At 55.8% G+C, this 56,594-nt stretch carries 51 protein-coding genes, 1 tRNA gene and 4 pseudogenes (3 of these 56 cut by a window edge); 27 read left to right on the top strand and 29 right to left on the bottom strand.

The features are described 5' to 3' along the window. A protein-coding gene (uhpB, locus tag AAIR21_RS11390) for a signal transduction histidine-protein kinase/phosphatase UhpB (RefSeq protein ID WP_025206526.1) crosses the window boundary here: on the top strand, positions 1-5 show its 3' portion. Its footprint begins 1,501 nt before the window's first position; the window shows 5 of its 1,506 coding nt (coding positions 1,502-1,506); the start codon falls outside the window, past its left edge; its stop codon occupies positions 3-5. Further along, a protein-coding gene (locus AAIR21_RS11385) for an MFS transporter (protein WP_014167989.1) crosses the window boundary here: on the top strand, positions 1-1,317 show its 3' portion. The gene continues 3 nt to the left of window position 1, outside the view; only the last 1,317 of its 1,320 coding nucleotides appear in the window; its start codon lies off the left edge, out of view; the stop codon is at positions 1,315-1,317. The genes uhpB and AAIR21_RS11385 overlap by 8 nt, the downstream gene beginning before the upstream one ends. Positions 1,318-1,449: 132 nt before the next feature. Continuing rightward, positions 1,450-2,841, top strand: coding sequence for a hexose-6-phosphate:phosphate antiporter (gene uhpT, locus AAIR21_RS11380; RefSeq protein ID WP_020882733.1), 1,392 nt, complete (start codon positions 1,450-1,452; stop codon positions 2,839-2,841). A gap of 154 nt (positions 2,842-2,995) precedes the next feature. Then, positions 2,996-3,999: pseudogene (locus AAIR21_RS11375) on the top strand (alpha/beta fold hydrolase). Positions 4,000-4,185: 186 nt separating this feature from the next. Then, entirely contained in the window at positions 4,186-4,638 is a 453-nt protein-coding gene (locus tag AAIR21_RS11370; protein WP_150343623.1) for a DUF1198 domain-containing protein, read from the top strand. Here AAIR21_RS11370 and AAIR21_RS11365 read toward each other — a convergent pair. Next, on the bottom strand, positions 4,635-5,555 hold the full coding sequence (locus tag AAIR21_RS11365; protein WP_014167993.1) for a LysR family transcriptional regulator: 921 nt from the start codon (positions 5,553-5,555) through the stop codon (positions 4,635-4,637). The two genes, AAIR21_RS11370 and AAIR21_RS11365, sit on opposite strands and share 4 nt — an antisense overlap. A gap of 372 nt (positions 5,556-5,927) precedes the next feature. Here AAIR21_RS11365 and AAIR21_RS11360 point away from each other — a divergent pair, with 372 nt between their 5' ends. From AAIR21_RS11360 to AAIR21_RS11335, 6 genes and pseudogenes are all read left to right on the top strand, one after another. Continuing rightward, on the top strand, positions 5,928-6,089 hold the full coding sequence (locus tag AAIR21_RS11360; RefSeq protein ID WP_219372563.1) for a hypothetical protein: 162 nt from the start codon (positions 5,928-5,930) through the stop codon (positions 6,087-6,089). 38 nt (positions 6,090-6,127) lie between these two features. Further along, positions 6,128-6,754: pseudogene (locus AAIR21_RS11355) on the top strand (HAD family hydrolase); the annotation flags it as partial. Positions 6,755-6,775: 21 nt separating this feature from the next. Then, positions 6,776-7,996, top strand: coding sequence for an MFS transporter (locus AAIR21_RS11350; protein ID WP_025206519.1), 1,221 nt, complete (start codon positions 6,776-6,778; stop codon positions 7,994-7,996). Beyond that, complete coding sequence (locus tag AAIR21_RS11345; RefSeq protein ID WP_025206518.1) at positions 7,983-8,396, top strand: carboxymuconolactone decarboxylase family protein; 414 nt, start codon at positions 7,983-7,985, stop codon at positions 8,394-8,396. The genes AAIR21_RS11350 and AAIR21_RS11345 overlap by 14 nt, the downstream gene beginning before the upstream one ends. Then, the gene (locus tag AAIR21_RS11340; protein WP_047355950.1) at positions 8,393-8,596 is read left to right on the top strand and encodes an acetyl-CoA acetyltransferase; all 204 of its coding nucleotides are present in this window, start codon (positions 8,393-8,395) and stop codon (positions 8,594-8,596) included. Before AAIR21_RS11345 ends, AAIR21_RS11340 begins: the two co-directional genes overlap by 4 nt. Next, positions 8,566-8,721: pseudogene (locus tag AAIR21_RS11335) on the top strand (acetyl-CoA C-acetyltransferase); the annotation flags it as partial. The gene AAIR21_RS11340 and the pseudogene AAIR21_RS11335, both read left to right, overlap by 31 nt. 65 nt (positions 8,722-8,786) lie before the next feature. On the opposite strand, the gene AAIR21_RS11330 reads toward AAIR21_RS11335, so the two are convergent. Continuing rightward, positions 8,787-9,785 (bottom strand): aldo/keto reductase, encoded by a 999-nt coding sequence (locus AAIR21_RS11330; RefSeq protein WP_183516835.1) that lies wholly within the window; start codon positions 9,783-9,785, stop codon positions 8,787-8,789. 207 nt (positions 9,786-9,992) lie between these two features. On the opposite strand from AAIR21_RS11330, the gene nepI reads away from it, so the two are divergent. Beyond that, the gene (gene nepI / locus AAIR21_RS11325) at positions 9,993-11,183 is read left to right on the top strand and encodes a purine ribonucleoside efflux pump NepI (RefSeq protein WP_183516836.1); all 1,191 of its coding nucleotides are present in this window, start codon (positions 9,993-9,995) and stop codon (positions 11,181-11,183) included. A 39-nt stretch (positions 11,184-11,222) separates the two neighbouring features. Here the strand turns inward: nepI and AAIR21_RS11320 are convergent, their stop codons facing one another. The 6 genes from AAIR21_RS11320 to AAIR21_RS11295 all read right to left on the bottom strand — a co-directional run bounded on the left by AAIR21_RS11320 (position 11,223) and on the right by AAIR21_RS11295 (position 17,151). Beyond that, positions 11,223-12,128, bottom strand: coding sequence for a DMT family transporter (locus AAIR21_RS11320; RefSeq protein WP_020882723.1), 906 nt, complete (start codon positions 12,126-12,128; stop codon positions 11,223-11,225). Between the two features lie 151 nt (positions 12,129-12,279). Beyond that, positions 12,280-13,659, bottom strand: a complete 1,380-nt coding sequence (locus tag AAIR21_RS11315) for a carbohydrate porin (protein ID WP_183516837.1) — start codon at positions 13,657-13,659, stop codon at positions 12,280-12,282. A gap of 138 nt (positions 13,660-13,797) precedes the next feature. Next, positions 13,798-14,100 (bottom strand): PTS lactose/cellobiose transporter subunit IIA, encoded by a 303-nt coding sequence (locus AAIR21_RS11310; RefSeq protein ID WP_014168006.1) that lies wholly within the window; start codon positions 14,098-14,100, stop codon positions 13,798-13,800. Then, positions 14,100-15,482 (bottom strand): glycoside hydrolase family 1 protein, encoded by a 1,383-nt coding sequence (locus tag AAIR21_RS11305; protein WP_032680028.1) that lies wholly within the window; start codon positions 15,480-15,482, stop codon positions 14,100-14,102. Before AAIR21_RS11305 ends, AAIR21_RS11310 begins: the two co-directional genes overlap by 1 nt. Before the next feature lie 17 nt (positions 15,483-15,499). Continuing rightward, the gene (locus tag AAIR21_RS11300) at positions 15,500-16,825 is read right to left on the bottom strand and encodes a PTS cellobiose transporter subunit IIC (protein WP_014168008.1); all 1,326 of its coding nucleotides are present in this window, start codon (positions 16,823-16,825) and stop codon (positions 15,500-15,502) included. An 11-nt stretch (positions 16,826-16,836) separates the two neighbouring features. Next, entirely contained in the window at positions 16,837-17,151 is a 315-nt protein-coding gene (locus tag AAIR21_RS11295; protein ID WP_014830072.1) for a PTS sugar transporter subunit IIB, read from the bottom strand. Between the two features lie 293 nt (positions 17,152-17,444). On the opposite strand from AAIR21_RS11295, the gene AAIR21_RS11290 reads away from it, so the two are divergent. Further along, on the top strand, positions 17,445-18,395 hold the full coding sequence (locus AAIR21_RS11290) for a LacI family DNA-binding transcriptional regulator (protein ID WP_014168010.1): 951 nt from the start codon (positions 17,445-17,447) through the stop codon (positions 18,393-18,395). A 27-nt stretch (positions 18,396-18,422) separates the two neighbouring features. Here AAIR21_RS11290 and AAIR21_RS11285 read toward each other — a convergent pair whose 3' ends face one another. The 5 genes from AAIR21_RS11285 to AAIR21_RS11265 all read right to left on the bottom strand — a co-directional run bounded on the left by AAIR21_RS11285 (position 18,423) and on the right by AAIR21_RS11265 (position 25,168). Further along, positions 18,423-18,719: a YicS family protein gene (locus AAIR21_RS11285; RefSeq protein WP_020882719.1), complete on the bottom strand. Its 297-nt coding sequence runs from the start codon at positions 18,717-18,719 to the stop codon at positions 18,423-18,425. Positions 18,720-18,856: 137 nt separating this feature from the next. Then, positions 18,857-20,221 carry an efflux transporter outer membrane subunit gene (locus tag AAIR21_RS11280; RefSeq protein ID WP_183516838.1) on the bottom strand — a complete coding sequence of 455 codons (1,365 nt, stop codon included), beginning with the start codon at positions 20,219-20,221 and terminating at the stop codon, positions 18,857-18,859. Beyond that, the gene (locus AAIR21_RS11275) at positions 20,221-23,331 is read right to left on the bottom strand and encodes an efflux RND transporter permease subunit (protein WP_183516839.1); all 3,111 of its coding nucleotides are present in this window, start codon (positions 23,329-23,331) and stop codon (positions 20,221-20,223) included. Before AAIR21_RS11275 ends, AAIR21_RS11280 begins: the two co-directional genes overlap by 1 nt. Then, entirely contained in the window at positions 23,331-24,452 is a 1,122-nt protein-coding gene (locus AAIR21_RS11270; RefSeq protein WP_032679304.1) for an efflux RND transporter periplasmic adaptor subunit, read from the bottom strand. The genes AAIR21_RS11275 and AAIR21_RS11270 overlap by 1 nt, the downstream gene beginning before the upstream one ends. 146 nt (positions 24,453-24,598) lie before the next feature. Continuing rightward, entirely contained in the window at positions 24,599-25,168 is a 570-nt protein-coding gene (locus AAIR21_RS11265) for a TetR/AcrR family transcriptional regulator (RefSeq protein WP_032680022.1), read from the bottom strand. 186 nt (positions 25,169-25,354) lie between these two features. On the opposite strand from AAIR21_RS11265, the gene AAIR21_RS11260 reads away from it, so the two are divergent. Next, positions 25,355-25,774 carry a GNAT family N-acetyltransferase gene (locus AAIR21_RS11260; RefSeq protein ID WP_434681002.1) on the top strand — a complete coding sequence of 140 codons (420 nt, stop codon included), beginning with the start codon at positions 25,355-25,357 and terminating at the stop codon, positions 25,772-25,774. On the opposite strand, the gene AAIR21_RS11255 is transcribed toward AAIR21_RS11260, so the two are convergent. After that, positions 25,771-26,418, bottom strand: a complete 648-nt coding sequence (locus tag AAIR21_RS11255; RefSeq protein ID WP_025206509.1) for a TetR/AcrR family transcriptional regulator — start codon at positions 26,416-26,418, stop codon at positions 25,771-25,773. The two genes, AAIR21_RS11260 and AAIR21_RS11255, sit on opposite strands and share 4 nt — an antisense overlap. Before the next feature lie 78 nt (positions 26,419-26,496). On the opposite strand from AAIR21_RS11255, the gene AAIR21_RS11250 reads away from it, so the two are divergent. After that, a complete protein-coding gene (locus AAIR21_RS11250; protein ID WP_014168018.1) occupies positions 26,497-28,014 on the top strand; it encodes an MDR family MFS transporter in 1,518 nt (505 codons plus the stop codon). Positions 28,015-28,122: 108 nt separating this feature from the next. Further along, on the top strand, positions 28,123-28,923 hold the full coding sequence (gene nlpA, locus AAIR21_RS11245) for a lipoprotein NlpA (RefSeq protein ID WP_020882712.1): 801 nt from the start codon (positions 28,123-28,125) through the stop codon (positions 28,921-28,923). Positions 28,924-28,964: 41 nt separating this feature from the next. Here the strand turns inward: nlpA and AAIR21_RS11240 are convergent, their stop codons facing one another. Further along, positions 28,965-29,993 carry an alpha/beta hydrolase gene (locus tag AAIR21_RS11240; protein WP_025206508.1) on the bottom strand — a complete coding sequence of 343 codons (1,029 nt, stop codon included), beginning with the start codon at positions 29,991-29,993 and terminating at the stop codon, positions 28,965-28,967. Between the two features lie 2 nt (positions 29,994-29,995). Continuing rightward, positions 29,996-31,192 carry an MFS transporter gene (locus AAIR21_RS11235; RefSeq protein WP_025206507.1) on the bottom strand — a complete coding sequence of 399 codons (1,197 nt, stop codon included), beginning with the start codon at positions 31,190-31,192 and terminating at the stop codon, positions 29,996-29,998. Between the two features lie 198 nt (positions 31,193-31,390). Here AAIR21_RS11235 and AAIR21_RS11230 point away from each other — a divergent pair, with 198 nt between their 5' ends. From AAIR21_RS11230 to AAIR21_RS11215, 4 genes and pseudogenes are all read left to right on the top strand, one after another. After that, positions 31,391-32,278 (top strand): LysR family transcriptional regulator, encoded by an 888-nt coding sequence (locus AAIR21_RS11230; RefSeq protein ID WP_020882709.1) that lies wholly within the window; start codon positions 31,391-31,393, stop codon positions 32,276-32,278. Between the two features lie 94 nt (positions 32,279-32,372). Further along, a complete protein-coding gene (locus AAIR21_RS11225; RefSeq protein WP_041162352.1) occupies positions 32,373-33,152 on the top strand; it encodes an MBL fold metallo-hydrolase in 780 nt (259 codons plus the stop codon). A 26-nt stretch (positions 33,153-33,178) separates the two neighbouring features. Then, the gene (locus tag AAIR21_RS11220; RefSeq protein ID WP_047366254.1) at positions 33,179-34,132 is read left to right on the top strand and encodes a GlxA family transcriptional regulator; all 954 of its coding nucleotides are present in this window, start codon (positions 33,179-33,181) and stop codon (positions 34,130-34,132) included. Between the two features lie 5 nt (positions 34,133-34,137). Further along, positions 34,138-34,392: pseudogene (locus AAIR21_RS11215) on the top strand (hypothetical protein); the annotation flags it as partial. Positions 34,393-34,732: 340 nt separating this feature from the next. Here the strand turns inward: AAIR21_RS11215 and AAIR21_RS11210 are convergent. The 4 genes from AAIR21_RS11210 to AAIR21_RS11195 all read right to left on the bottom strand — a co-directional run bounded on the left by AAIR21_RS11210 (position 34,733) and on the right by AAIR21_RS11195 (position 38,267). Then, complete coding sequence (locus AAIR21_RS11210; RefSeq protein ID WP_183516841.1) at positions 34,733-35,821, bottom strand: AAA family ATPase; 1,089 nt, start codon at positions 35,819-35,821, stop codon at positions 34,733-34,735. Positions 35,822-35,969: 148 nt separating this feature from the next. Then, entirely contained in the window at positions 35,970-36,929 is a 960-nt protein-coding gene (locus tag AAIR21_RS11205) for a YbgA family protein (RefSeq protein WP_020882705.1), read from the bottom strand. 102 nt (positions 36,930-37,031) lie between these two features. Next, positions 37,032-37,442: a hydroxyisourate hydrolase gene (gene uraH, locus AAIR21_RS11200; protein WP_014168029.1), complete on the bottom strand. Its 411-nt coding sequence runs from the start codon at positions 37,440-37,442 to the stop codon at positions 37,032-37,034. Between the two features lie 99 nt (positions 37,443-37,541). Then, the gene (locus AAIR21_RS11195; protein WP_014168030.1) at positions 37,542-38,267 is read right to left on the bottom strand and encodes a MerR family transcriptional regulator; all 726 of its coding nucleotides are present in this window, start codon (positions 38,265-38,267) and stop codon (positions 37,542-37,544) included. Positions 38,268-38,384: 117 nt separating this feature from the next. Here AAIR21_RS11195 and AAIR21_RS11190 point away from each other — a divergent pair, with 117 nt between their 5' ends. Both AAIR21_RS11190 and AAIR21_RS11185 read left to right on the top strand, forming a co-directional pair. Further along, on the top strand, positions 38,385-38,909 hold the full coding sequence (locus AAIR21_RS11190; protein ID WP_183516842.1) for a lipocalin family protein: 525 nt from the start codon (positions 38,385-38,387) through the stop codon (positions 38,907-38,909). Between the two features lie 77 nt (positions 38,910-38,986). Next, positions 38,987-40,033, top strand: a complete 1,047-nt coding sequence (locus AAIR21_RS11185) for a class I SAM-dependent methyltransferase (RefSeq protein WP_183516843.1) — start codon at positions 38,987-38,989, stop codon at positions 40,031-40,033. Between the two features lie 76 nt (positions 40,034-40,109). Here the strand turns inward: AAIR21_RS11185 and AAIR21_RS11180 are convergent, their stop codons facing one another. Then, on the bottom strand, positions 40,110-40,265 hold the full coding sequence (locus AAIR21_RS11180) for a hypothetical protein (protein ID WP_183516844.1): 156 nt from the start codon (positions 40,263-40,265) through the stop codon (positions 40,110-40,112). A gap of 62 nt (positions 40,266-40,327) precedes the next feature. On the opposite strand from AAIR21_RS11180, the gene AAIR21_RS11175 reads away from it, so the two are divergent. Then, complete coding sequence (locus AAIR21_RS11175; protein WP_183516845.1) at positions 40,328-40,765, top strand: acetyltransferase; 438 nt, start codon at positions 40,328-40,330, stop codon at positions 40,763-40,765. 312 nt (positions 40,766-41,077) lie between these two features. On the opposite strand, the gene AAIR21_RS11170 is transcribed toward AAIR21_RS11175, so the two are convergent. After that, positions 41,078-41,172: transfer RNA gene (locus tag AAIR21_RS11170), tRNA-Sec, on the bottom strand. Positions 41,173-41,459: 287 nt separating this feature from the next. Here AAIR21_RS11170 and AAIR21_RS11165 point away from each other — a divergent pair. After that, the gene (locus AAIR21_RS11165; RefSeq protein WP_020882700.1) at positions 41,460-42,851 is read left to right on the top strand and encodes a glycoside-pentoside-hexuronide family transporter; all 1,392 of its coding nucleotides are present in this window, start codon (positions 41,460-41,462) and stop codon (positions 42,849-42,851) included. Between the two features lie 12 nt (positions 42,852-42,863). Then, a complete protein-coding gene (gene yicI / locus AAIR21_RS11160; protein WP_183516846.1) occupies positions 42,864-45,182 on the top strand; it encodes an alpha-xylosidase in 2,319 nt (772 codons plus the stop codon). Between the two features lie 60 nt (positions 45,183-45,242). On the opposite strand, the gene AAIR21_RS11155 is transcribed toward yicI, so the two are convergent. Together AAIR21_RS11155 and xanP are read right to left on the bottom strand one after the other, a co-directional pair. Then, positions 45,243-46,946, bottom strand: a complete 1,704-nt coding sequence (locus tag AAIR21_RS11155) for an AsmA family protein (RefSeq protein ID WP_183516847.1) — start codon at positions 46,944-46,946, stop codon at positions 45,243-45,245. 119 nt (positions 46,947-47,065) lie between these two features. Beyond that, entirely contained in the window at positions 47,066-48,457 is a 1,392-nt protein-coding gene (gene xanP / locus AAIR21_RS11150; protein ID WP_032679316.1) for a xanthine/proton symporter XanP, read from the bottom strand. Positions 48,458-48,682: 225 nt separating this feature from the next. Between xanP and gltS the strand changes: the two genes are divergently transcribed. Next, positions 48,683-49,885: a sodium/glutamate symporter gene (gene gltS, locus AAIR21_RS11145; protein ID WP_047954870.1), complete on the top strand. Its 1,203-nt coding sequence runs from the start codon at positions 48,683-48,685 to the stop codon at positions 49,883-49,885. A gap of 2 nt (positions 49,886-49,887) precedes the next feature. On the opposite strand, the gene recG is transcribed toward gltS, so the two are convergent. The 5 genes from recG to gmk are packed head-to-tail and all read right to left on the bottom strand — an operon-like array spanning position 49,888 to position 55,754. Further along, complete coding sequence (gene recG, locus AAIR21_RS11140; RefSeq protein ID WP_020882696.1) at positions 49,888-51,969, bottom strand: ATP-dependent DNA helicase RecG; 2,082 nt, start codon at positions 51,967-51,969, stop codon at positions 49,888-49,890. Between the two features lie 3 nt (positions 51,970-51,972). After that, positions 51,973-52,662 (bottom strand): tRNA (guanosine(18)-2'-O)-methyltransferase TrmH, encoded by a 690-nt coding sequence (gene trmH / locus AAIR21_RS11135; RefSeq protein ID WP_014168042.1) that lies wholly within the window; start codon positions 52,660-52,662, stop codon positions 51,973-51,975. 4 nt (positions 52,663-52,666) lie between these two features. Next, entirely contained in the window at positions 52,667-54,781 is a 2,115-nt protein-coding gene (gene spoT / locus AAIR21_RS11130; protein WP_014168043.1) for a bifunctional GTP diphosphokinase/guanosine-3',5'-bis pyrophosphate 3'-pyrophosphohydrolase, read from the bottom strand. A 19-nt stretch (positions 54,782-54,800) separates the two neighbouring features. After that, positions 54,801-55,076 (bottom strand): DNA-directed RNA polymerase subunit omega, encoded by a 276-nt coding sequence (rpoZ, locus tag AAIR21_RS11125; protein WP_000135058.1) that lies wholly within the window; start codon positions 55,074-55,076, stop codon positions 54,801-54,803. 54 nt (positions 55,077-55,130) lie between these two features. Next, positions 55,131-55,754 (bottom strand): guanylate kinase, encoded by a 624-nt coding sequence (gmk, locus tag AAIR21_RS11120; protein WP_014168044.1) that lies wholly within the window; start codon positions 55,752-55,754, stop codon positions 55,131-55,133. A 251-nt stretch (positions 55,755-56,005) separates the two neighbouring features. Here gmk and ligB point away from each other — a divergent pair, with 251 nt between their 5' ends. After that, positions 56,006-56,594: the start of an NAD-dependent DNA ligase LigB gene (ligB, locus tag AAIR21_RS11115; RefSeq protein WP_047954872.1), read on the top strand. 1,082 nt of this gene lie beyond the right edge of the window; the window shows 589 of its 1,671 coding nt (coding positions 1-589); its start codon is at positions 56,006-56,008; its stop codon lies beyond the right edge, outside the window.

Below are 56,594 nucleotides of genomic sequence, written 5' to 3'. Positions count from 1 at the left end.
TTTAAAACCCCGGCGAATGCCGCCCCGCTAAATGATAAACGTGAAATTGACGCCCGCTATCGTTACTGGCGTCGCCATATCCTGATCACCATCTGGCTGGGGTATGCGCTTTTTTACTTTACCCGCAAAAGTTTCAACGCCGCCGCGCCGGAAATCCTCGCCAGCGGGGTGATGACACGCACCGATATTGGCCTGCTGGCGACGCTGTTTTACATCACCTACGGCCTGTCGAAGTTCTTCTCCGGTATCGTCAGCGACCGCTCGAATGCCCGTTATTTTATGGGCTCAGGACTCATTGCCACCGGGGTGGTGAACATTCTGTTTGGCTTCTCTACCTCGCTCTGGGCCTTTGCGCTGCTGTGGGCGTTGAACGCCTTTTTCCAGGGATGGGGCGCGCCGGTGTGTGCCCGTCTGCTTACCGCCTGGTACTCGCGCAACGAGCGTGGCGGCTGGTGGGCTATCTGGAACACGGCGCATAACGTCGGGGGGGCGCTTATTCCGATGGTGGTCGGGGCGGCGGCGCTGCACTACGGCTGGCGCACGGGAATGATGATTGCCGGTGGGCTGGCGATCGTTGCCGGGCTGTTTCTCTGCTGGCGACTGCGTGACAGGCCACAAACCGTGGGCCTGCCCGCGGTAGGCGACTGGCGGCACGACGAGATGGAAGTCGCTCAACAGCAGGAAGGTGCAGGGCTGACGCGTAAAGAGATCCTCACCAAATATGTGCTGTTAAATCCCTATATCTGGTTACTCTCCCTCTGCTACGTGCTGGTCTACGTGGTGCGTGCGGCGATCAACGACTGGGGCAATCTGTATATGTCCGAAACCCTGGGCGTCGATCTGGTGACCGCCAACTCGGCGGTGACGATGTTCGAGCTGGGCGGCTTTATCGGCGCGCTGGTGGCGGGCTGGGGCTCGGATAAGCTCTTCAACGGTAACCGCGGGCCGATGAACCTGATCTTCGCCGCCGGGATTTTGCTTTCCGTTGGTTCGCTATGGCTGATGCCGTTTGCCAGCTACGTGATGCAGGCGGCGTGTTTCTTCACCACCGGCTTTTTCGTCTTTGGCCCGCAGATGCTGATCGGCATGGCGGCGGCGGAGTGTTCGCACAAAGACGCAGCGGGGGCAGCGACGGGCTTTGTCGGGCTGTTTGCTTACCTTGGCGCATCGCTCTCCGGCTGGCCGCTGGCGCGGGTGATCGACGTCTGGCACTGGAGCGGTTTCTTCGCCGTGATCGCCATCGCGGCAGGGATTTCGGCCCTGCTGCTGCTGCCGTTCCTGCATGCGCAGGCGCCGCGCGAGGCACACGAAGCGTGATGTGCTTCACCTTTTCATCCCGAATGGCGCAAAACTAAGAAATTTTCCTGGTTTCACCTGGACGCTGTCTCAGGCGTCGCTCCCGGCTGGTTTTTACAATGCTGCAAAAATCAGCTCAGGAGTAAACCAATCATGCTGGCCTTCTTAAATCAGGTGCGCAAACCGACCCTGGATCTGCCGCTCGATGTGCGGCGTAAAATGTGGTTCAAACCGTTCATGCAGTCTTACCTGGTGGTCTTTATCGGCTACCTGACCATGTACCTGATCCGCAAAAACTTTAACATCGCGCAGAACGACATGATCTCAACCTACGGGCTGAGCATGACGCAGCTGGGGATGATTGGCCTGGGCTTCTCTATCACTTACGGCGTGGGTAAAACCGTCGTTTCCTACTACGCGGACGGCAAAAACACCAAGCAGTTCCTGCCGTTTATGCTGATCCTCTCCGCCATCTGTATGCTCGGCTTCAGCGCCAGCATGGGCGCGGGCTCCGTCAGCCTGTTCATGATGATCGCCTTCTACGCCCTGAGCGGTTTCTTCCAGAGTACCGGCGGGTCGTGCAGTTACTCCACCATCACCAAATGGACCCCTCGCCGCAAGCGTGGTTCGTACCTCGGCATGTGGAACATCTCCCACAACCTCGGTGGGGCGGGTGCGGCAGGCGTGGCGCTGTTCGGCGCAAACTACCTGTTCGACGGCCACGTGATCGGCATGTTTATCTTCCCGTCGATTATCGCCCTGATCGTCGGCTTTATTGGCCTGCGCTACGGCAGCGACTCCCCGGAATCGTACGGCCTCGGCAAAGCCGAAGAGCTGTTCGGCGAGGAGATCAGCGAAGAGGACAAAGAGACCGAAGAAAACGAGATGTCCAAATGGCAGATCTTTGTTGAGTACGTGCTGAAAAACAAAGTGATCTGGCTGCTCTGTTTCTCCAACATCTTCCTGTACGTGGTGCGTATCGGTATCGACCAGTGGTCCACCGTGTATGCCTTCCAGGAGCTGAAGCTCTCCAAAGAAGTTGCGATTCAGGGCTTCACCCTGTTCGAAGTGGGCGCGCTGGTCGGCACGCTGCTGTGGGGCTGGCTCTCGGACCTCGCCAATGGTCGCCGCGCGCTGGTGGCCTGCGTCGCGCTGGCGCTGATTATCGCCACGCTCGGCGTCTACCAGCACGCCAGCAACCAGTACGTTTACCTGGCGTCCCTGTTCGCGCTCGGCTTCCTGGTGTTTGGTCCACAGCTGCTGATCGGCGTGGCAGCAGTCGGCTTCGTACCGAAAAAAGCGATCGGCGCTGCCGATGGAATTAAAGGCACCTTCGCCTACCTGATCGGTGACAGCTTCGCCAAGCTGGGTCTGGGTATGATCGCCGACGGCACGCCGATTTTCGGCCTCACCGGCTGGGCGGGCACCTTTGCCGCGCTGGATGCCGCCGCCATCGGCTGTATCGTCCTGATGGCGATGGTCGCGGTGCTGGAAGAACGTAAGATTCGCCGTGAAAATCGGATGCAGAAATTAAAAGTAGCCTGAGTGTGCAGGTAACTTCTTTGCCCGGTTGACCGCCGGGCTTTTTTTTACATCCCACCTTTACCCCCCTTTACAGACCCGCTCCCTGCAATGCTCTACATTTTAATTTTGCTGCCGCACCCCGCGGCTTTTGTCCGTTTTGTTATGGAGAGCTTGCATGGTAAACCGACGACTATCCTGTCTTGCGCTATTGGTGGCGCTTGCCTCCCCCGCCCTGGCGGCGGATGCGCCGACGTACGGCGAGAAGCTGGAGGGGTTTGATTACGCCTGGCCGGTTAAGCATTTCACCTTTACCTCGCAACATCAGCCGCTTGATATGGCCTATCTGGACGTTAAGCCAGAAAAACCCAACGGCCGCACCGTGGTGCTGATGCACGGTAAAAACTTCTGCGCCGGAACGTGGGAGGGGACTATCCGCGCACTTTCCGCCAGCGGATACCGCGTGGTGGCACCAGACCAGATTGGTTTTGTAAATCCACCAAACCCGAGCATTACCAGTACACCTTCCAGCAGCTGGCGGATAACACCCACGCGTTGCTTAAGCAGCTCGGCGTCGATCGCGTGACGGTTATTGGGCACTCGACCGGCGGCATGCTGGCGACCCGCTACGCGCTGATGTGGCCGCAGGAAGTGGAACAGCTGGTGATGGTTAACCCGATTGGTTTAGAAGACTGGAAAGCCCGCGGCGTACCGTATATTACGGTCGATCAGTGGTATCAGCGTGAACTTAAAACCAGCGCCGATGGCATTCGTCAGTACGAGAAAAATACCTACTATGCCGGGGAGTGGAAGCCGGAATATGAGCGTTGGGTGACGATGCTGGCCGGGCTGAACAATGGGCCGGGCAAAACGCGTGTCGCCTGGAACTCAGCCCTGCTTTACGACATGATTTATACCCAGCCGGTGATCTACGAATTTGGTGAACTGAAGATGCCGGTATTATTGATGATCGGCACCAAAGACAACACCGCCATCGGGAAAGACCTCGCCCCGCCGGCGATCCGCAAGACGCTGGGCAACTATGCAGTACTGGGTAAGGAGACGGAAAAACGCATTCCGCATGCGACGCTGGTTGAGTTTAACGACATGGGCCATGCGCCGCAGATGCAGGACCCTCAGCGCTTCCATGACGCGCTGCTGAAAGGGCTGCAGGCACGCTGACCGGTCTAAAGCAACAGCCCCGCAGCCCGTTCTGCGCGGGCTGTCTTCCGCACACTACTCGCCAGCATACCTGGCGCTGCCCTCATAACGATTTTCCACCTTTTTTCACTGCACTATTATGGCCTTGCCCGCTGTCGACGCCGCGCGTTTCCCGCTATGATGAGCGGCTGACGTAGAGGAGAACGCATGGTCTGGATAATGCTGGCAACGCTTGCCGTGGTGTTTGTGGTGGGATTTCGGGTCCTGACCTCAGATTCACGTCGCGCAATTAAACGCCTGAGCGAGCGGCTGGGGATCACCCCGGTTCCTGTAGAATCGATGATCGACCAGTTCGGAAAAACGCCCGGCAATGAGTTTATCCGCTACCTTGAGCGACCAGACGAGGCGCATCTGCAAAACGCGGCGCAGGTGCTGCTGATCTGGCAGGTCTGTATTGTCGACGGCAGTGAAGAGAATTTGCTTGCCTGGCACCGTATGCTGCGTAAAGCCCGTCTGGCCGTGCCGATCACGGACGCGCAGGTCCGTCTGACGCTGGGTTTTATGCGTGAAATGGAGCCCGATCCGCAGGAGCTAAACGCCTTCCAGCTGCGCTATAACCAGCTTTTCCTGCCGGAAGAGGGCGTGTTTTACCTGCATTAAGCCGTTTTCCCGCATAACACATTCTGTGCGTTGAGGATCTCCTCTCTATTTTCATTGAGGCGAGTGGCGGCATAGATATCTATGTTTAACCTTTTTGCCTCGGCGTCCGTGAGTTCACGGTAGCAAAGTCCTTCCTGATTAAAGGTGCATTTCGACTGAGGCAGCAGCGCAAATCCTTTCCCTCTTGCGATACGGCTTAGCATCACAAGGGTATCATCCGGCTCTTTTATCCGCTTCAGAGGCGTTTTCAGCGTATCAAAGTAGCTTTCGCATTTGTCGTAAAATGACGGGTTGGCACTTCTGGAAAACCAGAAAATGGGAAGATCGCTAATATCCTCCAGCGCGACTTTCTCTTTCAGGCTGGCAGGGTGTAAAGAGGGCATTGCGATGAGCAACGGTTCCTGGCAGACCCAGCGGTATTGAACAATGTCTTCATGACCCGTTCCTTTTTCACCGGTCAGCACCAGATCCAGCATATTTTTAGACAAGCTTTGCAGCAGTTGGGCTGACGTCAGGTCCGGCGTTTCGACATCATCTCCCGCGTTCATTTTTTGAAGCTGGGTATTCACGGGTTCAATATATTCAAAATTAAGGGTCCGTGTGAGTCCAATACGCAGGCTCGTTTCAGAAGAGAGAGGATCTTCTTTTAGGTTACTGATGTCTTTGAGTATTTTTTCAGCCTGAACAACCAGCGCACGGCCTGCTTCTGTGAGGCTAACGTCATGCGTGTTGCGGCTGAACAACTGGCGTTTCAGAACCGCTTCAAGGCATTTTATCTGACGCGTCAATGGCGGTTGAGTCATGCGTAGGCGTTCGGCAGCCTTACGGAAGTTCAGTTCATGTGCGACAGCGAGAAAGCATTGTAATTGTTTGATACTGGGCAGGTTATTGCTGATTAAATGTTCTGCTGTGGCCATACGTGGGTCCTGAATGCGAAAAGGTATTTCGTCTTTTTTCCATTTCGATATTACACGCTAAATGCGGGCAGTAAACCCATTTCAACAGTAATACCAAAAATATATTACAAATTTAACAATTCCAATTGTTTCCTATATTGATAAATTTCTACCCGAATCCTCACTCAATCAATATTCGGAGTAATTATGTCGTCTAAATATGTACTGGTATCACGCTTCCCGTTAAAAAATACTTTTACAGAGAAAGATTTTACCTCCTTAAAAAGCAATGAAAACGTTCGCTAGTTTTCCTGTGAAGAAAACGGTGTTAATGAACTGCTGGAACTGCGCGCTTTCAATGACATTAAAGAAATTGCGTGTGCTGAGAGTGAAATGGAATCCATGTTCCATCGTTTCTCTGCTGTTCTTTCTACCGATATTCGTCGCGAACTGCTTAAGTTTGTTGAATCCCCAATCGATAATAAAAAGAGTTTACCCGAATCTAATTATATTCAGTTTCGTCACGTTGAGGTGCCCGCCCATAACTATCAGTAGTATCGTCAGTGGCGCGATGAAACCACGCCGCATTTTTTGACGTTGATGAGACGCTAATAAATATTAAAAGCATGTTTGATTTCTATGACTTCTGGTGCAGGGAAAATAATCAAAACGATCGTCTTCAACGCTATATGTCTCGTTTTCGCGTCGACGTAAAAAACGGTGTGCCAGGGGAGACGCTGAACAGAGAGTATTATCGCCAGTTTAAAGGTGTGTCTTGTCGTTATCTGGAAGAAATGGGCGATGAATGGTTCAGGCGTAAGCCAGAAAACGAATTTTTTATTGAGAGTGCCGTTTCAGCACTTAAAAGCCATCAGAGACAGAACATGTACATCGTATTTATATCGGGCTCTATGCTTCCGATTCTGTCACCCATTGCGAAATATCTTGGGGTAACGGACATACTCTGTGCTCCGTTAATAATAAATGACGCAGGCGAGTTGACGGGGGAAATCGGCCTGCCCGAAACAATTGGAGCGGGTAAAAAAGACGCCCTGATGACGTTTTGCCGGGATAAGGAGATTAATCCAGCGGATTGTTATGCCTACGGTGACGATCTTTCGGATATTCCAATGCTCGAAGCCATTGGGCATCCCGTCTGTGTGGGGGAGCATTCCGCGCTTACCCGATATGCAGCAGAAAAAAATTGGCACATTATTTAAACCATTATTGAGGTAAGTAGTATGACTTCAGAACTCTCTCCGCAAAATATGACGTTAAGGTCATGGCTTGCGTTATTCATTCTGGCTATTTCAACGTTTACTATTGTCACTACCGAACTGGCGCCGGTCGGATTATTAACGCCAATCGCAGAGGGATTACGGTCTTCGGAATCCGCGGTGGGCATGACCGTGTCGCTTTATGCCTGGGTGGGGGCGTTGAGTGCGCTGTTTGCCTCCGTCTTTTTAGGCAATGTGGCTAAGAAGCGGCTTTTACTCGTGCTCACCGTGGTGCTTCTGATCTCTAACGTCATGGCCGCGACGGTAAACACCTACGGAATGCTGCTTAGTGCCCGCGTGCTGGGCGCGCTTGCTCACGGTGCATTCTGGGCGATGATCGGCGCAACGGCGGTTGCCATGGTTCCTGCCAGATATATTGGTGCGGCGACGTCAATCGTATTTGGTGGCGTTTCCGCAGCAAGCGTTTTTGGCGTACCGGTTTCCAACTACATTGGTATCCACTTCGGCTGGCGGCAGGCATTTTGGCTAATGGCCGCGCTGAGCGTAATTGCCTTTGTGGGTATTAGCGTGCTTGTTCCCCAGATCGCCAGCAAAAGCGCGCTTGGCCTGGATGCGCTTAAGGGCGTGCTGAAATCGTCTACCCTGTGGAAAATTTACTCAGCAACCCTGCTGGCTGTTACGGCGCACTTTGCCGCCTTTACGTACATTGAACCCTGGCTTCACACGCAGAGTTTACTGTCCACCGCCTTTATTCCCGCCGTGCTTTTTGTTTACGGCATCGCGGGTCTGGCCGGTAATTTCCTGACCGGCGTGATGATTGATAAGTATCTCAAGCTGACGGTTTCGCTGTCTGTACTGCTGATCTGTGCAGTGCTGCTGTTCCTGGGCCTGTCAGGTTCCTCGCTCTCTGCTGCGCTGATATTCACCAGCATGATTATCTGGGGCGTTGCCGTGTCAGGAATATTTGTCGGCTTCCAGACGTGGGTTTTACGTATGGCTGAAGATAAAGCCTTCCCGGCCTCCGCAATCTACGTTTCGTTTTTCAATACCGCCATTGGTATCGGCGCGTCGGTCGGTGCCTGGATGGTTTCATCATTTTCAATGCCGCTCCTGTATATCGTCGCCGGCACGGCTATCGGCCTGTCCGTTCTGCTTGTCGCGGTTATTCCTGCAACCTTGACCGCAAAACAATCCCGTATGGAGAAATCTTATGAGTCAAATTAATGACCGCACGCGCTATGGCAGAGAGATCATGGACCGTCTTGAAGCAGGGCTCGCGGATAAAGTCACCCGCCGCCTGAGCGAACTGGACCCGGGCCTGCCCGCCCTGATAACCGACTATGCGTTCGGGGATGTGGTGGGACGTCCGGGACTGGAACTCAAAACGCGCGAAATGCTGACTGTCGCCTCGCTTGTGACGCTGGGTAATGCTATGCCGCAGCTGGAACTGCACATGAGAGGCGCGCTCAACACCGGCGTGACGCCGGAAGAGCTGCTTGAAATTGTGATACAGATGGCGGTGTATGCCGGCGTTCCCGCCTGTATGAACGGTCTTACCGCCTACCGTGCGGCAATCGCTGCGACGGGTCATACGTTGCCGGGACTGAAAGGGAGTGACGCATGAGCGAGGTTGTCATTATTGCAGCCCGCCGCACGGCGACGGGCGCATTTCTGGGCGCGCTTGCGGAGCATTCCGCCGCTGACCTGGGAAGCCGGGTCATTCAGGCGCTCCTGAAAGAATCTGGCGTAGAAGCCAGTGATATCTCTCAGGTCATTATGGGTCAGGTTCTTACGGCGGGGCAATCGCGCTTGGGCATGCGATAGGCGCATCCGGCTGCCGGATTGTGGTGACGCTGGTTCATGCCCTGGTCCGTAATGACGGCAAGTGTGGCGTCGCCGCGCTGTGCGTAGGCGGTGGGGAAGGCGTCGCGTTGAGCGTTTATCGCTAACGGCACGGCGTATCCGATATAAAAAAACCGGGAAAACCCGGTTTTTTTATTTTCATGATGAGGTATCAGGCGTTCACGCCCTTCATACCCTCGGCAGAATAGCGATCGCCTTTAATCGCTATACGGCGATGCAGGTTGTTCAATGATTCAATATCGCTCTTCTCAAGCTCAATGTTGGCAGCGCGCGCGTTCTCGGCCAGATAGCCGGTGTGCTTAGTGCCCGGGATGGGAACCAGCCGATCGTATTGCGCTAACAGCCAGGCAAGGGCAATCTGACCCGCGGTACAGCCGTATTTCGCCGCCAGCGGGTGGATGATATCGAGCAGCTGGCGATTATGATCGAGGCTGGACTGCATAAAGCGCTCGTTATTTTTACGGAAATCACCCTCTGCAAATTCGCTATTGTTCAGGTATTTTCCCGTCAGGAAGCCTCTGCCAAGAGGCGAGTAGGGCACCAGACCAATGCCTAACGCTTTCACGACCGGCAGAATGCTTTCCTCGATATCGCGTGTCCACAGAGAATATTCCGTTTGCAGCGCGGTGACCGGATGCACCGCATGGGCCCGTTGCAGCGTTGACGCCGACACTTCGCAAAGGCCGATGTGGTTGATCTTGCCCTCTTTCACAAGGGTGCGCAGACAATCCATACTCTCTTCGACCGGGGTGGTGTTACTCAGTCTGTGTAGATAAAAGAGGTCGATTCGCTCTACGCCAAGCCGCTTGAGGGACTCATTACAGCAGCGGATGATATAGTCAGGCGTATTGTTGATGATGCGGGCATAAGACTCGTCGGGAGAGCGATCGATGCCGCATTTCGTGGCTATTTTGAACTGCTCGCGAGTGCTTTTATCCAGCCCGGCAAGAAAATGACCGATTAGTCTTTCATTATGACCACGGCCATATAAATTTGCGGTATCAATAAAAGTCACGTTCAGATCGATGAGGCTATGCAATACCCGCAGCGAGGCGTTGTCATCAGTCTGGCCATAAAATTCACTCAGACCCATGGCACCGTAGCCGACGGCACTGACGGTAAGATTTTGAGATAAATTACGTGTTTTCATAGTTTCTCCTTTTCAGACGCTATGATTGTTTCACCTCAAATGTGGATACTGAATTTTCATTTTCGTTATGCAGAAAAGGTATCAGTCGACGACGCGCTCTCTTCAGGCTCATTAAAAACGACAAAAGTTGTCAAATCGTTAAATCCGTCACACTTTTGATGATAAACTGCGCGACTTTTCCGCACGTTTTTATCTTCAGGTGACGCCATGACAGAACACATTCAGCCCACACCCAGACCGCAGACCCAGGAGGTCACTCGCCCCAACTGGTCGGCGGTTTTCTCCGTGGCATTTTGCGTTGCCTGCCTGATTACCGTTGAGTTTCTGCCGGTGAGCCTGCTGACGCCGATGGCGCAGGATCTGGGCATTTCCGAAGGGATGGCGGGGCAGTCCGTCACCGTGACCGCCTTTGTGGCGATGTTCGCGAGCCTGTTTATTACCCAGGTGATCGGCACCATCGACCGCCGTAAAGTGGTCATTCTGTTCAGCGTGCTGCTGACGCTCTCCTGCCTGCTGGTCTCTTTTGCCAATAACTTCACCCTGCTGCTGCTGGGTCGCGCCTGCCTGGGGCTGGGATTAGGTGGTTTCTGGGCGATGTCGGCCTCGCTCACCATGCGTCTGGTTCCCGCGCGCACCGTGCCGAAAGCCCTCTCCGTGATCTTTGGTGCTGTTTCGATTGCGCTGGTCATTGCTGCGCCGTTGGGCAGTTTCCTTGGCGGGATCATCGGCTGGCGTAACGTCTTTAACGCTGCCGCGGTGATGGGGGTGCTTTGCATTCTTTGGGTCTGGAAAGCGCTGCCGTCTTTACCGGGGGAAGCGGCACATCATAAACAGAATATGTTCAGCCTGCTGAAGCGCCCGGGCGTGCTGGCGGGGATGACCGCCATCTTTATGGCATTTGCCGGACAGTTTGCCTTTTTCACCTATATCCGCCCGGTATTCATGAACATGGCCGGGTTTGATGTGGATGGCCTGACGCTGGTGCTCCTGAGCTTCGGTATCGCCAGCTTTGTCGGCACCTCGCTGTCGTCCGCGTTCCTGAAGCGTTCCCTGAAAGTGGCGCTGGCGGGCGCGCCGCTGGTGCTGGCAATTAGCGCTGCGGTGCTGGTGCTGTGGGGCAGCGATAAGTGGGTTGCGTCGGCGATTGCGATTATCTGGGGCTTTGCTTTTGCGCTGGTGCCGGTGGGCTGGTCGACGTGGATCACCCGCTCGCTCGCCGATCAGGCGGAAAAAGCCGGGTCGATTCAGGTCGCGGTGATCCAGTTGGCGAACACCTGCGGTGCGGCGATCGGCGGCGTTGCGCTGGACCATCTGGGGCTGACGTCACCGCTGGTGATTTCAGGAACCCTGATGTTGCTGACGGCGCTGCTGGTGGCGAGTAAGGTGAAAGCAAAATAAGTAAATCCCCTCTTCCCACAGGGAAGAGGGGATATCAGGCTACGCCGATGTCTGAACCCGTCTTCTCGAATCCATCGAAATCAGCACCACCGACGACACAATCAACAGCGTGCCCAGCCAGTCCGGCAGCGTAAACGCCACCCCAAGCAAAATCACCGACAGCAGGGCGCTGCTCAGCGGCTCGGCACAGCTCAGAATGCTCGCCTTCGGCCCGCCAATCATCTGCGCACCTTTCAGATACAGGCTGAACGTCAGCGCCGTGCCAATCACCACCAGATAGAAAAACGCCAGCAGCAGGCTGCCATCAATCACGAAGGTGGTCCCGCGTCCGGCGTAGAACGGTGTCAGCACGACCCCCGCGATTAACATACTCCAGCCAACAATCGGCAGCGTGCCGTAGCGGGCGATAAGCGTCGACGGGTAGGTTGTATAAAACGCGGCGGCAAAGGCCGAGGCGATACCGAAGAACAGGGCGGCAGGGGAGATGGAGAGCGAGGTTGGATCGCCGTGGGTGACCAGCAGGAAGGTGCCGACAAGTGACGTCAAAATGGCGGATAAAACAAACACGCCGGGACGTTTTTTCCTCGCCAGCGCGAACCACGCGACGATGATCGTTGGCGAGAGAAACTGCAGCACGGTGGCCGTCGCCGCGTTGGATTTTTCAATCGTCAGCAGGAAGGTGAGCTGGACGGTGAGCGCACCAACCAGCGAGAAAAACAGCAGGCTGAGGGCGTCTTTACGATGTTTGATGACCGAGAAAATCTTGTCGCCATGCACGAAGGAGAGGGTCAGCAAGATGACGCCGGTAAACAGCAGGCGAATCATCGTCAGGTAAGGGGACGAGATCTGGCTTTTCTCCATGATGTACTGCGCGCAAACCCCTGAGCTGCCCCATAAAACGGCGGCGATCAGAACGTTGAGCATTCCTTTACGTGTGGAACCCATGTTCTCCCCTGTTATGTTGGTTTTTGTGTAGCATAACATGGGTCTTGCCGGGTGCGGTGTGGCCTGATGCCCTCACCCCGGCCCTCTCCCACGGGAGAGGGTGCAAACACGAAAAACGGCAACATGCGTTGCCGTTTTGCTTTTACCTTGCTTAGAACCACGCTTCCCACATCGCGCCGACGTTGAAATCATCCAGCGTCTCATCTTTTGTACCGTTCACACGGGCGGTGCGTTCGTTATCCACTTTGCCGCCGGTCACGTAGAAGCGCAGCATTGGGCGGAACTCTGGCCCCATGGCGATAGACATGTTCTGCGACAGGGTCAGCTTCCAGCCTTTGTTATCACCGCCATTGTCGTAATCCACGTGCTGCCAGCCCGCTTCCAGCCAGGTGGAGTGAACGTCGTTCCACCAGTGCATCGGACGCACGATGGCGTTGTAGTTCTTACGGTTATCGGTTTTATCGCGGCTGTTGTCGTAGTCGTGGAAGGCGAGGATGTACTCCACCTGCGTGGCCTGGGTGAATTTGTACAGCCCTTCGAAGCTGGCGTAGACCGTGGTCAGATCTTCGGTTTTGTTGAATACGCTGTTATCCGCGTTATCAGAATAACGAGCAATCACCTTATTCACGCCGCTGTCGTTGGTGTGGCTCAGCACCACGCCGCCCTGCCAGGCCTTCAGACGCTCTTCACTCTCAATGGCTTTGGAGTCAAAACCGTAGTTCGCGTACAGCTCCAGATCCAGCGGGCCGACTTTCATGCCGTGGATTTTTGAGGTCGCAGCGTAGTTACCTTTGTCGCCCGTGCCGGAACCGCCGGTACAGGTAATGCGCGACGGGTTCGCCTCATCTTCCATCACTTCCGGACTACAGGATTCCACCGCGGCCACCGCGGCAACGTCAAACTGCACGCCGCCGATGTCGAAGTTCTTCACCCCGGCACCCTGGCCGTCGTGGTTCATCCAGAAGTAATCGTTGATACCCTGCTGTGGACGCTGGTGGAAGTCACGGCCGGCCCAGAAGTAGGCGTTCGGGTTGGAGGCCATAATGTTGGTCACACCGGCATAGGCTTTTTTCAGGTTAACCTCGTCGCCCCAGTGGTCGATCATCACGTTGATGTCCCAGATGGCACCGTTGTCGCCCTTGAAGGCTTTAGAGAGCTGGAATTCACCGCCGTTGCCTTCGTTACCCAGACGACCAATCGCGGATGCGCCGTTATAGGAACCGTCTACCGCCACGTATTTCTGATCGGCTGCCTGGAAGTGCGCGCCGTAGCGGGCATAGCCGGTAAATTTAACCCCAAACGGAATCGCGAGGTCCGGTGATTGCGCCGCGCTTTGCGGTTCGGTGACCATATCCGCTTTTTTCGCGACGGCAGCGTCCATTTTGGCCTGCCGTTCGGCCAGCGCTTTGTCTACTGCTTTCGCCACGATGGCGTCGATTTGCTCTTGCGTAAATTCTTGTGCGAGTACAGAAATTGGGCAAAGCGCGGCGACAACCGCCATGGTTAATGGAAGTTTTTTAATATAATTCATGGTTATCTCAATATAGTTTAATTTTATTCAGACAATAACCATCCCGCTCCGATCTGACAGAGTTTGTCGCTATCATCAGAACAAGTGGATTTCTATTTTAGGTACAGAGTGATTACATTAACGTTTTTTCGCCATACATTATCTCTGATATAAATGGATTATTTCTTCGGATAATTCACGTGCCAGCAGGGAATTCATTAAATGATCCTGCGCGTGAACCATTATTAAGGTCATCGGCTGGCGGGCTTCGCCCGCATCCTGTTCGATCAGTTTGGTCTGCATTTTGTGCGCCTGGCGCGCGTAGCCATCGGCTTCGCGCAGCAGGCTTTTGGCTTCGTCAAGGTTGCCCTGACGCGCCGCGTGCAGGGCTTCAAAGCACAGGCTACGCGACTGACCGGCGTTGACGATAATTTCCATTACGGCTTCTTCTAATGCGATCATTACACTGACTCTCTGTCAAAACTGTTATTTAATGCGGTGGCGGCAAACCACTCGCCGCTTTTCTTGATGGTGCGCTGCTGGGTAGTTAAATCGAGCTGGATAAATCCGTAGCGATTTTTATACGCATTACACCACGACCAGTTATCAATAAAGGTCCACATATGGTAGCCAAGACACTGGCACCCTTCGCTAATACCTTTATGCAGCCAGGCCAAATGTTCGGAAATAAAATCGATGCGGTATTGATCGTTTATCTGACCATTCTCAATAAAGCGCTGTTCATTTTCGACACCCATACCGTTCTCAGAAATAAAACAGCGTGGGTTACCGTAATTGTCGCGCAGGTTAATCAGAATATCGTAAATACCCGGCTCATAAATTTCCCAGCCACGGTATGGATTCATCTTGCGGCCAGGCATTTCGTAATTATCAAAGAACCACTCCGGCATAAACGGTGCCTGTGGGTTCACAGCACTGTCACGGCATTTCACGCGACGCGGCTGATAATAGTTAATGCCGAGCAGGTCGATTTTTCCTTCCGCAATCAGGAAACTGTCTTCCGGTTTGCAGGCGGGGAGCTGATCGTAAGATTTCAGCAACGCCACCAGATCCGCCGGGTATTCGCCGCGCAGGACGGGGTCAAGGAAGCTGCGGTTAAACATCAGGTCCGCAATGTGTGCCGCTTTGAGGTCAGCCGGGTTTTGCGAGCGCGGATAGGACGGCGTCAGGTTCAGTACGATACCGATCTCCCCGGCGTAGTGCCCGGCACGGTAAGCGCGTACCGCCTGCGCATGCGCCAGCACGGTGTGATACGCCACGGTGGCCGCACGACGAAAATCCACCACGTTGGGATAGTGGAAATCGTACAGATAGCCGCCTTCCACCGGCACAATCGGCTCGTTGAAGGTAAACCAGTGCAGCACGCGATCGCCAAACAGATCGAAGCAAATCTGCGCATAACGGGCGTAAGCGTCCACCACGTTGCGGTTTTCCCAGCCGCCAATCTCCTGCATCGCCATCGGCATGTCGAAGTGGAACAGGGTGATAAACGGGGTAATACCCTGTTCAATCAGCTCATCAATGACCTGATGATAAAAATCGACCGCTTCCGGGTTCACTTCACCGATACCGTCGGGGATCAGGCGCGCCCAGCTAATCGAGGTGCGAAAGCTGTTGTGGTTCAGCTGCTTTAACAGCTGAATGTCCGTTTTCCAGTGTTGATAAAACGTGGAGGTGTGCTGCGGTCCCACGCCATTATGAAAACGGTTCGGCTCGCGGGCAAACCAGTAATCCCAGGTGGTTTCACCCTCTCGTGTCCCTTCGGTCTGGAGGGCGGAGCTTGCGCTGCCCCACCAGAAATTATCGGGAAATGCGTATTTCATGACCTTTCCTCTTTGACTTAATGACTTGCTGTTTCAGCGGCACCGACGGTTGCCTGGGCTTTCTGCTCTTCGTTTTTCATCAACGTACGCTCGTAAGCACGCAGGAACGGCAGGTACATCAGCGCTGACATCACCATACACACCAGACACATCACCACCGGGCTCAACGCCCAGTTTGCCGCCCACGATGCGCCAATAGGGGCCGGGGTCGTCCACGGGGTTAACGACACCACCTGTGCCAGCCAGCCCATTTTGGTGGCGCCGTACGCCAGGCAGGCGTTCACCAGCGGAACAAACACGAACGGGATAAACAGCATCGGGTTCATGATGATTGGCGCGCCGAACAGAATCGGTTCGTTGATGTTAAAGAAGCTGGGCACAACGCCCATTTTGCCGATGGTGCGCAGGTGTGTGACGCGGCTGCGCAGCAGGAGGAAGGCCAGCGGAAGCGTGGAGCCGACGCCGCCAATCAGCAGGTAGTGGTCCCAGAAACCCTGCAGGTAAACGTGTGGCAGCGCCGCGCCAGCCGCCAGTGCCGCCTGGTTTGCGGACAGGTTGGCCATCCAGAACGGGTTCATGATGCCGGTGACAATCAGCGAGCCGTGGATACCGGCAAACCAGAAGATCTGGCACAGCAGCACGGAGAGCAGAATGGCAGGCAGGGAGTCAGATGCAGAGACCAGCGGTTCCAGCAGGTGCATAATCGCCTGCGGGATAATCATCCCGGTTTGTGCTTCGATAAACAGGTTCAGCGGGTGCAGGGTACCGATCACCACCATGACCGGGATCAGGATCTCAAACGAACGCGCCACACCGGTCGGCACTTCTTTCGGCAGACGGATGGTCACGTTGTTCTGCTTCAGCCACGCATACACGCGGGTAGAGTAGATGGCGGTGATCAGCGCGGTGAAAATCCCCTGGCCGGAGAGGTACTGGGTCGAGATCTTGCCGTCGGCATACGGAGCCGCCACCAGCAGGAAGGCCATAAAGGCCAGCAGACCGGACATCACCGGATCGAGGTTAAACTGACGCCCCAGGCTTGCACCAATCCCCACCGAAATGAAGAACGTCATCACGCCCATGCTGAGGTTGAACGGCAGCATCAGCTGTTCACGGTAAGTCTGGGAGAAATCCAGCCAGCCGCGGGCAAAGCTGTTTGTCGTATCCGCGGAGAAGGGCGGGAAGATGAACACCAGCATAAACGAGCCGATGATCATAAACGGCAGCGCGGCGGTAAAGCCGTCGCGGATGGCAATCACATACTTTTGCTGGCCGAGCTTCGCGGCCAGCGGGGTAATTGACTGCTCAATAACCGCGACCATTGATTGATATAACGAACTCATGTGAACACCTTTTAGTGTGCCGCTTCGATGAGCGACAGAGCATAGTCCAGTACTTTATCGCCACGTTGCATACCGTAATCCATCATGTCGATGGGTTGGACCGGGATGCCCTTTGTAGCCGCCTTGTCTGAGAGTGTCTGTAACATGTACTTCACCTGGGGTCCGAGAAGGACAACCTGGTACTGCGGAAACTGCGTATCAAATTCGGAAACGCCATACGCGTCTATTTTTACCGGCAACCCGCGCTCTTTCGCGACATCGACCATTTTGCTGACCAGCAGGCTGGTGGACATCCCGGCAGAGCAACACAGCATAATCTTGAACATCGACAACCATCCTCTAAATGTAAAAAGTTATTGCGAGGATGATTGGACATTATACGGAAACCGGTTTCCATTTATAAAAGACAGAAGTGTGACAACCATCAAGATCCACTACTTATGACGCTAATTAACCAGATGCATGTCACATAATTTGCGCGTTTTGACATCATTTTGAGTTGAAATGGAAAATCGGTTTCCATGAAAAACGGAAAAGGATATACTCCATTCTGGCTATAATATGAGCCGTAGCGGTGATGGAATTTGCAGGTGCGAAGTAAGCCTGCCAGGGGAAAGAGATGTCGACAATCAATGATGTATCACGTCTTGCCGGGGTGTCTAAAGCCACGGTATCGCGAGTGTTGAGTGGGTCGCGTGGCGTAAAGGAAGCCAGCCGCCAGGCCGTTTTAAAAGCGGTTGATGAACTGAACTACCGGCCCAATGTAATTGCGCAGTCGCTGCTGAGCCAGTCGACGGGGTGTATTGGGGTGATTTGCGCGCAGGAGAATATTAACCAGACCACCGGTTATCTTTACGCGCTGGAAAAGCACCTCAGCCAGCATCAAAAACATCTGCTGTTGCGCTTCGCGCATACCAAAGCGGAAGTGATGCACGCCCTGGAAGAACTTTCCTGTGGGTTATGTGATGACATCCTGGTGATTGGCGCGCGTTTCCCGCTGGACGTCGAGATGGACAATGTCATTCTCGTTGACTGTATGGAGTCCGATAATTCCAACAGCATCCAGTTCGATCACGCCTTTGCCGCCGAAACCGCCTGTAACTATCTGACCAGCCAGGGGCGACGCCAGATAGCCCTGATCCATCCGCAAGGCAGCGGTTTCGCCGACCAGGTGTTGCTGGGCTATAAACACGCGCTGGAGAAAAATTTCCTGCCCTTTAATCGCAACCTCGTCTTTATGGATGCCACCTCCTCATCCGTTGCGCTGCAGGAGTTGCTTAACAATGCGAGCACGCTGAATTTTAACGCGCTGCTGGTGGCGGACGAACAGGAAGCTCAGCGGGTGATCCCGCAGCTGCAGGCATTTAATAAATCCGTGCCGGACGACATTATGGTCTTTAGCCTTGCCGGATCGCTGCATCTGCCGGGTATCCCGGTGATCCCGGCCATCGAATACTCGATGGATGCTATGGCGGCACGTATTGTGGGCTGGCTGACTGAGAAAACGCAGATGCTGGGGTCCTATGTTCTGCGCGGGGATTTGATTATTCCGGATGTACGAAAGCGCTAAAAAAAAGCGTGAAGCCTGGCTTCACGCTTAATAATCTTCCATACAATCCACCTGACTGACCGCGTCCCAGTAAGCATCCAGATTGTCGCGCTTCACGGCCGTGATGGCGTTTTTGATCAACAGTTGATTGGCCTCAGACGACAAAATCATCGCCTGCCAGGCTTTATCGCTCTGCTTTTTCTGGGGCGTGCAGGCCTTCTTCACATCTTTAAGGATCTGCTGCTTTATCTGGGCCTCTTTCACGGGATCGTCTTTTTCCTGGGCATGGACAAACGCGGCGAAGAGCAGACAAACGAGCAGGCAAACCAGGTGTGCAGCTTTCATCAAAATCCCCTTTAGACGTCACAGGCTTCCCATGAAATATATCGTTACATTCAGTGTAGCGACGCCAGCCGAAAGTATGAATTTTTGTCTACCTGCGTATGAGAACCCTGCACCTGCACCTGCACCTGCACCGGCGGTTATTGAATCCCTCCGCCCAGCGACTGCCACAGCGTAATACGGTTTTCAAAGTCGGTCTGCTGCAGGGCAATCAATGATGCCCGTGCCGACCACAGGGCGCGCTGCGCGGTGAGAACGGTCAGGTAATCACCCGCCCCCACCTGATAGCTGCGCGTTGCCACATCCAGCGTTTTTTGCTCTGCCGCCACGTATTCACGTTGGGCATCAAGCTCTTCACTCAGGGTTTCGCGGCGCGCCAGCGCATCGGCTACATCTTTGAACGCGCTCTGGATGGTTTTCTCATAGGTGGCAATCAGCCCTTTTTTCTCCGCTTCGGCATAGCGCAGTTGCGCCATGTTATTGCCGCCGCTGAACAGCGGCATGGAGATGGACGGCGCGAACGACCAGACCTTCATGCCGTGGCTGAACAATGACGAGAGCGAATCGCTGCCGACCCCGGCGCTGGCGGTAAGCGAAATCGTCGGGAAGAAGTTGGCGCGCGCAGCACCGATGTTGGCATTCGCGCTCAACAGGTTATGTTCAGCCTCCTGAATATCCGGGCGACGCAGCAGCGTGGCGGAGCTAACGCCCGCCGGGATCAGGGTGATGGCGTTATCGCTCAGGCTCTCCAGCGTACCGGGTAGCAGGTTTTCCGGTACCGTCTCGCCCGCCAGCAAATTCAGGGCGTTTTTGTCCTGCATCACCAGCGTCTGATAGCTGGCGACGCTGGCGCGGGCCTGCTGATAAACCGCCATTGCTTCGCTGACATCCGTTGCGGCGGCGACCCCAACGTCCTGCTGACGCTGCACAATCTTGAGCGAGTTCGCTGCGCTCTCCTGAGTGGATTTTGCCAGCGCCAGATTGCTGTTATCTGCTGCCAGAGTAATCCAGGCGGTGGTCAGCTCGCTGACCATTGTCAGGCGCGTGTTCTGCGCCGTGAACTCGCTGGCAAGCCAGGTTTCACGCGCGGCGCGCGAGAGGCTCTGGTTACGACCAAACAGATCCAGCTCGAAGCTGGAGACGGCGCCGTTAGCCTCATCGCTGGTGCTCACGCCGCTGGCCAGCGTGCGGCTGCGGGTATGGCTCAGGCTGGCATCCACCGACGGGAACAGAGACGAGCGCGTCTCACCATACTGGGCGCGGGCGGCGTCGATATCAGCAATCGCTTTTTGCACATCGCGGTTGCTGGTGAGTGCCATTGTTACCACCTTGTTCAGGCGGTGATCGTTCATCACCTGCTGCCACTGGCTGACCACGGCGGTGGCTTCGCCGTGGGCGCCCGGCAACGTGGCCGGGACGGGCGCGTCAGGACGCTGATAGGTAGGGTCTAACGAAACACAGCCTGCGCTCAGCAGGGCCAACACTAAAACAGATACACGAAACATTATGACCTCCGGTTTGCGTGCTTACCGGAGAAGAGACGTTTCACCAGTACGAAGAATAATGGAACAAAGAAGATGGCCAGCAGCGTTGCCGCGAGCGTCCCGCCGATGATGCCGGTCCCAATCGCCACGCGGCTGTTGGCGCCTGCACCGGTGGCGACGGCCAGCGGTGTTACCCCGGCGATAAACGCCAGCGACGTCATGATGATCGGACGCAGTCGCGTCTGAGCCGCACGCAGCGCGGCACGCGTCAGGGAGTAACCTTCCGCGACTTTCGCCTCCGCAAACTCAACGATCAAAATGGCGTTTTTCGACGACAGGCCGATGGTGGTCAGCAGCGCCACCTGGAAATAGACGTCGTTGCTCAGCCCGCGCAGCGAGGCGGCCAGCGCCGCACCCAGCACCCCAAGCGGGATCACCAGAATGACTGAAATCGGCACCGACCAGCTCTCATACAGCGCGGCCAGGCACAGGAATACCACCAGGATGGAGAGGGCATACAAGCTCATCGCCTGACCGCTCGCCAGTTTCTCCTGTAACGACAACCCGCTCCACGCCCAGGTTGTGCCGGATGGCAGGTTGTTCGCCAGCTGTTCCATCCGGGTCATCGCCGTACCGGAGCTGGCACCACTGGCGTTCTCGCCCTGAATTTCATAGGCCGCCGAGCCGTTGTAGCGCACCAGACTCTCCGGGCCATACTCCCAGCGCGTAGTGGCGAAAGCGGAGAACGGCGTCATGGTGCTGTCGCTGCCGCGTACGTACCATTTGTTGAGATCGGAAGGCACGGCGCGGTAATCGCTGTCTCCCTGGATGTAGACCTTTTTCACGCGGCCCCGATCGATAAAGTCATTCACGTAGGTTCCGCCCCAGGCGCTGGAGAGGGTATTGGTGACGTCGCTCAGGGAAAGCCCCAGCGATACGGCTTTGTTGTTGTCGATATCCACCTGCAGCTGCGGCATCTGCGGCAAATCATTGGCGCGAACGGCATGCAGGGAGGTGTCCTGATTCGCCTGGCCGATCAGCTGATTACGCATCTTCAGCAACGTGTCGCGATCGGTGCTACCGCTGGCCATGAGCTCGAAGGTAAAACCGTTGCTCTGGCCGAGACCGTCTACGGCCGGGGGCGTCATGGCAAAGACGGTGGCATCGCGAAGGGAGCCGAGTTCCTGAGTGGCGCGCAGGGCAATCGCCTGAGCGGTGTTCTCGTCGCCTTTACGCTCGGACCAGTTTTTCAGGGAGACAAACGCCATCCCGGCATTCTGGCCGCTGCCGCTAAAGCTAAAGCCCTCGACCGTAAAAATCACATCGGTGTTGGCTTTCTCTTTAGTGAGGAACCACTCGCGAACCTGACGACTGATCTCCGCGGTACGTACCGCTGTCGCACCGGCAGGCAGGGTGTACTGCACCATGATTTCACCCTGGTCCTCCGTGGGCAGGAAGCTGCCGGGCAGCTTCAGCATTGCCACGGCCATCGCGCCACAGAGCAGGGCGTAGACCACCAGCATGCCCGCGGAGCGGCGCAGCGCGCGCAGGACTTTATTCTGGTAGCCATGCTCGGTCTTACTGTAGAAGCGGTTAAACGCGCCGAAAAACCCTTTTTTGTGAGGAGGCGTATGGCGCAGTACCGAGCCGCAGAGCGCGGGTGTCAGGGTCAGCGCCACCACCACCGAGAGGATCATCGCTGAGATAATGGTGACCGAAAACTGGCGGTAGATGACGCCGGTTGAGCCGCCGAAGAAGGCCATCGGCAGAAACACGGCGGAAAGCACCAGTGCAATGGCGACCAGCGCACCGGAAATTTCGCCCATCGATTTTTCGGTGGCTTCGCGGGCGGGCAGACCTTCATCGCGCATAATGCGCTCGACGTTTTCCACTACCACGATGGCGTCATCGACCAGCAGACCTATCGCCAGCACCATCGCAAACAGCGTCAGGGTATTGATGGAATAACCGAACAGCGCCAGCACGCCAAAGGTGCCCAACAGAACCACCGGCACCGCCAGCGCGGGGATGAGCGTGGCGCGAATGTTCTGCAGAAACAGATACATCACCACCACCACGAGGATAATGGCCTCAAACAGCGTCTGAATCACATCTTCCACCGAGATCTTAATGAACTCGGTGCTGTCTTTCGGATAGGCCACGTCATAACCTTCCGGCATTGCCCGTTTGAATTCGGCAATTTTAGCTTTCACCGCGGTAGCGGTATTGAGCGCATTTGCGCCCGGCGAGAGCATCACCGCCATACCGGCTGCCGGGTGGCCATTCAGCCTGGCGGTAGCCGTGTAATCCTCGCTGCCCATCTCCACGCGCGCCACGTCGCCGATACGCACCACTGCGCCGCTGGACTGGCTCTTAACGATGATATTTTTAAACTGATCGACCGTCTGCAGGCGCGACTGGGCACGCACGGTGGCGGTCAACTGCTGGGTACCGGACGCGGGTAACGCGCCGATTTTACCGGCGGAAACCTGCACGTTCTGCGCTTCAATAGCGCTCTGAACGTCGGATGGCATCAGCGAGTACGACGCCAGCTTTGCCGGGTCAAGCCAGATGCGCATGGCGTATTCCGCACCAAACACCTGCAGGCTGCCGACGCCTTCTACGCGTGCCAGCGGATCCTGCATATTACTCACCAGCCAGTCGGCGATATCCGAACTGCTGGCATGGTCGGTTTTATCGTACACGCCCATGATCAGCAGGAAGTTACTCTGCGATTTTTGCACCGTAATGCCGGCCTGCTGTACCTCGGTCGGCAAGCGCGACTCGGCCTGCTGCACTTTGTTCTGCACCTGAACCTGCGCGGTATCCGGGTCAGTTCCCTGTTCGAACGTGACGGTGATGCTTACCGAGCCGTCCGAACTGCTGGTGGAGGTAAAATAGAGCAGGTTATCCAGCCCGGTCAGCTGTTGCTCAATGACCTGGGTGACGCTGTTTTCCAGAGTCTGTGCCGACGCGCCAGTGTAGGTGGCAGAGATTTTGATCGACGGCGGGGCGACGTCGGGATACTGCGCGACGGGCAGGGTACGGATCGCCAGCACCCCGGCGAGCATAATCAGAATAGCAATCACCCAGGCAAAAACCGGGCGACGCACGAAGAAGCGGGAAAACATCAGGCGTTTCCTCCCGCGGTTTTCATCTCTTCGGCGTTAACTTGCTGACCGGCGGTCACTTTATCGGTGCCCTCCACAATCAGCTTATCGCCAGCCTTCAGCCCACTCAGCACCAGCCATTTGTCACCGTAGGTGTCACCCGTTTCCAGCTGACGTTGTTCCACCTTATTGCCGGCCCCCACCACCAACGCGGTGGCGTTGCCTTTGGCATCACGGGTAATTCCCTGCTGCGGGGCGAGGATGGCCTCGCTCATTACCCCTTCATCCACTCTGGCGCGAACAAACATCCCGGGCAGAAGCTGATGCTGCGGGTTGGGGAAGACGGCGCGCAGTGTGACCGACCCGGTGGATTCGTCCACTGCCACTTCAGTCAGGGCCAGACGGCCTTTTTCCTGATAGGTGCTGCCATCTTCAAGGATCAACGACACGCTCAATGTCTCGCTGTTGCTGGCAAGCGTTTGTTTGCGTAATCGCAGAAGATCGGCGCTGGAGCGGGTTAAATCGACGTACATATTGTCCAGGCCGCGAATGGTGGCGAGTGCGGTCTCTTGCTGGGCAGTGACCAGTGCGCCGGGGGTGACCGAAGAGATGCCAATACGTCCGGCAATCGGGGCGGTCACCGTGGTCCAGTTGAGGTTAATGCGCGCGCTTTCCTGGGCTGCTTTTTTCGACTCCACGCTGGCCTTGTCCTGCGCGCAGGTGGACTTTGCATCTTCGGCATCCTGACGCGATACGCCGTCGTCTTTCACCAGTTGTGTATAGCGTTGAGCTTTCTGGCAATCGGCCTGCACCAGCGCCTGCGCCTGTTTCAGGGCCGCGGCGGCTTCATCGTAGGCGGCGCGGTAGCTGGAAGGGTCAATTTGATACAGCGCCTGTCCGGCTTGCACGGTATCGCCTTCGGTAAAGAGCCGTTTCTGAATAATGCCGCCCACCTGAGGACGCACTTCCGCGCTCATGGCGGCCGTGGTGCGTCCGGTCAGTTCACTGACCACGGAAACGGGTTGGCTCAGGAGCGTAACAATCCCCACTTGCGGGAGGGGATGTTGAGGAGCAGATGTTTGTGCATTATCGCACCCCGTCAGGAGGAATAATGCTGCGATGGAGGTTGTTATGGCTTTCATAATTTTTTCCAGGGTGAACGATGCCTGCCCTGTTAATGGCTTAACAAGGAAGGGGGCTATTTAAAGGCACAGCGATACCGCATCTCCGGCAGAGCCGGAAATGTTAATAAGGGAATAACGTCTTCCCGCTAATTATTCACATGCGATTACTTCGCAGAGAAAAGCATATTTAAAATATTTTGATAAAGAGGCTCTAATTGTTCAGAGGGTACGTTTAAGGGGGTGAGTCGACGGTAAATAGACCCCTCAATCATTACCGCAGTAATCTCCACGCAGCAGCGAATATGATCATCACTCAGGTGGGGAAACTGTTTTTTCAGGTGTGCGCAGGCATTAGCAAACATCCGCTTTTCCGCTTCGACCAGCATGGCCGCCACCTGGGGATTACGCGTGGCTTCAGCCGACATCTCAAGCATCAGCGCATCGTCATCTTCATTCAGGGTCTGTCGCCAGGCGAGCGCCTGAGGCATCCCCTCGACCAGCGTTTTACCCTGAATCTCTTCGATGCGTGAGTCGATGATACGGCGAATCATCTCTTCAATAATCGCATCTTTGTTACTGAAATAACGGTAGATTTGCCCGACGCTGAGCTTTGCCTCGCTGGCGATCTGCGACATGCTGGCCGCATGAAAACCGCTGGTGCGAAAGCACTGACGCGCGGCAGCGATGATGTCGTCCTGACGCTGTTTTTGGCGTTCTTCCAGTTTTGTGCTCATCGTCGGTTACCCTATAAAAGTGAGAATGATCGTTCTCATTATACGTTTCAGGTGCGTATTGGAAAGACTTTTTTTAAGTACTTATTGAATGAATATTTCAATGTTTAAAGAATGGAGAAAAAAAGGAGTTTTGATGAAGGAAAGGCTGTGCAATATTAAGATTGCACAGAAAATAAGGAGAAAAATATGCATCTGAGCACGACGGATAACGTCACACACGATGAAAAAGAAGAATTATTAACAGGGCTTCGCGCCTACAACGGACAATTTTTAGATCTCTCAAACTTTAGCGGCGACATTGGCGTTTATGTGCGAGACGATAAGGGCGTGATGCTGGGTGGGTTAATTGGCGTGCGCAAAGGCGACTGGCTAAACATCGATTTTCTGTGGGTCAGCGACACCGTGCGGGGATCGGGCGTCGGCAGCCAGCTTATCAAAACGGCGGAAGACGAAGCCCGACGCAAAGGCTGCACCCATGCGCTGGTGGATACGGTCAGCTTCCAGGCACGTCCATTCTATGAAAAGCAGGGCTATCAGCTGCAGATGTCGTTGCCGGATTATCCGTGCCCGGGTATGCAAAGGCATTATCTGACCAAATCCCTTTAACCGCCGATGCCGTTACCCATCACGGCCAGCGCGTGACGCACAATGATCTCTGGCGAGAGGGCGTGTAGCCTCTCGTCGTTGCGCATTCTTGAGAACGGCACCAGCACCAGGCTTAGCAGCGTGGTGAACAGCAGTTCTGGCGCGAGTGCCCGGTTCAGTTGCCCTTCCTGCTGCCAGCGTTTAAGGGTGGCGAGTGTTGCCTGGTATTTGTCGTCACCGAACCGCGCGTGCAGATGCGTGCGCAGTACAGGCATCTCCCCGATGACCTCCTGCATCCACAGCGGGGCAAACCAGCGGTGCTGCTCCGCCAGCTCGGCCAGTACCTTCACCATTTGCGTTAATGCGTTGACCGGCGAGTCGGGGTTTTCGGCGAAAATTGCGCCGATCCGGTTACGTAAGGGCAGGAAGCGCTCCTCAATCATCGCGTCGAGCAATTGTTCTCGTGAATTGAAGTAGTAATGCAGCATCGCTGGCGTTACGCCCGCTTCTTTGGCGATGGCGTTCAGCGAGGTTTGAGCGATCCCCTGGCGGGAAAAGAGGCTCAACGCTATATCCAGCAGCTGTTCGCGGCTGGCGGTTGCCCGCTTTCCGCCGCGTGGTCGACCGGGGCGGCGCGGTTCAGAATTGTCCTTATGTGCTGGCATAGTCGCAGGATCTCTTGATCTTATTCATCACTTACTTAAATATTAATTATCCAGTTAATTAATTTCAAGCGATCTCTTATGGAGTCCGACGTAATGACTCAACCTGCGCAAAACGCGCCGTCGATAAAGCTGCTGTTCAGCGCGTTGCTGCTGGTGATGCTGCTTTCGGCGCTGGACCAGACGATTGTTTCCACGGCGTTGCCCACCATCGTTGGGGAACTGGGTGGCCTGGATAAGCTCTCCTGGGTGGTGACGGCCTATATCCTCAGCTCGACCATTGTGGTGCCGCTGTACGGAAAATTCGGCGATCTGTTTGGGCGTAAAATCGTCCTTCAAATCGCTATTGTGCTGTTTCTGGCAGGGTCGGTGCTCTGCGGTCTGGCGCAAAACATGACCCAACTGGTGCTGATGCGCGGCCTGCAGGGGCTGGGCGGCGGCGGTCTGATGGTCATCAGTATGGCCGCCGTGGCGGACGTTATTCCGCCTGCGGAGCGTGGCCGCTATCAGGGGCTATTTGGCGGCGTGTTTGGTCTGGCGACGGTGATCGGGCCGCTTATCGGCGGGTTTATCGTGCAGCATGCCTCCTGGCGCTGGATTTTTTATATCAACCTGCCGCTCGGTCTCTTTGCCCTGCTGGTGATAGGCGCGGTGTTCCACGGCAGCGCACGGCGCAACAAGCACGAGATTGATTATCTGGGGGCGATTTATCTCAGCATGGCGCTGCTGTGTATCATCCTGTTTACCACTGAAGGCGGGACGATACGCCAGTGGAACGACCCGCAGCTGTGGTGCATTCTGGCCTTTGGCCTGACGGGTATCGCCGGGTTTATCTATGAGGAGCGTCTGGCCTGGGAGCCGATCATTCCGCTCTCGCTGTTCCGCGATCGCAGTTTTCTGCTCTGCAGCCTGATTGGCTTTATTATCGGGATGTCGCTCTTTGGCTCGGTCACCTTCCTGCCGCTCTATCTGCAGGTTGTGAAAGACGCCACGCCGACTCAGGCCGGTCTGCAGCTGATCCCGCTGATGGGCGGACTGCTGCTAACCTCGATCATCAGCGGGCGGATTATCAGCCGTACCGGAAAATACCGTCTGTTCCCGATCGCCGGTACGCTGCTTGGCGTGGTGGGTATGGTGCTGCTGACGCGCATCTCGATCCACTCGCCGACCTGGCAGCTGTACATTTTTACCGGCGTGCTGGGGATGGGTCTGGGGCTGGTCATGCAGGTACTGGTGCTGGCCGTGCAGAACAGCGTCTCTGCCGATCAATACGGGGTAGCGACTTCCGGGGTCACGCTGTTTCGTTCCATTGGCGGGGCCATCGGCGTCGCGCTGTTTGGCGCGGTCTTCACCCACGTTTTGCAATCGGGTCTGATGGACCGTTTACCGCAAGGGGCGGAGTTACCGCATGAGCTCAATCCTGCGGCCATTCACCGGCTGCCAGAGGCCCTGCGGCTCGATTACCTTGATGCGTTTGGCTCAGCCATTCACGCGGTGTTCCTGCTGGCGGCAAGCATTATGGTGCTGGCGTTTGTACTGTCGTGGTTTTTACGTGAAACGCCGTTACGCCGTGCGGGCATGCTCAGGTCGGATCAATAGCGCCCCCGCACATATAACTTATCCGTCTTATTGATGCTTTTTCGTTTTTTAGCCAGCCGTACCGTTGTCGATATAGTCACTGAAACGTTTATCAAAAGGATATGTCTCGTGAAACTTCGATTGGGTGCTCTGGTTCTCGCGGGCCTGCTGCTGGCAGGTTGCGATCAAGGCGGCAGCGATGCCAAACACATCAAAGTCGGCGTGATTAACGGCGCTGAGCAGGATGTCGCGGAAGTCGCTAAAAAAGTGGCGAAAGAGAAATACGGTCTGGATGTGGAACTGGTGGGGTTCAGCGGCTCGCTGTTGCCCAATGATGCCACCAGTCAGGGCGATCTTGATGCCAATGTCTTCCAGCATCGCCCGTTCCTGGCAGAAGATAACAAGGCGCATCACTACAAGCTGGTTGCTGTAGCGAACACCTTTGTTTTCCCGATGGCCGGCTACTCCCGCAAGATAAAATCCGTGTCTGAGCTGAAGGACGGCGCGACCATCGCTATTCCAAACGATCCGACCAACCTTGGCCGCGCACTGCTGCTGTTGCAAAAAGAGAAGCTGATTACCCTGAAGCCGGACGTTGGCCTGCTGCCGACGGCGCTGGATATCACCGCCAATCCGAAGCATTTGAACATCATGGAGCTGGAAGGGGCGCAACTGCCGCGCGTGCTGGATGATCCGAAAGTGGATGTTGCCATTATCAGCACCACCTATCTCCAGCAAACCGGGCTGTCGCCGGTGCATGACAGCGTGTTTATTGAAGATAAAAACTCGCCGTATGTGAATATCGTGGTGACGCGGGAAGACAACAAAGACGCGGAAAACGTGAAGGAATTTATCCAGTCGTATCAGTCGCCGGAAGTGGCGAAGGCCGCAGAGACCCTCTTTAATGGTGGCGCGGTGCCGGGCTGGTAGTCAGGACAAAGGCGTATAACAGTGTTATACGCCTTACCGGGTTATTTCAGGTTGGCTTTAAAGAACGAGGCCAGTTTTGCAAACGGGATCAGATCCGTGCGGTCATACAGGTCAACGTGGCCTGCATTCGGCACGATATACAGCTCTTTCGGTTCACCGGCGCGTTTATAGGCGTCTTCGCTAAACTCTTTCGAATGCGCTTTATCACCCGTGATAAACAGCATCGGACGCGGTGAAATGGTTTCGATATCGTTAAACGGATAGAAGTTCATAAACTTACCGATGCTGCTCATCATCGGTTTCGTCGTCAGCGCCTCTTTCTCGCCCTGTGGCGTGTACCCGCCGCGTTCGGTGCGATAGAAATCGAAGAACTCACGCTGGATAGCCGGCGTAGAATCATCCAGCTTATTTACCGTCCCGGGAATGTAGGCTGTCTCTGCACCCTGATACTCTTTCAGACGCTGCTCAGCGGCAGAGGCAATCATCGCTTTACGCTGTTCAACCGTCACGGAATGGTTGAGACCGTTGCGGAAGGCGGAGCCCATGTCATACATGCTGACGGTGGCGATCGCTTTCATGCGCGGGTCAATTTTCGCCGCGCTAATAACGAAGCTGCCGCTGCCGCAAATGCCCAGTGCACCGATGCGCTGTGGATCGACAAAAGACTGAGTGCTCAGATAATCCACGGCCGCGCTGAAATCATCGGAATAGATTTCTGGTGAGATCAGATGCCCCGGTTTACCTTCGCTTTCCCCCCAGAATGAGAGATCAATCGCCAGGGTGACAAAGCCCTGTTCCGCGAGCTTTTGCGCATAGAGACTGGCGCTTTGCTCTTTCACCGCGCCCATCGGATGGCCGACCACGATCGCCGGCAGTCTGGCGTTTTTATCCGCCTCTTTTGGCCTATACAGATTGCCGACGACGTTCATCTGATACTGGTTTTTAAAGGTCACCTTCTGCTGCGTAACCTTATCGCTTTTGTAGAAATTATCTGCGCCCCGGGACATATCGGCAGCGCTGGCGGCGAAGGCGCTGACTAACAGCCCGAGCGCCATGGTGAATCTTCTCATGATTAACTCCTGTGAAGTGTGTCGTTGTGTGAGGTGTAAAACGTGAACATGGCAGCGGCGATAAGCAGTACACCGCTGAGTGCAAAGGTGCTTTGCCAGCCGCTGTGGTCAAAGGCCAGGCCACCGAGCGTGGAGCCGAGCGCAATGGAGAGCTGCACCATTGCCACCATCAGTCCGCCACCCGCTTCGGCATTTTCAGGAAGCGTTCTGGCAACCCAGGTCCACCAGCCGACGGGGGCGGCCGTCGCGACCAGTCCCCAGAGGCCGAGCAGGGCGGTGACGGCGGCAAGGTGATGGCCGAAGGCCATCAGTGCCGCGGCAATCAGCGCCATCACCACGGGAATGGCGACCAGCGTGGTGTAAAATCCGCGGCGCAGAACCGTGCCGATCAGCAGGGTGCCGATAAAACCCGCCACGCCAATCACCAGCAGGATTAACGATAACTGCGTCGCGCTGGCGAAAGTCACGGTTTCCAGGAACGGACGCACGTAGGTAAACAGCGCGAACTGCCCCATGAAAAAGACGCCGCACGCGACCATTCCTTTTGCCACCAGAGGGTTTTTCAGCAGGCCGAAGGCGCTGGTGGACGACGCGGTGCGCTTTTCCACGGACATGGAAGGCAGGCTGAACCACTGCCAGATAAACGCGAGCAGGCTCACGGGCACCAGGCAGTAAAAGGCACCGCGCCAGCCGATTGTCGCCCCCAGCCAGCTGCCGAGCGGAGCCGCAACGACGGTCGCCAGGGCGTTGCCACCGTTAAAAATGGCCAGCGCACGTTGAACCTGATGCGGTGGCACAAGGCGAATTGCGGTCGCCGCGGAGAGCGACCAGAAGCCGCCAATGGCCACGCCAAGCAGTGCGCGTCCCAGCATATAAAGGGGATAGCTCTCAGCCACGGCGATAATCAGACCGGAGACGGCCATCAATGCCGTCAGGCCCAGCAGCAGCGATTTGCGGTTAATGCCTCCCGCAAGAGAAGAGAGAAACAGGCTGGTCAATACGGCCAGCGCGCCGGATATCGCGATCCCGAGGCCCGCCAGGCCTTCACTGACGGCGAGATCCCGCGAAACGGGCGTCAGCAGACTTACAGGCATAAATTCTGAGGCGACCAGCGTAAAAGCGCAGAGGGTCATTGCCAGCACGCCGCTCCAGCAGGCACGGGACTGGCGCGCTGATGTTTCGTTCACCATAGCGGACATCGTGTTTACCTTGTTATTCGTTCGGCCAGATTCGGACAAGCCGGGGCCGGGCGCTATTCACGGGAATAACGCATGCAGATGAAAGGTTGGAATGTGGTTGACGTCAGGTCACAGTGAAAATTTTACACGGCGGGTGTATTCTGACTAGCTAATCAATGCTTAATGAGCTTATAAGTGTGGCTTATAAATGAGGGTGTGATGAAGCGTAACCTGAACGATCTTTTTGCTTTTGTCACCGTGGCGCGTGAGGGCAGTTTTACCCGTGCCGCGGCACAGTTGGGCGTGACCCAGCCCGCGTTAAGCCAGGCCATAACCGGGCTGGAGAACCGGATGCAGATCCGCCTGCTGACCCGCACCACCCGCAGCGTTTCCCCCACCGCAGCCGGCGAACGCTTGCTTAACGCCATTGGCAACCGTTTCGATGAAATCGAAGCGGAGCTGGACATGTTGACGGAGCTTCGCGACAAGCCTGCCGGCACGGTGAGGATCACCTGTGGACCCGATGTGTTATCGCGCACTCTTTTGCCTAAGTTGACGCCACTTTTGCGGCAATACCCCGACATTCACATCGAGTTCGACGCCAATCACGGTTTTCGCGATATCGTTGCCGACCGCTTCGATGCGGGCGTTCGTATGGGAGATACCATCGATAAAGACATGATCGCGTTGCCGATAGGCCCGCAGTTGCGTATGGCCGCGGTCGCCTCGCCGGACTACTTCGCCCGTCATCCTGTTCCGCAAACGCCGCATGAGCTGACGCAGCACCAGTGTATTAACCAGAGGATGATTAAATCCGGCGGGATTTACGTCTGGGATTTTGATCAGGACGGTGGCGATCTGAACGTGCGCGTGAATGGCCAGCTGACCTTTAATACTTCCTGGCATATTGTCGAAGCTGCCCTGGCGGGATTCGGGATTGCTTTCCTGCCCGAAGACGAGTTTGGCGATCATATTGCTGAAGGCCGGTTAATCCGCGTGCTGGAACCCTGGTGTCTGCCCTTCCCGGGGTATTATCTCTACTACCCGAGCCGAAAGCAGCCGTCGCCGGCCTTTTCGCTGGTGGTGGATGCGTTGCGGATGCGATAACGTTGACCCGATTTCATCGATCATCGCCCTGTGGCCCACATCGTTACGCGCGGCATCGGGCTATTCTCCTCTTCACACTATGAGGAGAATACCCATGAACATCACCCAGATTCGTAATGCCACTCAGCTGATTACCTACGCCGGGAAACGCTTTTTAATCGACCCAATGCTGGCCCCGAAGGGCGCTTATCCGGGCTTCCCCGGCACGGCGCACGCGGAGATCCGCAACCCGATGGTCGAGCTACCCGTTGACGTCAACACGCTGCTGGAGGCGGATGCCGTGATCGTCACCCATACCCATGACGATCACTGGGATCGCGCCGCAGTCGAACTGATCGGCAAAGATAAACCTGTCTTTGTGCAGAACGACAGCGACGCCGCGCTGCTACGCAGCCAGGGATTTACCCACCTGACGGTAATGACCGAGGAGACGGCGTTTGGCGATATCCGGATCGCGAAAACCCGCGGCGGCCAGCACGGTACCGATCGTGCTTACGCCGTGCCGGAGCTGGCGGAACGGCTGGGTGAAGCCTGTGGCGTGGTTTTACGTCATCCTGATGAGAAGACGCTCTACATTGTCGGGGATACCATCTGGCGTGATGAAGTGGCAGCCGATCTGCATAAGCATCAGCCGGATGTGGTGGTGCTTAACGCGGGCTATGCTCACGTCATCGGGTTTGGGCCGATTATCATGGGCCAGGAAGATGTGCTCAACGTCCACTTCCTGCTGCCGCAGGCGAAAATTGTGGCGACCCATATGGAGGCCATCAACCACTGTCTGTTGACCCGCCATGCGCTGCGTGAGTACGTTGACGCGAACCTGATTGGAGATGCGGTGAGCATTCCCGAGGATGGTGAAACCGTTATATTCTGAGCATCACCAGGGGAAAGGAGAGATACATGGCGCTAATCAACGTCGCGATTGTTGCGGTAGACGGGTTCAGCCCGTTCCACTACTCCGTTCCCTGCATTTTGTTTGGTGATACGGTATCCGGCGAAAAGCGCTTTAGTGTGTTGATCTGCGCCGAAAAACCCGGATTACTGACATCCAAAGACGGGTTTGCGCTTAACGCGACTCACGATTTCTCCGCCATCGGCCAGGCAGATATCGTCGTGGTGCCTTACTGGCAGCATGTCCAGCAACGCCCGCCCCAGACGCTTCTCGACAGCCTGGTCCAGGCCAGAGACAACGGGGCGGAGATCGTCGGGCTTTGTCTGGGGTCGTTTGTGCTGGGTTATGCGGGCATTCTCGACGGTAAACGCGCGGCCACGCACTGGGAGTTTGAACATCAGTTTCAGACGCTTTTCCCGGACGTAAAGCTGGATATCAATGCGCTCTACGTCGATGATGGCAATATCATCACCTCTGCGGGTACCGCTGCCGCGCTTGACTGCTGCCTGTACATCATCCGCCAGCGCTTTGGCAGCGTGGTCGCTAACCAGATTGCCCGCCGTATGATCGTGCCGCCACACCGCGAGGGGGGGCAGGCACAGTTTATTGCCCAGCCGGTACCGAAAGATACCCGTGACGGACGAATCAACTCCCTGATTGACTATCTCCAGCAGCACATTGCCGAACCGCATAATCTGGACTCGCTGGCAGAGGTGGTATCGATGAGCCGCCGCACGCTTACCCGCCATTTTGTAAAAGCCACCGGGATGAGCGTGGCTGACTGGCTGACCACCGAGCGCCTGCGGCGCAGCCAGATACTGTTAGAAGCCGGGAATATGCCCATTGAAAGCGTGGCAGAGCTGGTAGGGTTTAACTCTGCGGTGACCTGGCGCCAGCAATTTAAGGCGCGTTTTGGCGTGAGTCCGGCAGAGTGGCGTAAGACTTTTCGGCTTCGTCATTAATTTATTACTGCTTCCTCGGCGATGCGGCGTTCGATACCCGCTATGTTTCCAACGTGGTACTCGACCAGACCGATAACCGCTACCTGAACGGTATCGGCTCCGATCTGGATCGGATGCGCTATCTGATGGATAACGCCGCGGCGGCGCAGCAGTCGCTGGGCCTGCTGTTTGGCGTCTCGCTGACTGAGGATCAGATTGCTGCGCTCGACCACAGCTTACTGTGGTGGGAGAAGGCCACCGTCAACGGCGAAACGGTTCTGGAGTCATTGAGTTCTGAATATTTCGGAAGCAAAGGACAGGCTGCCACTGAGGCTATACAAAACAAATTAAGCGAGAAAAATAATGTTTACTACGAGGATAAAATTATTCCTATTGCTGGTAGCTGTTTGGATCGCTGGCATTTTTGCCACGCTTTTGTGCGGCCGTTTGCTGATAGCCTTTGTTACCTATTTTTTCATCGGGCAATTTGATTTTCCAATGAGTGATCTTGTTGAAGCTGTTAACCTTTCCATTAGTGGTGGGGTAATCATTGGAGGAATACAATGCTTTATGTCGAAAGAAAAGAATCCACCCCGGTGAGCAGGAGATGAGGATATAGAGTTACTCCAGCCTGTCCACCCTCGTCTCCCCCTCCACCATCGACAGCTGATACAGCGAAAACGACCGCTGCTTCTCAATCAACTTCGCCAGCTCCGGCGAGTGGCTGGTGAGCCAGATCTGCGAGTAGCGGCTGGCCTCGGCGATTAAGCTTGCCAGCGCGGGCAGCATCTGCGGGTGCAGGCTATTTTCCGGTTCGTTCAACGCGATAAAGGCCGGTGGGCGCGGGCTTAACAGCGCTACCGCCAGGCACAGGAAGCGCAGCGTCCCGTCGGAAAACTCCGCCGGTTCCAGCGGCCTGCTCAGCCCCTCGCGCTGCATCATCATGCGAAAGCGGCCGCCGGTGTTGTCGCTGTAAAATTCGCAGCCGGGGAAGGCCTGGTCGAGAATGCGCATCAGCAACATTTCATCGCCAATCTCGACAATGGTTTGAAATGCGGCCGCCAGGTTGGCGCCGTCGCTGGCCAGTACCGGGGAGCGGAAACCGACCTGCGGGGCACGCATCGCCGAGCCGGATGAGACGGAAAATTCATGGTAAAAGCGCCAGTTACGCAGGGACTCCCGCATCTGCGACACTTCCGGGTAGAGATGCGGTTCGCCGAGCTGCCCGAACACCGATTCGTTTTCATACAGCGTGCCGCTGTGAGTCACTTTTTCGTGGTGCACGTTGTTGAGAAATACCGCCTGATTCCTGCGCTTCATCAGCTGTGATGAAGGGCGACGGCGCTGACCGGTAAGCCAGATGGACTCTTCTTTAATGACCGGATCGAGCTGAAACTGGGAGGGATAGGGCAGTTGCTCGACAAAGCCCACCTGCAGCTCGTACTCGTAAGTGTCCGTTTCCACCGCGAGGTTCATCCGCCGGAGCTGGTCGCTACGGGTCTTACCTGCCCAGAACACCTTCAGAATACCGCCTTCATTTGCCAGCGCCTGGGAGAACTGCCCCTGCGCCGCGCTGTGCATCAGGTATATCGCCTTGTAGATATTCGATTTCCCGGTACCGTTGGGGCCGAAGACGATATTGAGCGCTTCCAGCTCCAGCGACATGTCGCGAATCGAGCGGTAGTTTTGGATATGCAGGCTTTTGATCACAGGCAGGCTCCTTTTTTGCACTGTAGGCCTGTATATAATTACAGTCTTTAAGGTTAAATGCAAAAAAAGAGACGACAGTGAGGGTGTCGTCTAAACGGGGTACTGCTTTGGGCCTCTGAGGGTCAATGGGGCCTTCGCATTTTTATGATCACTTGACTGCCAGACGCAGACCCAAATCATCAGGATAGGGATCAAAGTAGTTTTGCGTCATCAGATACCGGTCAGGGTATTCGGCCAGGTAGTGCTTCAGCAGCGTGATCGGCGCGAGGATGGGCAACTGCCCGTTACGGTAGTGCAGGATCACGTCGCGAAGTTCGCCGCGCTGGCGGCTGTTGAGCTGGTTACGGAAATACCCCTGAATATGCATCAACACGTTGGTGTGATTTTTCCGCGAGGCAGGTTTTTTCAGGATGGTCATCAGCTTTTCGCGGTACGCCACAAAGAAGGCGTCCAGATCTTCCCACTCGTGCAGCGTGGCAACGAACGGGCCGATTTCACGATAACCCGCCTGATGGTGCGCCAGCAGCTGAAGTTTGTAGCGGCTGTGGAAGTCCAATAGCGCACGGCGCGTCAGACCCTGGGCGCGCAGTGTGTTCAGTTCATGAAGCGCGAAAACACGCTCAACAAAGTTTTCCCGCAACACCGGATCGTGCAGGCGGCCATCTTCTTCCACGGGTAACCACGGCAGGGTTTCAAGGAGGGTGGCAGTGAACAGCCCGACACCCTCCTTGCGGCCCCGGTTGCCGTTTTCATCATACAGCCGCACGCGTTCCATGCCGCAGCTGGGGGATTTTGCACAGACGATAAAGCCCGCCAGATCGCCGATTTTAGGCAGATAATCTGCCGTAAAGTCAGCCATCTTTTGCGTGACGTCTTCGTGCGGGGCGTGGCTAAAACGCATCTGGGTTTCACCGCTGTCCGTCACGATAAGACGCAGTGCAGGGCGTGGCGTCGGCAAGCCGATGGCCATCTCAGGGCAGACGGGCCTGAAATTCACCCACTGGGCCAGTTCGTCCATGACAAAGCCCATACGCTTATGTCCGCCGTCGAAGCGAACGGCGGAACCGGTCAAACATCCGCTAATACCGATTACAGGTTTCATTGTCATGGTGTGTGTCTCCAGTTCGTATATCTAAAACTTACACAACATGAGTAATTTGTCCAAGTATTGGCGGAGTTATTTTTTATTATCCTTTAGAATCAATGCGGCTTAACTGCCCTTGTAGGTCGAGTAGCCGTACTGGCTCAGCAGAAGCGGGATGTGAAGTTTCTCGTTGGTTCGGGTCACGGTAAATAGCACTGGGATCTCCGGGAAGAAGGTGTCCAGCTTTTTGCCGTGGAAGTAATCAGCGGTTTTAAAGGTCACTTTATACACGCCTGGCTGCATGTCCTGATCCTGCGGATAGAGTGATTTGATACGTCCGTCGTGGTCGGTTTTGCCGCTGGCAATCTGGGTCCATGTGTTCTGCTGCTGCTTCTCCAGCGTGACGGTAACGTCAGATGGTGGCATCCCGGTTTGCTGGTCGAGAATATGTACGCTCAGGGTGCCGGCAGGGGCGCTAAACGCGGCAGGGGTAAAGGCCATGGCGGCCAGCATCAGCAGAGGGGTTGTTTTTTTCATTGTGTTTTCCTGTGGGGTTGTCAGTCACAGGAAAACGTTAGCATTTGCGGGACGGAAAAATATTCAACTTTTCGTGAAGTTTACCGCAGGAGAAAATAATCAGAGGATAATCACTTCAAGGGATACCTGCTGCTGCCACTGCGCCACCTGCTTTTTCCGTGCGGCGGTCAGTTTACCACTGGTCACCAGAAGCCATTTGCGCTCGGGGAAAATTTCAGGCGCCAGTGACGTGGAGGGGGTAGGCAAAATATCGATACGGTGTCCTTGTCCGGTACGCGTCAGGGCCTCGAGCCAGATTTCACATGGGTCATTCAGGTACCAGCCACTAAGCAGGATGTTATCACCCGGCGCTTTTTTGTCGCCTTCAAGGCAGAACGAGGCGTAGGCGATGATAATGCCGTCGAGGATCTCGCGCAGGGTCATGGCGGCAGGGATGTTGGCTGACATCTGGCTGCGCAACGGACGCAGCACATTTGCAACCAGCTCTGGCCTGGGGTATTCGCGGCCGGCGTCGTAAATCATCTGGCGCAGGGACTCAATTTTCCCGTCCTGCAGGCGTTGCAGCATGGTCTCAAGCAACGTTTGCCAGTTGTTGGTCCGGCGCGGGACGGGGCGTTCCAGTAGCGGTTTGACCTGGCCGATGGGCACACCTTTTTTCACCCAGTCGAGGATTTTCAGTGCCTGCTGGACGTCCTCATCACTGTACTGGCGATGGCCGCCCTCCGTGCGCTGTGGCTTGAGTAAACCATAGCGACGCTGCCATGCCCGCAGCGTCGTGGCGGTGATCCCGCTGAGTCTGGCGAATTCGCCGATGGAGTAAGCCATGTCCGTGTCCAGAGTGGAGGAATACTCTCAATATACTACGAATTTTCCCTCACGGGATGAAGCGCCGTAACGGTGCACTACACTTTACTTCCAACCGTGCAAATGAAAGGAATTCTCATGAAACTATGGCCTGTTGTGACTGGTGTCGCCATTGCCCTGACTCTGGTGGCCTGCAAATCCCCTATGCCACCGAAAGGCGTAAAGCCCATTTCAAATTTTGAAGCCAGCCGCTATCTCGGCAAGTGGTATGAAGTCGCCCGCCTGGAAAACCGCTTCGAACGCGGGCTGGAGCAGGTGACCGCCACCTATGGCGAGCGCAGCGACGGTGGCATCAGCGTGCTTAACCGGGGTTTCGACCCGGTCAAAAACAAGTGGAATGAGAGTGAAGGCAAAGCGTACTTTACCGGCGAACCGACGACGGCAGCGCTGAAGGTGTCGTTCTTCGGCCCCTTCTACGGCGGCTATAACGTGATCAAGCTGGACGATAAGTACCAGTATGCGCTGGTGAGCGGGCCGAACCGCGACTATCTGTGGATCCTGTCTCGTACGCCGAGGATTCCGGATGCCGTGAAACAGGACTACCTGAATACCGCACGCAGTCTGGGCTTCAAGGTTGATCAGCTGGTGTGGGTTAAGCAGTGAAGATCGTGCTTTCTTCGTAGGGTTTTACTGGCTCGCCTGGATAGACTTCCGTTAAAAGCTCAACGGGAGACGACGACATGAACTGGCAGCCTTTTCGCGGCGACGCACCGGAAAATATGACCATTTTCAGTGCGTCATTTCCGGATATTAGCGACCAGTGGCCGATGAAGGACGACACTGCCCGTGAGATCAATTCGATTAACCGGGCGTTGAAAGCCGACCCGGCGCTTCGTCCTCCGTTGATTGAATACGAAGAGGGGGGACAGGCCGTGCTTGTCCCACAGAACCGTTATTCCGGGCAAGCCTACCGCAATCGTCCGGCGCTCACCGCGTGGCGTACCCGGCTGGTTCCCTCTGCGCTGGCGCTTTTTGTGGTGCAAAACCCGCTGGAGGAGCGCCTGCCAGACGGAACCCGAATGGACAGCGACAGCCGCCAGTGGTTTATCCATGCGAACGATGCCATTGGTGTGCGCTCCCGTGCAAAAGTACTGGCTGCGATGGTGGATAAATACATCCGCAACGGGAACGATAACAATTGGGTGAGCCTGGCGAGCGGGGCTGCAATTCCCGTGCTGGAGGCGCTGCGCGAGGCGAAGCTCGAAGGCCAGCAGGTGTATCTGACGCTGGTGGATAAAGACCCTGTGGCGCTCAGTTGGGCCGAAACCATGGCGGCGCAGGAAGGCATTATCGTGGGTGAACAGCTGACCCTGCTCAGGCGCAACTTGCTCCATACGCTGGTGCGTAACGAAGATTTACTGCATGAGCTGGGCGAGCATCAGGCCGAACTGGTGGATGCGCTGGGGATTTTCGACTATTTCAACGATGCCGATGCGGTGATTTTCCTCCAGCGTGCGCTGCGGCTGATAAAGCCCGGCGGGGCGGTGATTGTCTCGAATATGCTGGCCAGCAGCCCACAAATCGATTTTATTTTGCGCTGTATCGGCTGGGAGGATATTTACCCGCGGACGCTCCGGCAGCTGCAGGATATTCATATCGCGGCAGGCGTGCCGGTGGAAAACGTCACCGTGGTGGTCCCGAAAGACGGGGTGTATGCGGTGATGGAGATTAAGGTGGGGGATGACAAACCGCACGGTCAGTTCCCTCTCCATGAGGGAGAGGGCTAGGGTGAGGGGGGACAGGGCGCTAGAATATTTACCGTTCCTCAGTTGTTCGGTTTACCCGAACAACTACCATGAAGGATTAGCTGGTTTCTTTATTCTCAATGTCTGTTAGGGATTCTTGCATTTCATGCTCTATCTGCTGACCAGTCTCCTGAACCAACTTCCGGGCCATTTCCTTGATACGCTCTCGACTTTCACAGGTTCGAGAGTTTATTACTTCATTTAAGGTCTTCATTTTATTGCCTCCATGCTTCTGGATACTTGATTTAATCTCTGCACTCTATAATGATCCCCCTCATGAAAATCGAAACCGCACACCCCTCACACTTCGAACGCCTGGTCGCGATCTGGGAATCCTCCGTCCGCGCCACCCATCACTTTTTACAGGAAAGCGATATTGCGGCCCTGCGTCCGTTATTGCTCAATGCCTATCTGCCCAATCTCAAGGTTATGATTGCCCGCGATGAAGCGGGTGTTATTCATGGCTTTTTAGGCGTCGATGAAAACCGCATTGAAATGCTGTTTGTTGATGCGGCGAGCCGGGGGAAGGGCGTGGGTAAATTACTGCTGAATTATGCCATTGCGCATTTTGGTGCGAATGAAGTGGATGTAAACGAGCAAAACCCGCAGGGCGTTGCGTTTTATCAGCATATGGGGTTTGTGCAGGTGGGGCGCTCAGAACTGGACGGACAAGGGAATGCATTTCCGTTGTTGCATATGTGGTTGGGTGAGTGAATGCTAACTTAACGCAGATATCCTACTCGTTAGATATAAAATGCAACGCGTTTTGTCGTTCAGGAATTAGACCTCACGATTAAAGTTTGGCTACCGTAATATAACCGAACAAATCAATATCAACCTAATTAATTAGTTTAAACACATGGATAAAGTTAAGGCCTGAATATTTGTGGGTGAGAAAACTAAAAAGGATGACTTAAAAATTACTGAAAAGCAGAAGAGTCACATAAAAAATTTTAGTGAATAGATTTAATTATTATTTAGGTTTAAAGGTGGAACAAATATGAGAATAATCTCTTCAAAGAATTTTGGCGGAAGATCACAGGAGTCGAACCTGCCCGGGAACGCTGGCGTCCCCAACTGGATTTGAAGTCCAGCCACCTCACCGGAGATGACGATCTTCCGCGCCTGCATTGCTACATGGAGGCGGGGCGCATTATAGCTACTTTCAGGCATTTACCACATACCCCGGCACACTTTTTTCACCTCTCTTTTGACCTTAACACCCCTGTTTCAGTTAATTCCTAAGAAAATCCTCAGGTTAGCATTTCGTGCTCGTCAATATTTACCGCGATCACAAAAAACAAGAAACGTAACCAGCTAACCAGAAAACGCAATACCCGCTCCTGAAACAATGGTTTAAAAATCTGTAACCGGTCTCAGCGCCCCCTACAGCGTGAAGGATAAAAAAATGAGCGACGTATTGTCAGTAAAAGAGAAGATTGGCTACGGCATGGGTGACGCCGCCAGCCACATCATTTTTGATAACGTTATGTTGTACATGATGTTTTTCTATACCGATATCTTCGGCATTCCTGCCGGGTTTGTCGGCACGATGTTCCTGCTGGCACGTGCGCTGGATGCGATTTCGGACCCGTGCATGGGCCTGATCGCCGACCGTACCCGCAGCCGCTGGGGTAAATTCCGGCCGTGGATACTGTTCGGTGCTATCCCGTTCGGCATTGTCTGCGTGCTGGCCTACACCACGCCGGACCTCAGTCTCAACGGCAAAATGATCTATGCCGCCATTACCTACACGCTGCTGACGCTGCTCTATACCGTGGTTAACATCCCTTATTGTGCACTGGGCGGGGTGATCACCAACGACCCGACGCAGCGTATCTCTCTGCAGTCCTGGCGCTTTGTGCTGGCGACCGCGGGCGGCATGCTCTCGACGGTACTGATGATGCCGCTGGTTAACCTGATTGGTGGCGATGACAAAGCGTTCGGTTTCCAGGGCGGGATCGCCGTGCTGTCGGTGGTCGCGTTCCTGATGCTGGCGTTCTGCTTCTTCACCACCAAAGAGCGCATCCAGGTGCCGCCGAGCACCACCTCCATGCGCGAAGACCTGCGAGATATCTGGCACAACGACCAGTGGCGTATTGTTGGTGTGCTGACCATTCTTAATATCCTCGCCGTCTGCGTGCGTGGCGGTGCGATGATGTACTACTGCACCTGGATCATGGGCTCGCCGGAAATCTTTGTCGCGTTCCTCACCACCTACTGTGTCGGCAACCTGATTGGCTCTGCGCTGGCGAAACCGCTCACCGACTGGAAATGCAAGGTCAGCATCTTCTGGTGGACCAACGCCGCCCTGGCAGTGGTCAGCGTGGCGATGTTCTTCGTTCCCATGCATGCCACGGTGGTGATGTTCACCTTCATCTTTGTGATTGGGGTGTTGCATCAGCTGGTGACGCCGATCCAGTGGGTCATGATGTCCGATACCGTCGACTACGGCGAATGGACCAACGGCAAGCGTCTTACCGGCATCAGCTTCGCGGGCACGCTGTTTGTGCTGAAACTCGGCCTGGCGCTGGGCGGGGCGATGATCGGCTGGATGCTGGCAGGGGGGGGTTATGACGCCGCAGCTAAAACCCAGAACAGCGCGACCATCAGCATCATTATCGGCCTGTTCACCCTGGCCCCGGCAGTCTGCTACGTGCTGAGCGCCATCATCGCCAAACGCTACTACACCCTGAAAACGCCCTTCCTGACCAAAATCATGAGCGAGCTGGCACACGGCGCGCGCCGCAATCAGCAGGAGTTTGACAACCTGCCGGTGAGTAAAGAATTACAGAACTAAGAGGACGAGAGTATGAAAATCAGTGATGGAAACTGGCTCATTCAACCGGGCCTGAACGTCACCTGCCCGGTTCAGGTGTTCGATGTAGAGCAGCAGGGCAATGACCTTGTGGTGTACGTGGCGCCGCGTGATGTACGAGAACGTACCTGGCAGCTTGATACCCTGATGTTCACCGTCCGTCTTTTCTCCCCGCAGGAAGGGATTGTTGGCGTGCGTATCGAGCACTTCCAGGGCGCGCTGAACAACGGTCCGCACTATCCTCTGAATGTCATCAAAGAGGTGAACGTTGAGATTGAAAACAATGACGAATTTGCTGAGCTGAAAAGCGGTCACCTCAGCGTGCGCGTCACCAAAGGCGAGTGCTGGGCGCTGGATTTTCTGCGCAACGGACAGCGTATTACCGGCAGTCAGCTGAAAAACAACGGTTACGTGCAGGATACCCGTACCGATCGTCATTATGTTTTTGAGCGTCTGGATCTGGGCGTAGGTGAAACGGTCTACGGCCTCGGCGAGCGCTTTACCGCGCTGGTGCGTAACGGCCAGACGGTCGAGACCTGGAACCGCGACGGCGGCACCAGTACCGAGCAGTCATACAAAAATATCCCGTTCTATCTGACCAACCGCGGCTACGGGGTGCTGGTGAATCACCCGGAAAACGTCTCGTTCGAAGTGGGTTCGGAGAAAGTCTCCAAAGTGCAGTTCAGCGTCGAAGGGGAGTATCTGGAGTACTTCGTGATCGACGGCCCGACGCCAAAAGAGGTCCTGAATCGTTATACGTGCTTCACCGGGCGCCCGGCACTGCCCCCGGCGTGGTCCTTCGGCCTGTGGCTCACCACTTCGTTTACCACTAACTACAATGAAGCCACGGTGAACAGCTTTATTGATGGCATGGCCGAGCGCGACCTGCCGCTGCATGTCTTCCACTTCGACTGCTTCTGGATGAAGGCCTTCCAGTGGTGTGATTTTGAGTGGGACCCGGTGACCTTCCCGGATCCGCAGGGGATGATCCGCCGCCTGAAGGAGAAAGGGCTGAAGGTTTGCGTGTGGATTAACCCGTACATCGGCCAGAAGTCGCCGGTATTTCGCGAACTGAAAGAGAAGGGCTACCTGCTCAAGCGCCCGGACGGCTCCCTGTGGCAGTGGGACAAATGGCAGCCGGGCCTGGCGATTTATGACTTCACTAACCCGGACGTGTGCCGGTGGTATGCCGACAAGCTGAAAGGCCTGGTGGATATTGGCGTCGACTGCTTTAAGACCGACTTTGGCGAGCGCATCCCGACGGACGTCCAGTGGTTTGACGGTTCCGATCCGCAGAAGATGCACAACCACTACGCATACCTTTATAACGAACTGGTGTGGAACGTACTGAAAGAAACGGTGGGCGCGGATGAGGCGGTGCTGTTTGCCCGCTCGGCGTCGGTAGGTGCGCAACAGTTCCCGGTGCACTGGGGTGGCGACTGTTACGCCAACTACGAGTCGATGGCGGAAAGCCTGCGCGGCGGGCTGTCGATTGGTCTGTCCGGCTTTGGCTTCTGGAGCCATGACATCGGTGGATTTGAGAACACCGCGCCGGCACACGTCTACAAACGCTGGTGCGCGTTTGGGCTGTTATCCAGCCACAGCCGCCTGCATGGCAGCAAATCTTACCGCGTACCGTGGGCGTACGATGATGAGTCCTGCGACGTGGTGCGTCACTTCACTCGGCTGAAATGTCAGATGATGCCGTATCTCTATCGCCAGGCTGCCCTGGCTCGCGAGTATGGCACACCGATGCTGCGGGCGATGATGCTGGAGTTCCCGGACGATCCGGCATGCGATTACCTCGACCGTCAGTACATGCTGGGGGAGTCGGTGATGGTAGCCCCGGTGTTTTCTGAGGCCGGTGACGTGCAGTTTTACCTGCCGGAAGGGCGCTGGACCCATCTCTGGCATAACGATGAAATCGAGGGCAGCCGCTGGCATAAACAGCAGCATGATTTCCGCAGCCTGCCGGTCTATGTGCGCGATAACACCCTGCTGGCGTTGGGCAACAATCAACAGAAACCGGACTACGCCTGGAACGAGGGGACAGCTTTCCAGCTGTTTAACCTGGGCGATGGCGCGATGGCGGTGAGCGAAGTGCCTGCGGCGGACGGTTCTGTGGCATTTACGCTGAAAGCCACACGCAGTGGCGACACCGTGACCATTACCGGCACAGGTGACGCACGAAACTGGTCGGTCTGCTTGCGCAACGTGCAGAAACTGAGTGGCGTAAAAGGCGGCTCAGAGGCCGGAAGTGAGTGGGGCGTGGTGGTGAAAACGGAGGGTAATGAGGTGGTGGTACACCTTTAATTTTCCTCACCCTAACCCTCTCCCCAACGGGGGGAGGGAAGGGTTTGCTTCTTCTTCCTTTCAGGGAGAGGGCTGGGGCGAGGATAGTGTCGACACCTCTCCCCCCGTCATCGTCTGTTGCACCTGCTGTTTATCCATATTTACCGCGTTCAGTTTCCCGTTAACCGTCGGTTTCAGCGGTGCGTTGGCCTGCACGCTGCCGCTGGCGGTTAGCTGGATATTGCCATCACCGCCAATGGGTAGCGCCGGCCAGCCCCACGCCTGCAGCACGTTGAGCGGCACGCCGCGTCCGTTCAGGCTGATTGTGGTCTGCCGTGGCGGAAGCTGTGAAACCGTCGCCGTGGCTTCCAGAATGCCTTTTTCGGTGAAAGCGCTCAGGTCGGTAATGTTTACCGTTGAGGCGTTAGCGTTCAGCGCCAGCGACGGACGACGCACGTCCACGCGGTTAAAGGTCGCCGCCGCGCCGTTCAGCGTTGCGCTGCCACCCCATACGCCCCACTGGCGATCTTTCGCCAGCTGCAGGTTCGCACCATAGCCATCAAGAGAGGTGATTTGCCACGGGAAGGCCGGGTCGATATCGATAACCAGGTTGCGGCTCAGGCCGAATTTTTTCAGCGTCAGGCTGTTCAGCCATTCCGGTAACGGCTCCATCCACAGCGTTTTCCAGTTCTGCGGCAGGGTGTATTCCAGCCCGGCGATGGCGACATCGTCCAGCACCAGCGCGTTACCTTCGCGCAGCCAGTTACCGGAAGCGCGTACCATGCCGCCCTCCCAGCGGGAGGTAAACTGGCGCAGCGCCACGCCTTGCGGGGAGAACTCCGCATTCATGATCGGGTCAAACAGATGCAGAGAGCCATAAATAAACTCGCTGGCGTTCATGGACAAACGCCCCTCCTGACTTTGCCAGTCGCCTTTGCTGAGTGTCAGGTTGCGCAGGCTTAAATCGAGATCGGTCACCGCCCAGTCCGGCCCCTGCAGGCGTGCGTCAGTCACTTCCAGACGACCAATCTGCAGCGAGGGAATGGTGGTCAGAGGCGCGAAGAAATCCACCAGTGACTTATCGCTTTGCAGGCGGATCTCATTCAGACGCATAGTGTCGATAATCCAGCTGCCGTCAGCGTTGCGCAGGGCGGACCCGGTGAGCGAACCGCGCGCCATATCGGCACCAATGGTGTTCAGCACCACCTCTTTGCCGTTGAGCTGCCCCTGGATCAGCACGTTGGTGGCCGGCACGCCGTTCAGGGTAAGCGAGCCTGCGCTCACCTGGATCTGTGCGTTTTTACCCAACACATTGCCTGCTTCTGGCTGCCACGGGCTGACGCCGCCCGTCACTTTCTGTGCGCTGAGATCCCATTCCGTATTGGGGCTGTTAAAGGCCATGTTGTTCAACTGCAAACGGTCCGCCTGGAACGGGAGCGGTGCCGTCTGAGGAGAAAGATTAAGCGTGCCATCGAACAGGGTAATGGTGTCCATGTGCAGCGGATCGGTGACCTGTCGGCTACTCAGACCAATATCGACTTTCCTGGCCACCAGCGTGGCGGGTTTACCGTCGCGGCCAAACGTGACGTTTTCCAGAATGATGTGGGAAGGTGACGAAAAGCGGTGATCCATCAGATCGAAATTGAGTTCGTAATCGGTATTCACCGTTATCCAGTTGCTGGCCTGAGATGCTCCCCAGCGGGTCTGGAGCAGAATATAGAGCGCCAGCACCACAATGATCAGGGCCACCAGAAGATAGACGAGTACCTTTCCAATAAATTTCATGGTCTTCCATCCCGCGAAACGCACATAAGGGAGTTATGCACGATTTATGCGCAATGCTCAAGGCGGGAATGGTGTAAAGAGATGTCACGGCAGGCGTTGACAGCCTGCCGTGAGGGCGATCAATTTTTCTCAGGCGGGAAAACGAGGTTCAGAACAATCGCGGTGATACCGCCTGCCGCAATGCCGGAAGAGAGCAGGTTTTTCACCCAGTCCGGGGCAAACTGCAGGATCAGCGGTTGCTGTGAAACACCCAGACCCACGGCCAGCGACAGGGCAATGATCATGATGGCGCGGCGGTTCAGCGGTTCGCGGGAGACGATACGTACACCAGAAGCCGCGATGGTCCCGAACATCACCAGCGTTGCGCCGCCCAGCACCGGTTCAGGTATATGCTGCACAAAACCGCTTACCGCCGGGAACAGGCCGAGGACGATCAGCATCAGTGCCACCACAAAACCAACGTAGCGGCTGGCAACGCCAGTCAGCTGGATCACGCCGTTGTTCTGGCCGAAGCAGGAGTTCGGGAAGGTGTTGAAGACCGCAGAGACAAACGAGTTCAGGCCGTTCGCCAGCACGCCGCCTTTCAGGCGTTTCATATACAGCGGGCCGGAGACCGGCTGCTCGGAGACATCAGACGTGGCGGTGATATCGCCAATCGTCTCCAGCGAGGTGATCATAAAGACCAGCATCAGCGGCAACAGCAGGCCCCAGTCAATGCCCAGGCCGTAGTACAGCGGCGTTGGAATGGTGATCAGCGCACTGTTGGTCTGCGGGGTGTTCTCCGGCAGCATACCCAGCGCCCAGGCCAGCAGATAACCGGCCGCCATGGCGATCACCAGCGATGCCACACGCAGATACGGGTTACGCTGACGGTTAAGCAGAATAATGATTGCCAGCACCACGCCGGCCAGCAGCAGGTTTTTCGGTGCACCAAAAGTGTGGTCGCTCATTGCCGCATAACCGCCACCGATGGAGGTCAGGCCAACCTGAATCAGCGACAGGCCAATGATCATCACCACCACGCCGGATACCAGCGGCGTGATCACGCGACGCGCCAGGTGCAGTACCCGGGAGATCACCATCTCGGTGCAGCTGGCCAGCATCAGCGTGCCAAACAGCGCCGCCATCATGGTCGGAACATCCGCGCCGCCGGTTTTGAGGGCTGTACCGCCCATGATCAGCGGTGCGACAAAGTTAAAACTGGTGCCCTGGATCGACAACAATCCAGACCCCACCGGGCCCCACGCTTTAATTTGAATAATGGACGCCACGCCGGAGGCAAAGAGGGACATACTGATGATGTGCTGTGTATCCTGAGCCGGTAAACCAAGCGCCTGGCAGATGAGCAGCGCCGGTGTGATCACCGCAACGAACATAGCCAGCAGGTGTTGGCAGGCGGCAAAGAGCGTCTGAGGAAGAGGCGGACGGTCTTCAAGGCGGTAAATCAGTTCGCTATTTTGCTTCTGCGCAATCGGTTGCGCATCGGGAGACTCAAGGGTGTTAACGGACATCGGCGGCAATCCCACGGTGGAAAAGCGGGCATTTTATCTGACCACCTGGTAAAAGCAAACGATTGCCAACAAAAAAAGACAAGAAAATCTGCTGCTGTGAGCAGGTTTTCTACAACCCATGGGGAAAAAAAATTACACTTTTTGCGCCGGCGGCTCATGAGGAGCGCAAGCCGGCCCAGGATAACGCCGCGTGTGTATGGAACACGCGCATAACAGGAGCCTTTTATGATTCATCTCGATACGTTGTCGACCCTTGTTGCCGCAACGCTGGTCTTACTGCTTGGCCGTAAGCTCGTACACAGCGTTTCCCTTCTGAAGAAATACACCATTCCTGAACCTGTTGCCGGCGGACTGCTGGTGGCGCTGGCCCTGCTGGTGCTGAAGAAAAGCATGGGCTGGGAAATTGATTTTGATATGTCCCTGAAAGATCCGCTGATGCTGGCCTTCTTTGCCACCATTGGCCTGAATGCCAACCTGGCGAGCCTGCGGGCGGGTGGCAAAGTGCTCGGCGTATTTCTGATCGTGGTGGTAGGACTGCTAGTGATGCAAAACGCCATTGGTATCGGGATGGCCACGCTGCTGGGGCTGGATCCGCTGATGGGGCTGCTGGCCGGATCAATCACCCTCTCTGGTGGCCACGGTACCGGGGCGGCGTGGAGCAAGCTGTTTACTGAGCGCTACGGCTTTGAAAATGCCACCGAAGTGGCGATGGCCTGCGCCACCTTCGGTCTGGTGCTGGGCGGCCTGATCGGCGGGCCGGTGGCGCGGTATCTGGTAAAGCACTCTGGTACGCCAGACGGAAGACCGGACGATGAGCTGGTGCCCACTGCCTTTGAAAAACCCGACGTCGGACGCACCATCACTTCGCTGGTGTTGATTGAAACTATCGCGATGATTGCCATTTGCCTGACGGTGGGCAAAGTGGTTGCGCAATGGCTGGCAGGTTCAGCGTTCGAGCTCCCGACGTTTGTGTGCGTGCTGTTTGTTGGGGTGCTGCTGAGTAACGGTCTGGCGCTGATGGGTTTCTACCGCGTATTTGAACGTGCCGTATCGGTGCTTGGTAACGTCTGCCTGTCGCTGTTCCTGGCGATGGCCCTGATGAGCCTCAAGCTCTGGGAGCTGGCCTCACTGGCGCTGCCGATGGTGGCTATTCTGGCCGTTCAGGCGCTGTTTATGGCGTTCTACGCCATGTTTGTGACCTGGCGCATGATGGGCAAAAACTACGATGCAGCAGTGCTGGCGGCCGGGCATTGTGGGTTTGGTCTAGGGGCAACGCCGACGGCTATCGCCAACATGCAGGCGATCACCGAACGTTTTGGGCCTTCGCATATGGCGTTTCTGGTGGTCCCGATGGTCGGGGCGTTCTTCATTGATATCGTCAACGCGCTGGTGATCAAGCTTTACCTGATGCTGCCGATGTTTGCCTGAGATCAGGCGTTGGAATAGCGTTCGGTTTCCGGCATCCAGCGCTCAATTAACGCTGCCGCCTGTTCGGGGTAGCGCTCATGAATATGGCGTGCGAGGCGCTGAACTTCGGGGATCATGGCCTGATCGCGCAGTAAATCCGCCACTTTGAATTCGGCATTACCCGTCTGACGCGTGCCCAGCAGTTCGCCTGGGCCGCGGATCTCCAGGTCTTTTTGTGCAATCACAAAACCGTCGTTACTGTCGCGCAGCACCTGCAAACGCATCTGTGCGGTTTTCGAGAGCGGTGCTTTGTAGAGCAGCACGCAGTGAGAGGCGACAGCACCGCGGCCAACGCGGCCGCGCAGCTGATGGAGTTGCGCAAGGCCAAGACGCTCCGGGTTTTCGATGATCATCAGGCTGGAATTGGGCACGTCTACGCCCACTTCAATCACCGTTGTGGCAACCAGCAAATGCAGTTCACCCTGTTTGAACGACTGCATCACCGCCTGTTTCTCAGTAGGCTTCATCCGCCCGTGAACCAGACCCACGTTCAGCTCGGGCAGCGCCAGTTTCAGCTCTTCCCACGTCGCTTCCGCAGCCTGCGCTTCAAGCAGTTCAGACTCTTCAATTAACGTGCAGACCCAGTAGGCCTGACGGCCTTCGTGAGTGCAGGCGTTGCGCACGCGGTCGATGATATCGCTCCGGCGCGTGTCCGGAATGGCGACCGTGGTGACCGGTGTACGGCCCGGCGGCAGTTCGTCGATAGTTGATGTATCGAGATCGGCGTAGGCGGTCATTGCCAGGGTGCGCGGGATAGGCGTGGCAGTCATGATCAGCTGATGCGGATGGAAGCCCTGCTGCAGCCCTTTCTCCCACAGCGCCAGACGCTGGTGTACACCGAAGCGGTGTTGTTCGTCGATAATCACCAGGGCAAGACCATTAAACTGCACCTGCTCCTGGAAAATCGCGTGCGTGCCGACAATCATCTGTACCTGACCGCTGGCAATGGCGTCCTGTTGTGCCTGACGCGCTTTACCTTTTTGCTTCCCGGCAAGCCAGCCCACTTCAATCCCAAGCGGGGCAAACCACGCGCGGAAGTTATTAGCGTGCTGTTCAGCCAGCAGTTCGGTGGGGGCCATTAGCGCCACCTGCCTTCCGTGGGCAATCGCGCGCAGGGCAGCCAGGGCTGCAACCAGCGTTTTACCGGACCCCACATCCCCCTGAACCAGGCGCATCATGGGCACATCAAGCGCCATATCGCGTTCAATCTCGGCCGTGACGCGTGCCTGTGCACCGGTAGGTTTAAACGGCAGGGAGGCCAGCAGCTTATCTTTGAGTTCATCTCGCGGGCTTAAGGGCTGGGCATGAAAACGCTGCGCGCCCGCCCGTACCGCCAGCATGCTCAGGTTATGGGCCAGTAATTCCTCAAGGATAAGACGCCGTTGAGCGGGGTGTTTGCCGCTTTCCAGGTCGCTAAGCTGCAGGGTTGGCGGCGGGCGGTGCAGGGTGCGCAGCGCCTCGGGCAGACTCATCATGCCCTGAGCCAGCTCAGGCGGCAGTAGCTCGGTAATGGCGCAGGTATCCAGCAGTTCCAGCGCCTGGTCAGTGAGTTTACGCAGCGTTGCCTGCTTGATGCCTTCGGTCGTCGGATAAACCGGGGTCAGGGTCTCCTGCAGCTCCGGCGTGCTCAGATCTCCCTGAACGCGATACTCCGGGTGGATCATCTCTGCGCCGTATTTCCCGCGTTTGGCTTCACCATAGGCCAGCACCCTGCGACCGGTCGCAAGGCTGTTTTTCATGGCCGCATTGAAGTTGAAAAAGCGCATGGTGAGAATGCCGGTGCCGTCGCTGATCTGACAGGTCATCATCCGGCGTCCGCCAAAGGTGATATTGCAGTTCAGTACTTCGCCTTCAACGGTGGCGTAAATGGCAGGCAGCAGATCGCCAATCTTATAGAGTTGGGTGCGGTCTTCATAACGCAGGGGGAGATGGAGCAGGAGATCCTGCACGGTGTGCAGGCCAATTTTTGCCAGTTTACTGCTTTGCGCCGCACCTACGCCCGTCAGGCTATTGAGCGGTATGGCATCCAGCAGACGGCCTTTCATCGGTTATCCTGCGTACTGCATGGTGGCCCACCACTCGGCATCGGCTTCAATTTCGCCCTGCGCGTTGACGTGGGGGTACGGCAGTTTTTTCTGTTTCGCGACGCGAGCCAGCACCGGGTAACCACCTTCGAACAGCAGGCGCTGCTGCTCCTCTTCCGGCAGCATGCTGTTGCTGCGCTTGTACATACCCGCGTTCTGACGCTGGCGCTGCGCTTCATAGAGAATGAGCGCAGAGGCCACGGAGACATTGAGAGACTGCACCATGCCGATCATGGGGATGATGATATCCTGATCCGCCAGATCCAGCGCTTCCTGGGTGATCCCGGTTTTCTCCTGACCCATCAAAATACAGGTCGGGCGGGTGTAGTCGATCTCACGAAAATCGACGGCTTTTGCGGACAGGTTAGTGGCCAGGACCTGCATACCGCGACCTTTCAGGTGCGATACGGCTTCGCCAATAGTCTGGTGGGTTTTGACAGACACCCAGCTGTTACTGCCTGCGGCAGTTGAAGCCATGGTTCGCATGCGGGCACCCGGCCAGACGGCGTGCACTTCATGCACGCCTACGGCGTCTGCGGTACGGACAATTGCAGAGACGTTATGAGGTTTGTGGACCTGCTCCATGCAGACCGTCAGGTCAGGCTGACGCCTGGCGAGCATTTCGCAGATACGCTCGTAACGTTTTGAATTCATAAGTCTAGTTTCGGTTACGGGTGACTTTAATCACGTCCGGCATCACGCGGATCTTGCGCATAATGTTCGCCAGATGCACGCGGTCACGGGCGGTCAGACGAATAAAGGCGCTGTAGACGCGGCCATCTTTCTCTTCCGTGTTCAGGCTCTGAATGTTGGAAGAGGCCGTATTGATTGCTGCCGTCAGGTTCGCCAGGGCACCCTGGTGGTTGAACATATCCACCTTAATTTCGGTGATAAATTCCTGTGCCGTCTCTTTATCCCACTCGACTGCCATGAACTTCTCCGCCTCTTTTTGATAACCGCGGATGTTACGACAGGATTCGTGGTGGATAACCAGCCCTTTACCCGGACTGACGTGCGCAATAATCGGGTCACCCGGGATAGGACGGCAACATTTCGCGAAGGTGATAAGTACGCCGTCCGCGCCTTTGATCGGCAGATGACCGTGGCTTTGCGTCGTCGTCGGGATCGCCGTGGTATCACCCTGCTGCAGGTTCTTCGCCACGACCACGCTCATGGCGTTGCCGAGACCGATTTCTGCCAGCAGGTCATCAAGCGAGGCGAGCTTCATGCGCTCCAGCTCACGCTGAATGTTCTCTTTCGGGATTTCAGCCAGCTTACGGCTACCACCCAACGCATGGTTGAGCAGACGACGCCCCAGGCTGACAGAATCATCGCGCTTGAGGTTTTTCAGCAACTGGCGAATTTTGGCGCGTGCTTTGGAACTCACGACAAAGTTCAGCCAGGCCGCGTTCGGACGTGCGCCCGGTGCGGTAATAATTTCCACCGTCTGGCCGCTGGAAAGTGGCTGAGAGAGCGGATAAGGCTGCCTGTCGACACGCGCGCCCACGCAGGCGTGGCCGATATCGGTATGCACGGCGTAAGCAAAGTCGACCGGCGTAGCGCCTGCAGGTAGTTCGACAATGCGGCCTTCTGGGGTGAAAACGTAAATCTCATCCGGGAAGAGATCGGATTTAACGCTCTCGATAAATTCAAACGAGCTACCTGCACTCTGCTGCAGCTCCAGCAGGCTTTGCATCCAGCGCTGGGCGCGGATTTGTGCGGTTGTACTGCTTTCGCCACCGTGCTCTTTATAAGCCCAGTGTGCAGCCACACCCATCTCCGCCATCTGGTCCATGTCTTCGGTGCGGATCTGCACTTCAACAGGCACGCCGTGTGGACCGATCATCGAGGTGTGCAAAGATTGATAGCCGTTCGCTTTTGGAATGGCGATGTAATCTTTCATGCGCCCTGGACGCGGTTTGTACAGGCTGTGCATCTGGCCCAGCACGCGGTAGCAGGTATCAGAGTCGTGGACGATCACGCGGAACGCGTAGATATCCATGATCGAATGAAAACGCTGCTCTTTGAGCACCATTTTGCAGTAGATGGAGTACAGATGTTTTTCGCGACCGCTGACGCGGCACGGAATTCCCGCTTCCTGTAAACGTCCTTCAATTTCAGAGAGGATCTTTTGAATCATCTCTTTACGGTTGCCGCGTGCGGCTTTCACCACCTCTTTAATCACGCGATAGCGGTTCGGGTATAACGCTTCAAAACCCAGCTCTTCCAGCTCGGTTTTAATGTGGTGGATACCTAAACGGTGCGCCAGCGGACTGTAGATTTCGAGGGTTTCACGGGCAATGCGGCGACGTTTGTCCGGGCGAAGTGAGCCCAGCGTGCGCATATTGTGGGTACGGTCAGCAAGTTTGATAAGAATGACGCGGATATCCTGCACCATCGCCATAATCATCTTGCGAAAGTTTTCGGCTTGCGCCTCTTTCTTGTCGCGGAATTTCAGCTTATCAAGCTTAGAGACCCCTTCCACCAGCTCGGCAACGCTTTTGCCAAACAGCTGTTCCATATCCTGGTAGGTGGCAGGGGTATCTTCGATCACATCATGCAGCAGGGCAGCCATCAGCGTTTCGTAGTCGAGTTTCATCTCGGCCAGAATACAGGCCACCGCTACCGGGTGCGTGATATAGGGTTCACCGCTTGAACGTGCCTGGCCCTCGTGAGCGTCACGTGCAACGAGATACGCCTGCTGAAGACGCTTAATCTGGTCTTCAGGCAGGTAAGTTTGAATCAGTTGATTCAGGCTTTCAAACAGATACAAGGGCGACCCGCAGGTTTAATTAACGACGACCTTCAGCAATGGCGGTTACGGCCTGCAGTTCTGCGGCTTCCTGCTCTTGCTGCTCCTGGCGCTCACGTACGTCGAGGATCTGATTGTTGATCAGACCTTCTTCGATTTCGCGAAGTGCAATAACGGTAGTTTTATCGTTTTCTTCCGGTACCAGCGGATCTTTACCGCCTACCTGCATCTGACGAGCGCGACGCGCGGCGACCAGCACCAGGTCAAAACGGTTACCAATTTTCTCTACAGCGTCCTGAACAGTTACGCGTGCCATACTTAAAATGCTCCACAGGTGAAGAAATGACTGGGCATGATACTGAAAGTGGGTTCAGTCTGCCAACAGTTTGGTGATTAATGCGTCATGTCGCTGCTTCTGGCGGCTCATACGCAAACGTTCTGCGCGAAGAATGGTTTTGAGATCGCTCAGCGCGGCATCAAAATCATCATTCACAATAAGGTAATCATATTCCGCGTAATGGCTCATTTCTGCAACTGCCTGCTCCATACGTCGGGCGATCACTTCCTCGCTGTCCTGACCGCGGCCACGCAGTCGGCGATCCAGCTCATCTTTCGATGGCGGTAAAATAAAGATACTGCGTGAATCAGGCATTTTCTTGCGAATCTGCTGTGCGCCCTGCCAGTCGATATCCAGGAACACATTTACGCCCGTGGCCAGAACCTGCTCAATGGTTTCACGCGAAGTGCCGTAGTAGTTACCGAAAACTTCTGCGTGTTCAAGAAACGCGTCTCTGCCAATCATCGCTCTGAATTCATCGTGATCAACAAAGAAATAGTGTTCACCGTGCACTTCACCCGGACGCGGTTTACGCGTGGTGTGAGAAACAGAAACCTGTGTGTCGTACAACGGTTGGGTTTTTAACAGTGCCTGAATAAGGCTGGATTTACCCGCGCCACTAGGGGCAGAAACAATATAAAGCGTGCCTTGAGCCATGAGAGTCTTTTGTATGTGTTAACGAAGAAGTCCTACATACGGGCTTATTATACACGTCGCCGCTGTGTGACGTAGCCTTTGTCACACTTTTTCCCCTGCATTATTGAATTTTGCGCCCCGTTTTCAGGTTTTACAGCTGTTTTGCAGCAATAAAAATAAACCTCTGACAACGCCTCGCAGAGCGAAAGATTGCCATTAGCACGGTTTTCCGCGTCGGGTTATACCTCCACCAACGCAAAGGAGGGGTGGCGATGTGGCGATGGATGAGCGGATTAATGCTGTTGTGGTGCGGCTATGGTGCCGCGGTGTGTCCCGTGTGGTCTCAGGCAAAAGCAGAGAAAGAGATTGCGACATTGAGTGCGCAAGTCAAACGCTGGGATGATGCCTACTGGAAGCAGGGCATGAGCGAGGTGAATGACGACGTCTATGACCAGCTCAATGGCCGTTTAAAGCAGTGGCAGCGCTGCTTTGGCGATATACCTTCTGAGGAGGCCTTACCGGTTCTAACGGGGAGCGTAAGACATCCTGTTGCCCATACGGGAGTGCATAAAGCGGGTAGTAAAGAAGAGCTACGCCAGTGGATGCGTGGTCGTGACACTCTCTGGATGCAGCCAAAAGTCGACGGGGTAGCCGTGACGCTGGTGTATCGCGACGGAAAGTTAACCCAGGCTATCAGTCGTGGTGATGGGCTTAAAGGTGAAGACTGGACTGCACAAGTGTATTTAATTCCCGCAGTGCCCAAAAAAGTGACCGGAGCGCTGGCCAACAGCGTCTTACAGGGAGAGCTTTTTTGGTTACGCGACAACCATCTTCAGCGACAGATGGGGGGAATGAACGCAC

Origin of the sequence: Enterobacter sp. PTB, from assembly GCF_051130085.1 — a bacterium.
In the GTDB taxonomy this organism is placed as follows: Bacteria; Pseudomonadota; Gammaproteobacteria; order Enterobacterales; family Enterobacteriaceae; genus Enterobacter; species Enterobacter ludwigii.
This window is presented reverse-complemented; position numbering and strand designations above follow the sequence as displayed.

What these genes read in the sequence shown, in the direction of transcription:
- uhpT (WP_020882733.1), top strand. Translation starts at nt 1,450, where the DNA reads ATGCTGGCCTTCTTAAATCAGGTGCGCAAACCGACCCTGGATCTGCCG.
- AAIR21_RS11370 (WP_150343623.1), top strand. Translation starts at nt 4,186, where the DNA reads ATGGTCTGGATAATGCTGGCAACGCTTGCCGTGGTGTTTGTGGTGGGA.
- AAIR21_RS11365 (WP_014167993.1), bottom strand. Translation starts at nt 5,555, where the DNA reads ATGGCCACAGCAGAACATTTAATCAGCAATAACCTGCCCAGTATCAAA.
- AAIR21_RS11360 (WP_219372563.1), top strand. Translation starts at nt 5,928, where the DNA reads ATGGAATCCATGTTCCATCGTTTCTCTGCTGTTCTTTCTACCGATATT.
- AAIR21_RS11350 (WP_025206519.1), top strand. Translation starts at nt 6,776, where the DNA reads ATGACTTCAGAACTCTCTCCGCAAAATATGACGTTAAGGTCATGGCTT.
- AAIR21_RS11345 (WP_025206518.1), top strand. Translation starts at nt 7,983, where the DNA reads ATGAGTCAAATTAATGACCGCACGCGCTATGGCAGAGAGATCATGGAC.
- AAIR21_RS11340 (WP_047355950.1), top strand. Translation starts at nt 8,393, where the DNA reads ATGAGCGAGGTTGTCATTATTGCAGCCCGCCGCACGGCGACGGGCGCA.
- AAIR21_RS11330 (WP_183516835.1), bottom strand. Translation starts at nt 9,785, where the DNA reads ATGAAAACACGTAATTTATCTCAAAATCTTACCGTCAGTGCCGTCGGC.
- nepI (WP_183516836.1), top strand. Translation starts at nt 9,993, where the DNA reads ATGACAGAACACATTCAGCCCACACCCAGACCGCAGACCCAGGAGGTC.
- AAIR21_RS11320 (WP_020882723.1), bottom strand. Translation starts at nt 12,128, where the DNA reads ATGGGTTCCACACGTAAAGGAATGCTCAACGTTCTGATCGCCGCCGTT.
- AAIR21_RS11315 (WP_183516837.1), bottom strand. Translation starts at nt 13,659, where the DNA reads ATGAATTATATTAAAAAACTTCCATTAACCATGGCGGTTGTCGCCGCG.
- AAIR21_RS11310 (WP_014168006.1), bottom strand. Translation starts at nt 14,100, where the DNA reads ATGATCGCATTAGAAGAAGCCGTAATGGAAATTATCGTCAACGCCGGT.
- AAIR21_RS11305 (WP_032680028.1), bottom strand. Translation starts at nt 15,482, where the DNA reads ATGAAATACGCATTTCCCGATAATTTCTGGTGGGGCAGCGCAAGCTCC.
- AAIR21_RS11300 (WP_014168008.1), bottom strand. Translation starts at nt 16,825, where the DNA reads ATGAGTTCGTTATATCAATCAATGGTCGCGGTTATTGAGCAGTCAATT.
- AAIR21_RS11295 (WP_014830072.1), bottom strand. Translation starts at nt 17,151, where the DNA reads ATGTTCAAGATTATGCTGTGTTGCTCTGCCGGGATGTCCACCAGCCTG.
- AAIR21_RS11290 (WP_014168010.1), top strand. Translation starts at nt 17,445, where the DNA reads ATGTCGACAATCAATGATGTATCACGTCTTGCCGGGGTGTCTAAAGCC.
- AAIR21_RS11285 (WP_020882719.1), bottom strand. Translation starts at nt 18,719, where the DNA reads ATGAAAGCTGCACACCTGGTTTGCCTGCTCGTTTGTCTGCTCTTCGCC.
- AAIR21_RS11280 (WP_183516838.1), bottom strand. Translation starts at nt 20,221, where the DNA reads ATGTTTCGTGTATCTGTTTTAGTGTTGGCCCTGCTGAGCGCAGGCTGT.
- AAIR21_RS11275 (WP_183516839.1), bottom strand. Translation starts at nt 23,331, where the DNA reads ATGTTTTCCCGCTTCTTCGTGCGTCGCCCGGTTTTTGCCTGGGTGATT.
- AAIR21_RS11270 (WP_032679304.1), bottom strand. Translation starts at nt 24,452, where the DNA reads ATGAAAGCCATAACAACCTCCATCGCAGCATTATTCCTCCTGACGGGG.
- AAIR21_RS11265 (WP_032680022.1), bottom strand. Translation starts at nt 25,168, where the DNA reads ATGAGCACAAAACTGGAAGAACGCCAAAAACAGCGTCAGGACGACATC.
- AAIR21_RS11260 (WP_434681002.1), top strand. Translation starts at nt 25,355, where the DNA reads ATGCATCTGAGCACGACGGATAACGTCACACACGATGAAAAAGAAGAA.
- AAIR21_RS11255 (WP_025206509.1), bottom strand. Translation starts at nt 26,418, where the DNA reads ATGCCAGCACATAAGGACAATTCTGAACCGCGCCGCCCCGGTCGACCA.
- AAIR21_RS11250 (WP_014168018.1), top strand. Translation starts at nt 26,497, where the DNA reads ATGGAGTCCGACGTAATGACTCAACCTGCGCAAAACGCGCCGTCGATA.
- AAIR21_RS11240 (WP_025206508.1), bottom strand. Translation starts at nt 29,993, where the DNA reads ATGAGAAGATTCACCATGGCGCTCGGGCTGTTAGTCAGCGCCTTCGCC.
- AAIR21_RS11235 (WP_025206507.1), bottom strand. Translation starts at nt 31,192, where the DNA reads ATGTCCGCTATGGTGAACGAAACATCAGCGCGCCAGTCCCGTGCCTGC.
- AAIR21_RS11230 (WP_020882709.1), top strand. Translation starts at nt 31,391, where the DNA reads ATGAAGCGTAACCTGAACGATCTTTTTGCTTTTGTCACCGTGGCGCGT.
- AAIR21_RS11225 (WP_041162352.1), top strand. Translation starts at nt 32,373, where the DNA reads ATGAACATCACCCAGATTCGTAATGCCACTCAGCTGATTACCTACGCC.
- AAIR21_RS11220 (WP_047366254.1), top strand. Translation starts at nt 33,179, where the DNA reads ATGGCGCTAATCAACGTCGCGATTGTTGCGGTAGACGGGTTCAGCCCG.
- AAIR21_RS11205 (WP_020882705.1), bottom strand. Translation starts at nt 36,929, where the DNA reads ATGACAATGAAACCTGTAATCGGTATTAGCGGATGTTTGACCGGTTCC.
- uraH (WP_014168029.1), bottom strand. Translation starts at nt 37,442, where the DNA reads ATGAAAAAAACAACCCCTCTGCTGATGCTGGCCGCCATGGCCTTTACC.
- AAIR21_RS11195 (WP_014168030.1), bottom strand. Translation starts at nt 38,267, where the DNA reads ATGGCTTACTCCATCGGCGAATTCGCCAGACTCAGCGGGATCACCGCC.
- AAIR21_RS11190 (WP_183516842.1), top strand. Translation starts at nt 38,385, where the DNA reads ATGAAACTATGGCCTGTTGTGACTGGTGTCGCCATTGCCCTGACTCTG.
- AAIR21_RS11185 (WP_183516843.1), top strand. Translation starts at nt 38,987, where the DNA reads ATGAACTGGCAGCCTTTTCGCGGCGACGCACCGGAAAATATGACCATT.
- AAIR21_RS11180 (WP_183516844.1), bottom strand. Translation starts at nt 40,265, where the DNA reads ATGAAGACCTTAAATGAAGTAATAAACTCTCGAACCTGTGAAAGTCGA.
- AAIR21_RS11175 (WP_183516845.1), top strand. Translation starts at nt 40,328, where the DNA reads ATGAAAATCGAAACCGCACACCCCTCACACTTCGAACGCCTGGTCGCG.
- AAIR21_RS11165 (WP_020882700.1), top strand. Translation starts at nt 41,460, where the DNA reads ATGAGCGACGTATTGTCAGTAAAAGAGAAGATTGGCTACGGCATGGGT.
- yicI (WP_183516846.1), top strand. Translation starts at nt 42,864, where the DNA reads ATGAAAATCAGTGATGGAAACTGGCTCATTCAACCGGGCCTGAACGTC.
- AAIR21_RS11155 (WP_183516847.1), bottom strand. Translation starts at nt 46,946, where the DNA reads ATGAAATTTATTGGAAAGGTACTCGTCTATCTTCTGGTGGCCCTGATC.
- xanP (WP_032679316.1), bottom strand. Translation starts at nt 48,457, where the DNA reads ATGTCCGTTAACACCCTTGAGTCTCCCGATGCGCAACCGATTGCGCAG.
- gltS (WP_047954870.1), top strand. Translation starts at nt 48,683, where the DNA reads ATGATTCATCTCGATACGTTGTCGACCCTTGTTGCCGCAACGCTGGTC.
- recG (WP_020882696.1), bottom strand. Translation starts at nt 51,969, where the DNA reads ATGAAAGGCCGTCTGCTGGATGCCATACCGCTCAATAGCCTGACGGGC.
- trmH (WP_014168042.1), bottom strand. Translation starts at nt 52,662, where the DNA reads ATGAATTCAAAACGTTACGAGCGTATCTGCGAAATGCTCGCCAGGCGT.
- rpoZ (WP_000135058.1), bottom strand. Translation starts at nt 55,076, where the DNA reads ATGGCACGCGTAACTGTTCAGGACGCTGTAGAGAAAATTGGTAACCGT.
- gmk (WP_014168044.1), bottom strand. Translation starts at nt 55,754, where the DNA reads ATGGCTCAAGGCACGCTTTATATTGTTTCTGCCCCTAGTGGCGCGGGT.